Origin of the sequence: Campylobacter showae CSUNSWCD (assembly GCF_000313615.1) — a bacterium.
Lineage (GTDB): Bacteria > Campylobacterota > Campylobacteria > Campylobacterales > Campylobacteraceae > Campylobacter_A > Campylobacter_A showae_A.
On record NZ_AMZQ01000002.1, the window covers coordinates 115,343 to 172,212 of the forward strand.

Below are 56,870 nucleotides of genomic sequence, written 5' to 3' on the forward strand. Positions count from 1 at the left end.
TGGCAAAATGGTACTAGGCTACTTCGGTAAAACGCCCGTAGAGCCCGATAAGAGCGTGGTTAAGCTAGCTAGCGAGCAGCTAAATTTAAAGCCAACCAAAGAACACGCCATGGATATCGCCGACAAAGACGAGAGCAAGTCGCTTAAATTTACGCGCGAGCTACTCAAAAAAGAGGGCATCGAGCCTAGCGAGGAAAATATCTTTATCGCTGCAGCGTGCAAGGAAAAAGGCATCGCGTTTTTAAAAGGCGAAGGCAAGGTAAATATCCGAAAAAAATCCTCAAATGCGGCCGAAACGAGCGCACCGACCCCTCGCGCGAAAACTCCGATAAACGAAAAATACAGCGTCACCGTAAACGGCAAAAAATTTGACGTCGAGGTCGCAGACGCTGACGGCAAAGCCGAGATAAAAAGTGTAAAACCAGCAAGCGTAGCGCACATGCCGCCTCCGGAGCTCTCTCCGGCTAAAACGACCGGCGGTAGCGGCGAGCCGGTAAAAAGCACGCTTCCTGGAAACGTGTTTAAAATCCTAGTCGCAGTGGGCGATAGCGTGAAAAAGGGACAAAGGATGTTCGTGCTGGAAGCTATGAAGATGGAAATAGACGTAAACGCTCCAAAAGACGGGCTGGTAACGTCTATAGAGGTACAGCAAGGGCAAACCGTAGCAAACGGTCAAATTTTAGCGAAAATTTAATCCAAAAAAGGAAGAAAAATGGTAAACGAAATAGAAAAATTAGGTCTTAAGGACATCAAAAAAATCAACCACAACCTAAGCTACGACGAGCTTTTTGAGCTTGAAAAGGCGATGGGCGAGGGACGCGTGTCAAGTAACGGCACTTTTATGGTCGATACGGGCATCTTTACGGGTCGCAGCCCAAAGGATAAGTACTTCGTAAAGCAAGATCCAAGCCAAAAATACATCTCCTGGGGCAAGGTAAATCAGCCTATTTCAAAAGAGCTTTTCGATAAGCTTTTGGCCAAAGCCAAAGCCCAGCTAAGCGGCAAGGAAATCTTTATCCAAGACGCGTTTTGCGGCGCGAGCGAAAAGAGCAAAAAATCAGTTCGTTTCGTGACCGAAGTCGCGTGGCAGGCGCATTTTGTTAAAAATATGTTCATTCGCCCAAGCGAGGCGGAGCTAGCTAAATTTAGCCCTGATTTCGTTGTCTATAACGCGTGCAAATGCAAAAACGAAGAGTGCAAAGAGCAGGGGCTAAACTCCGACGTTTTCGTTATCTTTAACGTCGAGGAAAACGTCGCGGTTATAGGCGGCACATGGTACGGTGGCGAGATGAAAAAAGGAATTTTTTCTATGATGAACTACTGGCTGCCGCTTGAGGGCAAGCTAAGTATGCACTGCTCGGCAAACGTGGGCAAAGATGGTGACACGGCGCTATTTTTCGGTCTAAGCGGCACGGGCAAAACGACGCTCTCGACCGATCCAAACCGCAAGCTAATAGGCGATGATGAGCACGGCTGGGACGATGAGGGGATATTTAACTTCGAGGGCGGCTGCTACGCGAAATGCATAAATTTAGACCCTAGCAGCGAGCCTGAAATTTACGCTGCGATCAAACGCGACGCATTGCTTGAAAACGTGGTCGCGGATGAGGCTGGCGTCGTGGACTACAAAGACGGTAGCAAGACCGAAAACACGCGCGTTAGCTACCCGATCTATCATATCGATAACTACGAGCCAAGCTCTGCGGGCGGCCATCCGAAAAATATCATCTTCCTAACAGCCGACGCATTTGGCGTTTTGCCTCCGGTCGCAAAGCTAACCAAAGAGCAGGCGATGTATTATTTCCTAAGCGGTTATACGGCCAAAGTCGCAGGCACTGAGCGCGGTATCACAGAGCCTGTGGCGACATTTAGCGCGTGCTTTGGTGAGCCGTTTATGCCGCTGCACCCGACCGTTTACGCTAAGCTGCTAGGCGAAAAGATTGATAAACACAATGTCAGCGTCTATCTCGTAAACACCGGCTGGAGCGGCGGCGCATACGGCGTGGGCAAGCGAATGAGCATCAAAGCCACGCGCGCGTGCATAAACGCGATCCTTGACGGCAGTATCAAAAAGTGCGAATTTGAAAATTTTGAAAAATTTAATCTCGCAATCCCAAAAGAGCTAGCAGGCGTCGAGACGAAGCTGCTAAATCCTATCAACACATGGGAAAACAAAGACGAATACGTCGCGACTCGCGATAAACTAGCGAGCATGTTTGAGGCGAATTTTAAACGCTACGAGGACGTAAAAGAGGGCGTAGAATACGCAAAAGCCGGCCCTAAGGCTTAAATTTAAAGGGCGCGGGATTTGAAATTTTACTCTGTAAAACGCGGGCTTAAATTTAGCCTTTTAGCCTGCGCCTTTTTTCTCTCGGGCTGCGATATCTTGGGCGGACAGAGTCAAAGCTCCGCACTAAAGTCCGCCAAGCAGCCCGAGTTTTCTTTTGTTCCTGACTCTGACGCAGTCGCGTATCTAAACGAGTATCGTCGCGGCTCGGGACTCTCTGCTCTAAAACCAAATCAAATTTTAAGCCAGGCCGCTAAAAATCACGCCGAGTACAGTGCCCAAAATGAATACATGGGGCACGACGAGACAGCCGGACGGGCGAAATTTAGCGGCGCGACTCCAGCCGATAGGGCTCTGGCCGTAGGCTACAAATCAACCCTGGTGCTTGAAAATATCGCCTATAAAAGCGACCTTAAGGAGGCGGTGGACGGGCTCTTTTCTGCGATTTATCACCGATTTGCATTTTTAAATTTGAGCGTCGATGAGGTCGGCTACGCGCTCGCGTCTAAGGACAAATTTAACGCCTTCGTCTTTGAAATGGGCAACTCGAGGCTCAGCGCCTTTTGCGCTAGGGGTGCGAGCGATACGGGCGCGGGACGGTTTTATGCCAACGTCTGCGCCGATAAAAATCTAAAAATCAAAGACGCCAAATTTGACAACTTCACAGGCTCTATGAAGCCATACGTCAAATTTCCGGACGCCACCGCCGTGACGCCTTATTTTAGTGGCGAGATTCCAGATCCATTCCCCGAGTGCAAGATCACGGCAAATCCCGTCAGTATCGAGTTTAACGCAAATTCGGGCGAGGTAAAATTTAAAGATTTCGAGATATTTAAAGACGGGAAAAAGATCCAAAATTTGCACATCATCACGAGCGCCAACGACATAAACTCCAAATTTTCGTCCAAGCAGTTTGCGGCCTTTTCGCGCGAGGTTTTTGACTTTGGCGCGCAGTACGAGGCGGTTTTTAGCTACGAGCAAGCGAGCGCGCGAAATCAAAGTGCGCAAAACGCGGGCTCGCAGGTAAAGCAGATAAAGTGGAGCTTTAAGACCAAAACGCCGCAAAATCCGTATTTCGACGCGCGCGACGGCGACGTGTTGGGCGTGGATGCGGACAAGACCTATGAGATATTTTTCCGTCCCAAAGACTGCAACGACCTCATGACGCGCTACTCCTACAAGGCTTCGGGCTTTATGACGCCTACGGTCGCGCAAAGCGGCACGAACACGCTAAGCGTGAAGCTAAAAGGCATGGCGGGCGATACGCTAAGCATCGTCGCGGGCGGCATGAGTGTCAAGGTGCGGCTCAAAACCAGCTCGCCTGAAGCCGTGCGAGAGAGGAGGGCGTTTTACGTCAAGGCTGGGCTGATGATCGCCGGCGTGATCGTAGTTTTTGCGCTAATCGGCAGAAAGATGAGGCGGTAAATTTACGCCGCTTTGTTTTTTGGATCGTGCTTTCAAATTTGAGCTTTTTGAGGCGAATTTGCTTTGTAAATTTAGCGGCACAAGAGGCAAAAGAAATTTACCTGCAAATTTGACGACTGTCCTCCCGCAGACATCGTTTTGATTAAAATTGATAATGCTTGAGGCGCGATAATTTAGCTTTTTGCTAATTTTTGTCGTCTGATGCTCGTCTAAAGCTTATAACTACGCACGGTTGTGCCGGCAAGAAGCGTTATGCGTCATTAAATTTGACGACTCGTTTTCCTGTAAGGTCGTAAAGCGTATATTTTAAATTTCATCCCCGTTTATCTCATCCGCAAGCTTTAAAATTTTATCCTGCACCGCCTCAGGAGCATAGATATCCATCCACTCTATCCCGTTTGACGCGCTAAAAAGCACGGCGATCCGCCCCTCGCTCATCGCGCGCTTGGCAAGCTTGGTCGCCGCTGGGCTGTTGCCCATATTGGGCGTTTCGTCTATGCTTATCTCGGCGCAACGGTGTAAAATAGGCGCCATATCAAACTCGCCCTCAAGCAAAACAACGACCGAGCCGCGCCTAAAACTGCAAGCGTTCCAAAAAATCTCGGCGCCGTTTACGCATTCGCGCGCGAGATCGAGGCGAAATTTGCCCCGCTCGTGCACGATAGAACTAAAGTCGCTCAAATTTAACGGGTGCTCTACGCTACCAAAAGCCCCCACGATACTATCTTTGCGCCCGTTATAGACGTAGGCAGCGAGCGCGTTTTGCAGTAGCGGCGCGATGATCTGATCATGCGCGCTCGTGTGATCGTCCTCTCTGGCGCGCCCTGCGATCTTTACTAAAAATGGCTTGAAATAATCCATAAATACTCCTTAAGCTTAAATTTCATCCAAAACGCGCTAAACGCCTTGCCGTACTTTCGAGCAAAAAGGCTTACCTGCTTTACTCGTCAGCCAAACCGCATCAAAAAGATCGCTTGGTAGCCTCTCGCTCTCTAGCCGAAAACCCTTTTTAAATGCGCTTCGTAATCCCTCGTAAAACGCTCTATGTCGGGATTTTTAATGACGTCGTTGCACATAAATGTAGGCAGCCTTTTTGTGCCTAAAAACTCGTTGGCTTTATGAAAATGCAAATAAACGCCGTCCACGCCCACGCCCTCGAAAAAATCACCTGGCTTGTTAAACGCCTGAAGCGGCGCATTCCACGTGACGCTTAGCATGTGCGATTTGCCCTTTATCATGCCGCCGGTGCCGTATCCGTCGTTTGGATTTGTTCTATGGCGACCGTCGTTTGCCACTATCTTGCCCATGCCGCCCATAAACACCTCGTCGATATATTTTTTAACGACCCAAGGCTCGCCCATCCACCACGCGGGCATCTGCCAGATCACGGCGTCCATCCATAGAAATTTTTCTACCTCACCATCTATATCGTAGCCCTCAAATATCGTAGTTTCGCGCGTTTCGTGTCCTAGGGCTTCCAGCGTCCTTTTTGCTAGCTCGTGCAAGGTTTTGCTTAGCTTGCCGCCATTGCCGTTAAACGGCGCTCCGCCGTTAATCAGTAATATTTTCATTTTGATCCTTTTGATTAAATTTATCCGTTAGCAGCTTGCCGCGCCTAAATTTAAATTCTGCCTTGCGCCTTATATGCGAACGCAAGCGTAAATTTTACTTTCGCGCCGCAGTTTAGCGTCCTAAAATTTTAAATTTATCGCCGTGCACCGCGATCGCTTCGGCGTTATTTATCGGCGTCAAATTTAGCTTGCCGCCGTAAATTTTTAAAATTTCGTCCGCGCTTTGCACGAAAGGCTCTTCACCGTAGTGCGGCACGGGGTAAAATTTCACCAGATCAAGCCCCGTTTGAGCCGCGGCTCCGTAGTTGCCCGAATCGTCCATTACGCTTGCGTACTCCACGCTGGGCGCCACTATCATCGCGCCCGCCGACTCGCCCACGTAGATGAGCTCGCCGCTTCGGACGCGATCTGCGATGAGGGTTGCTAGACCTTTCTTTTTAAGCTCGCGCAAAAGATAAAAGGTGTTGCCGCCGCTTACGTAAAGCACCTGCGCTGCGCCGATCTTTGCCTCCGCTTCGGCCTCGCTCGCTTTGGAAACGTCTAAAATTTGAACCTCAAAACCCATTTTGGCAAACGCATCTTTCGCCTCGTCCACGTAGTCTCGGTACTCCTCTACGTTTGCTGCGGTCGGGATAAAAAGCACTTCTTTGGCGCGGATATTTTGCCTCGCATAGTCCTCAAAAAGCGTCGCCGCGCCCGCAAAATAGGAGCATAAAAACATCTCTATCATCGTTTTTCCTCTCAAAAGGCCGAAATTTTGCGCTATTTTAGCTTAAATTTTATAAAATCACCGAAAATTTAAACGAAGGAGCGAGCGTGAAAAAAATGTGGGAGGGACGCTTTAGCGAGGCGAGTTCGGCGCTTTTGGAGGAGTTTAACGCCTCGATCGGCTTTGATAGGGCGCTTTGGCAGGAGGATATCGCGGGCAGCAAGGCGCACGCTCGGATGCTTGGCGTCTGCGGGATTTTAAAGGCTGACGAAAGCGAAAAGATCGTCGCTGGGCTTGATGCCGTATTTGAGGAGATAAAAAGCGGTAAATTTGAGTTTAAAACCGCCGACGAGGACATCCACATGGCGGTCGAAAAGCGCCTAAGCGAGCTCATCGGAAGCGATCTTGGCGGTAGGCTGCACACTGCGCGCAGCAGAAACGATCAGGTCGCGCTTGATTTTCGTCTCTACGTGCTTAAAAGCGGCGCTGCAATCGCCGAAAAAATCCGCGAGCTAGTAGAGGCTCTGCGAGATATAGCAAGCGAGCACGCGGACACGCTGATGCCCGGCTACACGCACCTTCAGCACGCCCAGCCCGTGAGCCTTGCCTATCATTTGCTCGCTTACGCGTTTATGTTTCGCCGCGACTACGAGCGCTTTACCAGCTCGCGCGAGCGAAATAATCTCTGCCCGCTGGGCTCTGCCGCGCTTGCGGGCACGCCGCACCCGATAAATCGCGAGCTGGTCGCGAGGGAGCTTGGATTTGCGGGAGTGACGCCAAACGCTATGGATAGCGTCAGCGACCGCGATTTCGCGCTGGAGATTTTGTTTAACGTAAGCGTGATAATGACGCATGCGTCGCGCCTGTGCGAGGAGCTCATCTTGTGGAGCTCGCAGGAGTTCGGCTTTGTCACGATCAGCGACGCGTACAGCACGGGCAGCTCGATCATGCCGCAGAAGAAAAACCCCGACGTCGCCGAGCTAATCCGCGGCAAAACGGGGCGCGTAAACGGCAATCTCGTCGCGCTGCTAACGGTAATGAAGGGCTTGCCGCTAGCTTATAACAAGGACATGCAAGAGGACAAGGAGGGTGTTTTTGATAGCGTCGCCACCGCACTTGCTAGCCTTGAAATTTTAAAACAGATGCTAAAAACGGCTAAATTTAACGAGCAAAATATGCTAGCAATGACGAAGCGCGGGCACCTCACGGCGACCGATCTGGCTGATTATCTCGTGCGGGAGAAAAACGTGCCGTTTAGACAAGCTCACTTCATCACGGGCAAGGCCGTGGCGTATGCGGAAAATTTGGGGCTAGATTTGAGCGAGCTAAATGCGCAGCAGCTTGCTAGCGTGGATGAAAGCTTGGACGCAGGCGCGGTTAAATTTCTTGATCTAAACGCCTCCAAAGAGGCGCGCAAGTCGCAAGGAGGCACGGCAAATGAGAGCGTGGCGGTGCAGATTGAAATTTTAAACGGGTGGCTGAAAGATAAATAAATTTTAAAATTTATCGCTTAAAGATGAAATTTTTAATATAATTATAGAAAAATTAAGGAGGGAAAGATGTTTGGAGGCGGATATAAAAAAGAGCTAGAAAGCAAAAATGCTGCTTTAGAGCAAGAAAACGAAAGCCTAAAAGCGCAGGTTGAAAGACTGCAAAGCGAGCTAGAGGCTGTAAAATCAAGCGCGGCTAACAAGCAGGACGCGCCTAAGCTGCAGGCCGACGCGGTCAAACTGCTACTGGATAGTTATGCCGACGGTATAAATTTCTTGCAGGGTACGATGGAAGAAAATTTAGAAATACTCAAAAATATAAACGAGCTAAATAATCTAACCTTTGCCAAGACGGGCGAACTGCGCGAGCAGACGAGCTTTATCGTTAGCTCTATGCAAAACGTCCAGCAAATGAGCGGCGACCTGCAAAACGACGCCTCGTCGCTAAATAACAGCGTGATGTCGATCGTGGAGATTATAAATCTCATCAAAGATATCTCCGATCAGACGAATTTGCTAGCTCTAAACGCGGCTATCGAAGCGGCTCGCGCGGGCGAACACGGACGCGGATTTGCCGTGGTGGCCGATGAGGTGCGAAAGCTCGCCGAACGCACGCAAAAAGCTACTCTCGAAGTCGAAGTGAATATAAACGGACTTAAACAAAGCTCAAATACCATGATAGGAATGAGTGAGAATTTTACTAAAATATCTGGCGATGTAATGCGTGTCTTGGGTGATTTTCAGAGTACTATCGCAAGCGTAAACGCAAATACGCAAAATATTCTAAGTCAAGCTTTAAATTTAACTAATGAGGTTAATGTCAGCAACGGCAAAATCGATCATATTAATATGAAACTAAACGGATATAGGGCTGTATTGCAAGGCGAATTCGAGAGCGTACCGGATGCCGGTCACTGCCGTTTTGCTAAGTGGTTTAATGAGAAAGTAAAAAATATCATCTTAAACGACCCAAAAACTATACAAGATATCTCGCGTCACCATGAAAACGTGCATAACGGACTCGATAAGGCGATTAAAATTTTCTCAGACAACGGCAAGGATAATGTTTCGGGAATCGAGATCTTAAAAGATGTAGAAAACTCTAGCAAAGTCGGCTTTGAAGAACTTTTAGATGCGGTTAGAATGGCTAGAAAGTAAAATTTAACCATTATTTTAGCGTAGCCGAGCGAGGCGTAGTTTGTTGTTCTTACGTCTTGCTTGGCTAGATTAAAATGTTCTATCCATAATAAAAGTTAAATTTGCAAATTTTTAACTTTTCGATAACCTGATCTACCGCTCCTAATTGGTTTATTCTCGAAATTTTTGCGCAAAGACCTTGTTTATACTTTTTATTTTAATCTAAAATTTCGATTTTCTTCCGCGATTTTTTGAAGCTCGTCCAAGTTATTTTCGGCTTGTTTTAATAGCTCGTCGAATTTAAATCCTAGCATAACGATACGGTATAGTTCGGGCTTGTTTTTCTTCTGGTTATAAAGTGTTTTCGTATCTATATTTAAAATCCCCGCCATATCTCTTTTTGATAGATTATTTCCCATTTTTAGCCTTTTTGTCGGGAATTTTCAATAAAATATGCTGACTTATCAACTAAGGAATAATTACTTTATATTTAGATTTTATAAGGATTTATTCCTGATATTTATTTTTTATTAAGGCTCTTTCTATTAAGATTGCTTCTCGTAAATTTTTAAAAACAAGGAGAGAAAATGGCTTACAGATATGATGAGGATTTGGAGTTTTTACGCGATGTAAAAAGTTCTGATTTAAACGATCTAGTCGATGTTTTGACAAAGGATAAAGACGGCGAAAAAAGGATAACCGAGTATCTGACGACAAACGATTTATATAAGCAGTATTATCCAGACCACAAAAAATACATCCATATCATACTTAATGAGATTCAGACTTTTGGCGGAAATAGTTTTGCAAATGCGTTTCGTGGTGGTGGCGTGATGTATCGTGAGATTTTATGTGATGTTTGCAATAAATTAAAAGTAAATTATAATAAAAAATCATCGACAGAGACGATAGAAACTAATCTATTTATGAAAATTTTAGAAGATGCTTGGAAAGAAATGAGCGATGAAGACAAAAAGGCTTTAATGGCAGAATTAAAAATTCCAACTATGGATTTAACAAAGCAAGGAGGAATATTGGCATTTAGACAAATTTTAAGAATGGGTGGATTCAAGACATATCAGCTGGCACAAATTGTTGTTCAAGCTGTTTGGAAATTTTTATTTGGGCATGGTCTCAGGGGTCCCGTTGTAGCTGGTTGGCTAAAATTTTTAATGGGACCAGTTGGATTTGTGGTAGCTGGGATTTGGACCACGATAGATTTGGCTGGACCAGCTTATAGAGTAACTGTGCCTGTTGTTTTACAGGTTGCTTTTCTAAGACAACGCTCAAAACTCTCAGAAGAAGAAAAGAAAGAATTTGAGGAGTAAAAATGAGCAAATTTGTGATTAAAAGTTTTTTTGACTGGTTAATATCTAAACTAAACAAACATATAAAGCTTTAAATTTAAGCTTGCCTCGTTCAGCCATCAAATTTACCCTTTGGCGGCTGGTATCTGCAAAATAAAATCAACCAAATTTAAAGCCTAAATTTGGTTGCGTCAGTCTTGTTAAATTTAACCAAGCTTGTGCAGTTTGGATTTAAGAGTAAAATTTACTACACTTGGTGCGGTTAAATTTAAAACCAAATTTAACTAACCAAAATAGCTAAATTTACCTTAGTTCAAAACCGCTTAAAATTCAAGGCTAAATTTAACAAGCCCGTTTAGTCAAATTTAATCAGCAAAAAAATAACTAACATTTAAATTTAACCACACCCACCGCTAAATTTAAAGCCAAATTTGCGTAACAAAACAAGTCAAATTTAACCACAACCTTGCTTTAAATTTAATCAAGTAAATTTAGCTCAAATTTATAAAACGAGCCCGCAAAGGCTCGTAAATTTAAACTAAATTTAAAACGTACTTTGCGGATCGGTCGCAGTATCCACCCAGCCAAGCTTTGCGCCCGCTAGCAGGTGAAAGTGCAGGTGCATGACCTCTTGGCCGCCGTTTTCGCCGCAGTTTGTCACTAGGCGGTATCCGCTCTTATCTACTCCCATCAGCACCGCTACTTCTTGGATAAATTTCGTCATCTCGCCCATCAGCGCGCCGTCCATCTCCTGGAAATTTTCAAAGTGTTTTTTCGGGATGATCAAAATATGAATCGGAGCCTTTGGATTTATGTCGTTAAAGGCTAGAAATTTGTCGTTTTCTAGCACTTTATTGCAAGGTATCTCGCCCGCCACGATTTTTTCAAATATCGTCATGATTTTTCTCCTGGTTAAAATTTGGCTTAATTATAACAAGTAAAAGTTAAAATTTCCCGCCTTTTAGGCAGATTTTATCAAATTTTGACTACAATCTATCCTAAAATTCAGTAAAGGTAAAAACTTGCAAGAGTATAGAGAAAGTATCGCAAAATGCGGGAATTTGGCGGATTTAGACAAGATTCGCGTCACGCTACTGGGCAAAAAAGGCGCGATCACGTCGGAGTTTGCTAAGCTTAAGGATATGGACGAAGCGGCCAAGAAGGAATTTGCGGCAAATTTAAACAAGCTAAGAGACGAATTTGAAGCTCTTTTAGCGGCTAAAAAAACGGAGCTTGAAAGCGGCGAGATAAAAGCCAAAATGAAGGCCGAGGCCATCGATATAACGCTATTTAACGAGCCAAGCGGCGCTGGAGCACTGCATCCCGTGATGGCTACTATGGATAAGATCATCGAGTACTTTATGATGCAAAATTTCTCGCTCGAGACGGGACCGCTCATAGAAGATGATTTTCATAACTTCGAGGCGCTAAATTTGCCTAAATACCACCCTGCGCGCGATATGCAAGACACGTTTTATTTTAAGGATTTCAGACTCCTTCGCACGCACACTAGCCCCGTGCAGGTGCGCACGATGATGAGTAAAAAGCCGCCGATCCGCATGATAGCGCCGGGAACCGTGTTTCGCCGCGATATGGATCTAACGCACACGCCGATGTTTCATCAGGTAGAAGGTCTTGTGGTGGAAGATGAGGGCGCTGTGAGTTTTGCAAATTTAAAATCAATGCTTGAAAATTTCTTAAAATATATGTTCGGCGACGTTAAAGTGCGCTTTCGCCCTAGCTTTTTCCCGTTTACGGAGCCTAGCGCGGAGGTCGATATCAGCTGTATTTTCTGTCACGGCGACGGATGCCGAGTGTGCAAGCAAACCGGCTGGCTCGAGGTGCTAGGATGCGGCGTAGTCGATCCAAACGTCTTTAAGGCGGTCGGCTATAAAAACGTGAGCGGATACGCATTTGGGCTTGGAGTCGAGAGATTTGCGATGCTGCTTCATCAAATTCCTGATTTGCGCTCGCTTTTCGAGGGAGATTTAAGATTATTGGAGCAGTTTAAATGATAATTTCAAGAAATTGGCTAAGCGAATGGCTAGATATCTCGGGCGTAACGAGCGAAACTCTACTAAAGACGCTAAATTCGATCGGGCTCGAGGTTGATAGCTTTAAAGAGAATAGGGTACCTAAAAATATCGTCGTAGGCTACGTAAAAAGTAAGATAAAGCACGAAAATGCCGAGAAACTAAGTGTTTGTCAAGTAGACGTAGGCAGAGAGACACTACAAATCGTTTGCGGCGCGAAAAACGTCGAGGCCGGACAGTTTGTGCCAGTGGCGCTATCAGGCGCCGTTATGCCTAGCGGCCTAGAGATAAAGAAGGCAAAACTGCGTGGCGTCGAGTCAAACGGTATGATCTGCTCGTCCGTCGAGCTCGGCCTCGTAAAAACAAACGACGGCATAATACCGCTGGATGAAAGCATCGGCGAACTAAAACTAGGTAAGGAAATTTGCGAATATCCGCTACTAAACGACGATATCATCGAGATCGAGCTAACGCCAAACCGCGGCGACTGCCTAAGCGTTTATGGCGTAGCGAGGGATCTATCGGCGGCGCTTGATCTGCCGCTAAAAGATGCTGCCAGATACGAAGAGGGCGAAAATTTGCTCGGTATCGGGCGCATTTTAGCTATCCACGTCGAGGAAAATTTACAAAGTAGCTTTCAATACCGAGCATTTGAGATAAAAGAGTATTTCGATGAAAATTTGCTGATGAAGATCCGTTTGGCGCTGATCGAATGCGATAAACAAAATCGCATCGAGCGCCTGCTAGACTACGCCACGCACTCTACTGGCGTGCTTTTTAGTGCGTATGACTACGCCAAGCTTAAAAAAGATGACGAGCGCGCTGTTTTTGACCTGCAAAAGGGTGCAAATTTGGCGACTGAAATTTTAGCCGGCGGCGAGCTTTTGGGCGTGGGCGGCGTATATCAGACCGATGCGGCGAGGCTTGACGAAAACAGCAAACTAATCATAGTAGAGGCTAACTACACTGATCCTCAGGTTATCGCGACTACGGTTTACGAAGACAAGCAAATGCCGCGCCAATCGCAGGCTTATCGCTCATTAAGAGGCAGCGAGCCAAATGTCGGTTTTGGCGCTGATTTTTTATTTAAGCAGCTAGCCGCGTTAAAATCGGTCGTGCTTTATGCGGGCTCTCAGCAAAGCGTAATGACGCGCGAACCGAAGGTCGTGAGCTTTACGATGAGCGAAATGCAAAAAATGATCGGTCAAGAAGTCGCGCAAAACGACGTCGTAAGGATACTTAAAAAGCTTGGATTTAGCCTAACTTTTAACGCCGAAAAAGAGGGCGCGAACGTGAAGGTACCGTTATTTAGGCACGATATCGTAAATGCGCAGGATGTCTGCGAGGAGATCGTGCGAATGGTCGGTATCGACAATATCGTCTCAAAGCCGCTAAATTTTAGCGAGTCAAACCGCATAAACGATACTTTTACGGATTATAAAAACGCGCTAAATTTGCGTAAAAAAGCGGCCGCAGCCGGATTTTTCGAGAGCGTGCATTATGTGTTTGATGACGCTAACGAACTGGCCGCGCTTGGTTTTGCGCCTTGTAAAGCCGAGATAGCTAACCCGATAAATAGCGAGCTAAACACGCTAAGACCGACGCTGGCAAATCACTTGCTAAAATCGGCCGAGCGAAACGTAAAAAATCAGCGAAAATCGGTCAAAATTTTTGAATTCGGTAGCGTATTTAGCGAGGACGGCGAGCAAAGCGAGAGATTTGGCTTCGTAGCTAGTGGACTTACAAAAGAGCCTAGCCTACTAAACGGCGCAAAGCCTGCCGATATCGACTTTTTAGGCTTTGCAACGGCCGTTAGAAACGCGATCGGCGAATTTGAGCTAAAAGCCTGCGACGACGTAAAATATCTAAGCGAATTTGAACAAGCGAAAATCTATCAAAACGGCGTTTGCGTGGGCTATATCGGCCGAGTGGACGTGCGAGTCGAGGCCGCGCGTGATCTGCCGCGAACCTATCTTTGCGAGATAGAGTTCGAGAAGCTTAAATTTGACGGTGCAGTCGTCAAGCCATACTCGAAATTCCCTGCTATCAGCAGAGATTTGAGCCTAATCGTGCCTAAAACCATGAAATTTGAAGCGATAAAAGAGTGTATAAATGCGCTAAAAATCGAGTGCCTAAAAGAATTTGCGCCGGTTGATATATACTCGGACGAAAAGCTCGGAGACGACGTGAGTCTGAGCGTCAAATTTAACTTCCAAGATATACAAAAAACGCTCGAGGACGAGGAAGTAGCGGCGATAATGGATAAAATTTTGGACGCTTTAAAGCAAAATTTAAATATCGGACTAAGATGAAAGTTTACGCATTAAGAACGCCGATAAGCGCGAGCCTGGAAAACATCGCGGCCGATAAATCCATCTCGCATAGATGCGCGATATTTTCGCTTTTGAGCGATAAGCCAAGCCGCGTGAAAAACTACCTAAAGGCCGAAGATACGCTAAATACGCTAGAGATCGTAAGAAATCTCGGCGCGCGTATCGAGGAAAAAGATGGCGAGCTAATCATAACTCCGAGCGCAAATTTAAAAGAACCTAGTGTTGTTTTAGAGTGCGGAAACTCGGGCACGGCGATGAGGCTTTTTATGGGATTTTTGGCCGCTAGCGAGGGTTTTTTCGTGCTAAGCGGGGATGAGTTTTTAAACCGTCGTCCGATGGCGCGCGTGGCTAAACCACTAATAAGCGTAGGCGCCAAGATAGACGGCGCAAACGGCGGAGATCATGCGCCTTTGGCTATCCGAGGCAAGAAGCTGGAGTATTTTAAATTTGATAGTAAAATCGCCTCTGCGCAGGTAAAATCGGCACTGATTTTAGCGGGGCTAAAGTCGAGCGGCTGCGAGCTTAGCGAGCCTGAGCTTAGCCGAGATCACACCGAACGCATGCTAAAAGGTATGGGTGCGAGCCTGCAAATTTTACCCCGCGGCGTTAAGGTTGAGCCGATGAGCGCGCCGCTAAAACCGCTTGAAATTTGCGTACCAAACGACCCTAGTTCGGCATTTTTCTTTGCCGTAGCCGCAGCGATAACGCCGAATTCTCATATCGTGCTAAAAAATATGTTGCTAAATAAAACGCGCGTCGAGGCCTTTAAAATTTTAGCCAAAATGGGCGCGCAAGTAACGTTTAAAGAAACTTCCGGCACATACGAAAGCATCGGCGAGATCGAGATAAAACACGCGCCTCTAAAAGCCGTGGACGTGAGTGAAAATATCTCATGGCTAATCGACGAGGTGCCCGCACTTGCCATCGCATTTGCAAACGCGCAAGGCACTAGTAGCGTGAGAAACGCAAAAGAGCTTCGCGTTAAGGAGAGTGACCGGATTGCGATCATGGTGCAAGGACTACGAAAATGCGGGCTTGAAGTCGAAGAATTTGAAGACGGCTTTAGCGTAAAAGGCGGCGAGGCAAACTGTGCTATCATCGATAGTAACGGTGATCACCGTATCGCGATGAGCTTTGCGGTGCTTGGGCTAAAATGCGGAATGGTTATAGAAAAGAGCGAATTTATCGCTACTTCGTTTCCAAATTTTAGCGGGATTTTAAGGCAACTCGGAGCTAGCGTTGAAGATTGAGCTTGCTAGCAGTTACGGCTTTTGCTTTGGCGTCAAGCGCGCTATAAAAATCGCCGAAAACGCCAAGGACGCAGTAACTATCGGCCCCATCATCCATAATAACGACGAGATAAATCGCCTAAATAAAAATTTTAACGTCAAAACGCTTGAAGGCATAAACGAAATCGACGGTGAGAAAAAAGCAATCATCCGCACGCACGGTATCACAAAGGGCGACCTAGCAGAGCTAAAAAAAAGCGACATAAAGGTGATCGATGCTACGTGCCCATTTGTCACCAAGCCACAGCAAATTTGCGAGAAAATGAGCAAAGAGGGCTACGATATCGTGATATTCGGCGATGAAAAACACCCCGAGATAAAAGGTGTAAAATCATACGCCGTCGGTAAGGTTTTCGTCGTGCTAGAAGAGAGTGAGCTAGAGAGCGTAAAACTGGCTCAAAAAGTAGCCGTCATCAGTCAAACGACGCGCAAAGTAGAAAAATTTATGCAAATCGTAAATTATTTGATGCTGCGCGTAAAAGAGGTGCGTGTTTTTAACACGATTTGTAATGCTACTTTTGAAAACCAAGAAGCTGTTAAAAACTTAGCCGTTAGAGCCGACGTTATGGTTGTAGTCGGCGGCAAAAATAGCTCAAATACAAAGCAGCTCTATCTTATCTCAAAAACCGCCTGCGAGGATAGCTATCTCGTGGAAAATGAGTTGGAACTCGAGCGTACATGGTTTGAAGGGAAAAATCTCTGCGGAGTGAGTGCTGGAGCCTCTACGCCTGATTGGATTATCCAAAAAGTGATTGACAAGCTGGAGAGCTTTCAAATTTAATAAATACCCATTACCTTTTTAAACAAAATTTCAAATTTAGCCCTGAAATTTCGCAAGTTAATCTACAAATAAGTTAATATTAAGTAAAATTAAGTCTAATTGTGTTAAAAGCAAAATATATACAAAAGGAACAAGATGGCTGCGGTGAACAAAAAAGTTCAGCTTGGTAAGGCAAACGACGGTATCGAAGACGACGATTTTGCCGCGATGTTAGAGGAGTCTTTTAAAAAGACTGAAGAAGATAGCGACGGAATAATCGTCGATATTAAGGGCGACGAGGTTTTTGTAAATGTCGGTAAAAAATCAGAGGGAATTTTAAATATTTCCGAGATCCAGGACGAAAACGGAGAGCTTAAATTTAAGGCTGGCGACACGATCAAAGTCGTAATAACCGGTTCAAGGGGCGGTAAACCTATCGTTTCTCACAAAAAAGCGCTTAGAAAAGAAAAAGTAAAAGCCTATATAGACTCATATAACGAAGAAAATCAAGACATATTCGACGTAAAAATAATCGGTAAAAATAGAGGCGGTTTCGTTGCTCAAAACAGCGACGGCATTGAGTTTTTCTTGCCTCGCTCGCAAGGCGGGTTTAAAGATGCAAACGCGGTAGTAGGAAAGTCGTTTAAAGTAAAAGTCATAAAAATAGACAAAGACGAGCAAAGTATTATCGTGTCGAGAAAAAAACTGCTTGACGAAGATAGAAAGAAAAAAAGAGAAGCGATATCTGCTGTCGCTGAAAATACGGACGTGATAGAGGGTGTGGTTAAGAAAATCACTACCTACGGTATGTTTGTAGATGTAGGTGGAGTGGATGGGCTAGTACACTACAGCGAAATAAGCTATAAAGGACCGGTAAATCCAGGCTCTATCTACAAAGAGGGCGATAAAGTTTTAGTAAAAGTTATCAAATACGATAACGAGAAAAAACACCTTTCTTTATCTATCAAGGCTGCGACTCCGGATCCTTGGGAAGAGATAAAAGACGGACTAGATGTGGGCGATACTATAAAAGTAACAGTCAGTAACATCGAGCCTTACGGCGCATTTGTCGATCTTGGCAACGATATAGAGGGCTTTTTGCACATTTCTGAAATTTCATGGGATAAAAATATCAAAAATCCAAAAGACCACATAAGCGAAGGCGAGGAGCTTGACGTCGAGGTTATCGAGATAGACGCAAAAGATCGCCGCCTAAGAGTCAGTCTTAAAAATTTACTTAAAAAGCCGTTTGACGAATTTAAAGCCCAATTTAAAGAAGGCGACATCACTAAAGGCGTAGTTACTAGCGTAACGAATTTTGGTGCATTTGTTAGAATCGGGGGCGTAGAAGGCCTACTTCACAATGAAGACGCTTCATGGGATAGAAACGATAAGTGCAAAGATTTATTTAAAGTAGGCGACGAGATTGAGGTAAAAATCATCAAAATCGATTCTAACGATCAAAAAATTTCGCTTAGCCAAAAAGACCTAAAGCAAAGCCCGGTACAAGCTTACGCGAAGAAATTTAACGTAGGCGACATCGTGACCGGTAAAATTCGCGACATTAAAGATTTTGGCGTATTTGTAGAGCTTGGAGATAATGTCGATGCTCTTATCCGCAAAGAAGACCTAGGTAGCGTAAGCGCTGAAAGTCTAAATATAAACGACAGTATCGAAGCGGCAATAGCCTTTATCGATGAGAAGAAAAATAGAATTCGCCTGAGCGTAAGACGCCTTGCTAAACAAAAAGAGCGCGAGGTACTAAACGAGATAAATAGCGACGATAAAGTTACTTTAGGCGACATTATCAAAGAAAAACTATCATAAGTAGATGAAGCGATATCTGCTTTGGGGCGCGATGGCTTTTTTGCTTATTTTCGTCTGCGTATGTGGCACTTTGCTGTATAAGTATGCGGACGTAAATTTAAAAGAGTCCGCGCCTGCGGAGCTAAAAATACCGCAAAATAGCGAGGAGTCAAATTTGACCGCTAGCCATACTTCATGGATCGGCGAAATGGCAAATTTGGCCCCTAGAAAATATACCCTGGCAAGCAACGAGATATTTGTAGAGTTTAAAGACGAGCCGAGAGTTGCCATTAAAACAACTTATCAGTTGATTATAGATAAAAATGATATATATTCGATGTTTTGCCTTACTCAAACATTAAAAAATATACCCGTGGATTTTAGTGTAGTAAAAGAAAATTCGCAAAATTTAATTTACATCAACACGCAAGATAATGGCATTTTAGACCGCGTTATAAACGAACTTAAAGCGTACGAGATACGCTCAACTTTCAAGGAGATTAAGCTGTGAAAACGATAATAGTGTGCGACGCAATACATAAAGTAGGCTTTGAAATTTTAAATCGCGAAGAGGATATAAAGGTAATCGACGCGGTAAATATACCTAAAGATAAGCTTTTGGAGATTTTAGGCGAGGCTGACGTGGCTATCACGCGAAGCTCAACCGAGGTCGGCGAAGCATTTTTAAATGCGGCTAAAAATCTAAAAGCTCTCGTGCGCGCCGGCGTGGGCGTCGATAACGTAGATATCGATGGCTGTTCAAAACGCGGCATCATCGCAATGAACGTCCCTACGGCAAACACAATCGCCGCGGTAGAGCTAACGATGGCTCATATGCTAGCTGCCGCTCGCTCGTTTCCGTACGCTCACAACGACCTAAAAATCGACCGAATTTGGAAACGCGAGAAATGGTACGGCGTTGAGCTTTTTAACAAGACTTTAGGCGTCATCGGCTTTGGCAACATCGGCTCTCGCGTGGCGGTTAGGGCTGCGGCTTTCGGTATGAAAATCGTTGCTTACGATCCGTACATCGATCCGTCAAAAGTAGCCGATATGGGTGGCGTTTATACGCGAAATTTCGACGATATCCTTGCATGCGATTTCATCACCATACACACTCCTAAAAATAAAGAAACCGTAAACATGATCGGCGAAGCGGAAATCGCAAAAATGAAGGACGGCGTACGTCTCATCAACTGCGCTCGCGGCGGCCTTTACAACGAAGAGGCTCTGTATAACGGCCTAAAAAGCGGCAAGATAGCGTTTGCTGGTATCGACGTGTTTGAGAAGGAGCCGGCGACGGATCACCCGTTACTTGAGCTAAATAACGTCAGCGTTACGCCGCATCTTGGCGCAAATACGCTCGAGTCTCAAGCCAACATCGCTATCGCAGCAGCCGAGCAGGCTATCTCTGCGGCTCGCGGCATCAGCTATCCTAGTGCGTTAAATTTACCGATAAAAACGGAAGATCTACCGCCTTTTGTGGAGCCTTATATCGAACTTACGAGCAAGATGGCCTTCCTCGCCGCGCAGATCAACAAAAAAGCTATCAAGGCCATCCGCATCGAGACGCACGGCCCTATCAGCGAGTACGCAAACTCTATGCTTACATTTGCGATCGTGGGCGCTTTAAAAGAGAGCTTGGGCGATACGATAAACTACGTAAACGCTAAATTTTTGTGCGACGAAAAAGGTATAACGACAGAAAGCACCGTCGGCGGCAATAGTATTTTCAAAAATAAAATCACCGTTCGCATTACGACCGAAAATGATGTTGTAACGATCGGCGGAACGGTGTTTGGCGAAAATCAGCAACGCATCGTGACGATAAACGGCTTTAAAACAGACTTTAAGCCTAAAGGCAAGATGATTATCTTTAAAAACAATGACGTTCCAGGCGTTATCGCTAAAATTTCATCTATCCTAGCCGAAGAAAAGATCAATATTGCCGACTTCCGTCTAGGGCGCGACGATCATGGCATGGCGCTTGCGGTCGTGCTTGTGGATGAAAAAATAACCAAAGAGACGCTGGCTAAGCTAAACGATCTTGATGTTTGCGTATGGGCAAAATACGCAGTTGTCTAAATTTAAGCCCGAATCGGGGCTTAAATTTAAGGAGGGTTTGAGTATGAAATTTTTACTTTTAATTCCGATTTTATTTTTGCTTACTGGCTGTGAGAGTGAAGCACAAAAACAAAGTACGAAAAATTTTGAGAAAATTTTGACCGAAAAAAAGAAATTTCAAAAGATAAAAAAAGACGAACCTAGCGTAAGCGAGCAAATGAAAAGAGAAATTCATTCGCAATCTGAGCAAAGCAAGGAAAAGGGCGAGTTTAAATTTAAGCCATAAATTTGAGCTTTTTTACTTTGGCGAGCGCGGCTAAATTTGCCCTCTCGCTACTTCTTAAACTAAACTAAAATTTTTTTTGATATAATCACCCTTCAAAACTACAAGGAGAGAAAATGGCAACCTATTCTATGGGCGACCTAAAAAAAGGACTAAAGATCGAGCTAGACGGCGTTCCCTATAAAGTCGTCGAATATCAGCACGTAAAGCCGGGCAAGGGCGCAGCTTTCGTTCGCGCGAAAATCAAATCTTTTATCGACGGTAAAGTGCTTGAAAAGACCTTCCACGCGGGCGACAAATGCGATCAGCCGAATTTGGAAGAAAAAGAGATGCAGTATCTTTACGACGACGGTGAGTTCTGCCAGTTTATGGACACTGCGACTTACGAGCAAGTAGCTATCAGCGACGAGGATGTGGGCGATGTTAAAAAATGGATGATTGACGGCATGATGGTTGAGATTTTGTTTCACAACGGCAAGGCCATCGGCGTAGAAGTGCCGCAAGTCGTCGAGCTAAAGATCGTCGAAACTCCGCCGAATTTCAAAGGCGACACCCAGGGCGGTAAAAAGCCAGCTACGCTTGAAAGCGGTGCAGTCGTGCAGATACCTTTTCACGTGCTTGAAGGCGAGGTTATCCGTGTAGATACCGTCCGCGGTGAGTACATCGAACGCGCAAACAAATAATAGTAACCGTCAAATTTGATGAAAGCAAAATTTGACGAGGTCATAGCCCAAGTAAAGCCGCTATTTAAAGATAGTGGCTTTACCAAAAGCGGGCTAAATTTCTACAAAAATACCCCCAAATTTATATTTGTCGTAAATTTACAAAAAAGTAGCGGCAATACTGCATTTGAAACTAGATTTTACGTAAACTGCGGCATTTACGGCGCATTTATCGATACTACGACCGGCAAAGAAACTTTCTCAAAACCCAAAGAATACGAGTGTCATTTTAGAGAAAGGATTTCATCCATCACGGGCTCCAAGGCTGCTTATTATGAAATCAACGAAAATACCGACACCGAAGCCCTTTGTCAAAATTTAACAAATGATTTAGCGGCGGTGTTTAGATTTTTTGGCGAGATAAAAACCGAACAAAATTTGATTGATTTGATATTAGATCGAAACGGTCTAGCGGTGATTGATCAGCTTTTTGAATATTTACTCATAAAGAATGAACAAGAAATTTTGACCAGCCAAGCGTTAAATTTGTTTGAAAAATACGGACACGAAGCTAGATGGAAAATTTTTGAGAGGCGTATAAACGATTTGCTGAAAAAATATAAAAAAGACGAGATAAAATTTGAAAGAATAAAAGCCAAGGCCTAAGCCTCGGCTTAGACTTTAGGCTGATTTTTTAACGCTATCGACCAAAGCCGCGATCTCTTCGTGATTTGGCAGGGCATTTACTTCCGTGCCGATGAGATCTTTTTTGGAAAATACTATCTTTCCATCTACTTCAACTATGAAGTTTCCGCCGCTACCGACGATTTTGCTAATTTTAGCACCTGGGATTTGACTTAAAAATTCTTCTTCTACACGAGAAGCTACCGGTCTATAGTTTCAAGAATTGCAATATGTAATCTTTACTTCCATGTTCCTTCCTTTCGAATTTAAAGTGAGCTGGATTGTAGCGTAAATTTAATAAACAGAGGTATAATTATGAAAAATTTAAGGAGAAAATTATGAAAAAAGTTGCCGTGATTTTTGCCGACGGGTTTGAGGAGATAGAGGGCGTTAGTATCGTGGACGTGCTTAGACGAGGCGGCGTGGAGGCCCATGTAGTCGGGCTTGATAAGCTACCTATCACGGGCACTCACGGTGTGAAATTCGTCTGCGATATGACGCTTTACGATCTTGAGGAGGACGAGTATGATATGCTAGTTTTGCCGGGCGGTCAGCCGGGCGTCTCAAATATCGAAGGAAATCTAAAAATGAGAGAAATTATAAAGCGTTTCGATAAAAAAGGTAAATTCGTCGCCGCCATTTGCGCCGCGCCGATCGCTCTTGACGCTGCAGAGATCGTTAGAGGCGAGTTTACCTGCTATCCTAGCTGCGAAAAAGCCGTACGCGGCGGAAGCTACGTAAGTGATAGAAATGTCGTGATAAACGGCCGTATCATCACCTCAAGGGGTCCTGCCACGGCGATGGAGTTTGCCTTGGAGCTGGTTAAAATTTTAAACGGCGAGCAAGCTTATAACGAAGTGAAAAACGGACTTTTATTTGTCAAATAAAGATTTGCGGGATTAAATTTGATAAATGCCGCACGTTTTGCCAGTTTTTGGCGAAGGTGCGGCTTAAATTTTATTAAGGCTGAAAACATCAAATTTGCGGCTATAAAATTATAAAAATTGCCGACAAGGCTGCGCTTTAGTTTAAATTTATTTGCGCAGATCGACCGACGTTTTACGCCAAATGTGTCTTAAATTTACGGCAAATTTTACGCAACCCCAAACCTTCGAATAAAAAATAAATTTCCAAAAACTCCCGGCGAGATTTAAATTTACAAAAAATTATAAAAATATCAATTTTTATCTAGCTTTTTTATTTAAATTCAGGTATCATCTATTAACCGATTTTATCGGGAATTTGATTTAAGGAAACGTTACTGTGAATATTTACGTCGGTAACTTGTCATATCGCATGACTGAGGCAGAACTTAAGGATACATTTGCGCCGTTTGGCGAAGTAAAACGCGCGAAAATCGTCAAAGATCGCGACACGAATCGCTCAAAAGGATTCGGATTCGTCGAGATAGAAAACGACGCAGACGCGCTAAAAGCGATCGAAGCGCTAAACAACAAGGAAGTAGGCGGCAGAGCTCTAAGAGTAAACGAATCTAAACCTAAAGAATAATCCGGCCGTCAAATCTGACGGCTTTTAACTAATTTTTAAATTTAAGCTTTTTAATCAAATTTCACTCCAAATGAACCAAAAAATCACCTCTCGTATCGCTCCGACGCCAAGCGGCTTTTTGCATGCGGGCAATGTTTATAACTTCTTGCTAACCTATCTTTTTACTCGCGCTTTTGATGGGATTTTATACTTAAGGATCGACGACTACGACTTGCCGCGCTACCGTAGGCAATATGTGGAAAATATCTTTCGCGTGCTTGATATGCTGGGCATTGGTTTTGACGGCGGGCCTAGCGGAGTAGGGGAATTTGAAACCAAATTTAGCTCCAAATTTCGCCTCGGCGCCTATACAAACGCGCTAAAAAAGCTTGAGCAAAAAGGCGTTTGTTACGCCTGCGAGTGCTCGCACTCGATGAAAAACTCGTTTAAAAACGGCATTTACACGCGGGTTTGCGCGAAGAAAAATCTTAAATTTAAAAAAGACGAAACGGCTATGCGGCTAAGCACCATCGACGGAGCGCAAATTTTAGTTGGGCAAAATTTGATAAATTTTGACGCCCTGCGCGGCGACGCGGACGGTCTAGCAAACCAAACGAGCGGCTTTTGCGGCAATGAGCAAACAACGCAAAACGGTACGGCAAACGGTTTAAAAAATTCGGCAGATTTGGTCGGCTCAGGCAGAGAGAAACCTGACGGTGAAAAATTTAGCCCTAACGCCGCGGAAAATTTAAATTCATCAAATTTAGGCGTCTTAAATTTGACGGACGAAGCGGCGTTTGAAATGGAAAAATTCGCGCAAGCCCAAAGCATAAATTTGGCGCAAATTTTGGGTGATTTCGTTGTTTGGAAAAAGGATGATACGCCTGCTTATAATCTCGCTAGCCTCGTGGATGATGAGATGTTGGGCGTAAATTTGCTCGTGCGAGGCGAGGATCTGCTCGCGTGCTCGGCGGCGCAAAAGTACATGGCGCAGATGCTGGGCTACGATTTTGCGGGCGCAAATTTCATCCATCATGGCTTGCTAGCGCATGGCGGCAAAAAGCTATCCAAAAGCTCGAGCGCACCGGCTGTAAGCATAGCGGACAGTGCCAAAATCCACTATAAATTTGCCGCTCTTAAGCTTGGTCTTGACGCGTCAAAATGCGACGCTTTGTCAAATTTGCTTGAGATGTTTAAGGATAAATTTAGCCGATAAATTTAAACGCGCTACTTGGATTGTTTAAAAAGCGCGGTAAATTTTTACCGGCTTATCTAAATTTTTCTTAATCCCCTCGTAATAGCGCTTCAAATTTCTATTTACACCCGCAAGGTTTCGTCAATTTTACCGCTTAAATTTGGGCTAAATTTGGAGCCGTAAATTTAAACCGAGTTATCTATATCGCCAACCCCAAATTTGCGTCCAAAGCCCGCGTCAAATTTAAGCTCAAATTTGACGAAAAATCCACGCGATCAGCCTATTTACCGCATTTAGCTAAATTTAAACAAGACCGATTTATCCGCCTAAAAGCAAAGTTTTTGTAAAATCAAAAGCATTAAAAAGGACGAAAAATGAGTGATTTTACAGATTTTACGCACCTGCACCTGCACACGGAGTATTCGCTGCTAGACGGCGCGAACCGTATCAAAGAGCTAGCCAAAACGCTAAAAAGCCAAGGCGTCAAAGCCGCAGCCATCACCGACCACGGCAATATGTTCGGCGCTATAGACTTTTATAAAACGATGAAAAACGAAGGCATAAAGCCGCTCATCGGTATCGAAGCCTACATCCACAACGGCGAGGAGCTGGGAGATAAAAGCACCAAACAGCGCTTTCACCTCTGCCTCATCGCCAAAAACGAAATCGGCTACAAAAACCTGATGTATCTTAGCTCCATGAGCTATATCGAGGGGTTTTATTATTATCCGCGTATCAACAAAAAGATGCTAAAAGAGCACAGCGAGGGCATCATCTGCTCGTCGGCGTGCCTGCAAGGCGAGGTGAACTGGAACCTCAACCAAAGCGAGCGAAATTTGCGTTTCGGTGCGGGCGGATACGAGGCGGCAAAAGAAGCTGCGCTGTGGTACAAGGACGTCTTCGGCGATGATTTTTACCTCGAGATTATGCGTCACGGCATCGGCGATCAGCGCAGGATCGACGATGAAATTTTGCGCCTAGCAAAAGAGCTAAATATCAAGGTAATCGCAACCAACGACACGCACTATACGTTTAAGCAACGAGCCGATGCGCACGAGGTTTTCATGTGTATCGCGATGAACAAACTGCTAGACGATCCAAACCGCCTGCGCCACAGCGTGCACGAGTTTTACGTCAAGACGCCAGCGCAGATGAGCGAGCTTTTCGCCGATATCCCAGAAGCTGTCGCAAACACGCAAGAAATCGTTGATAAATGCAACCTCTCTATCAAGCTAGGCGACGCTACGCCGCCCAATTTTAAATTTACGCTCGAGTACGCAGCCGAGCGAAATTTGAGCCTGCCCGAGCCTGATAAGCGATATAGCATACCAAACGACAGCGTGCTGTTTGAACACGAGTGCAGGCTGGGGCTGGAGGATAGGCTGAAATTTGTCCCTGCAGAGCGCCACGAGGAGTATCGCACGCGCCTGCAACGCGAGATAGATATCATAAACAAGATGAACTTCCCAGGCTACATGATGATCGTTTGGGACTTTATCAACGAAGCTAAAAAGCGCGGCGTGCCGGTAGGCCCCGGACGCGGCTCTGCGGCGGGAAGCCTGGTTGCGTATAGTCTAAAGATCACCGACCTGGATCCCTTGCCGTACAACCTGCTTTTCGAGCGTTTTTTGAACCCGGAGCGCGTGAGTATGCCCGATATCGACGTGGACTTTTGTCAAAATCGCCGCGGCGAGATCATCGACTACGTCATCGAAAAGTACGGCAAATTTAACGTCGCGCAGGTTATAACCTTCGGTAAGCTACTGGCAAAAGGCGTCATCCGCGACGTCGCGCGCGTATGCGACATGCCCTACGCCGAGGCCGACGCGATGGCTAAGCTCATCCCCGACGAGCTAGGTATCACGCTAGAACAAGCCTTTGAAAAAGAGCCAAAGATCGGCGAGCTGATAGCGACCAACTCAAATGCAAATAGAATTTGGAAATTTGCCCTGGATCTGGAGGGCTTAAACCGAAACGCCGGCATGCACGCCGCAGGCGTGGTCATCTCAAACGAGGAGCTGTGGAACAAAACACCGCTTTTCCGCCAGCCAAATGCCGAGGAGGATCACTTCGTCACGCAGTATAGCCTAAAGTACCTAGAGGACGTCGACCTCATCAAATTTGACTTCCTGGGCCTAAAGACGCTAACCGTGATCGATAATGCCGTCAAGCTCGTAAAAAAGAGATTCGGCAAGGAAATAATCTGGGAGCAGGTTAATAAAAACGACCCCAAAACCTACGAGACGATCAGTAGCGGCCAGACGCTGGGACTGTTTCAGATAGAGAGCGAAGGCATGCAAAAAGTCGGAGCCGATATGCGCCCGGACTGCTTCGAGGATATCATCGCTATGATCTCGCTTTATCGCCCGGGTCCGATGGATCTTATACCTGATTTCATCAAGCGCAAACACGGCCTGGAGCCTATCACGTATATATTCCCAGAGCTTCAGCCCATACTAGAGCCCACCTACGGCGTCATCGTCTATCAAGAGCAGGTTATGCAAATCGTGCAGACTATCGGCGGCTTTTCGCTAGGAGGAGCCGATCTCGTGCGCCGCGCGATGGGTAAAAAGATAAAAGAGGAGATGGATAGGCTAAAGGGCAAATTTATCGAAGGAGCCGAAGCTCAGGGGCTAGACGGCAAAAAGGCCGACGAGCTGTTTGAGCTCATTTTGCATTTTGCTTCGTACGGATTTAACAAATCCCACGCCGCGGCCTACACCTACGTGACATTTCAAACGGCCTATATGAAAACGTACTATCCGGCCGAATTTATGGCGGCTCTCATCACGAGCGAGGAGACTAACGCCGATAAGATTTCGCGCTACATCGACGAGTGCAAGCGCCTAGATATCGCTATCCTGCCGCCATCGGTCAACAAATCGGCAAAAGAATTCTCAGTCGTTAGCGAAGGAGGCAAGGACGCCATCATCTACGGCCTAGGCGCGATAAAAGGCGTCGGAGGCGCGGCAATAGAAAATATCTTAGAGGAGCAGGCCAAAGGCGAGTTTAAGGATATCGACGACTTCGTTTCGCGCGTGGATAACTTTAAGGTAAATAAAAAAGTCTTTGAAAGCCTGATAAAATCGGGCTCGTTTGATAGCTTTGGCCTCACGCGCAAGATGATGCTAAACAACCTAGATAACATCGTGGAGGCGTGCAAAAATGCCGCTACTATCAAGAAAAACGCGGCCGAGAGCCTATTTGGCGACGACGAGAGTATGGCGACGGTTAAAACTAGTCTCGTGCGCGACGACTCCGAGCTAGAGCTAAAAACCAAGCTCAAATTTGAGCTAGAAAGCGTGGGTATCTATCTCTCTGGCCACCCGCTAGATGAGTACCGCGAGCAAATTTCAAAGATAAAATATACGCTAAGCGATAAATTTGACGAGCTACCAGAAAACGGTGAGATGCTGCTCGTGGGCAAGATCGAGGATCTAACGACAAGGATCAGCAAGAAAAATGGCAAAAAAATGGGAACGATCGAGATGCTGGATTTTCACGGTACGGTCGAGATCGCGGTCTTTGACAGAAGCCTTGGCACGGTCGAGTCGATGAGCGCGGACGAGCGCGATCTGCCGCATGCGTTTAAGGTTCGCTACTCCAAAGACGGGCAGTTCATGCGTATAAATTTGGATAAAATTTTGACTCTTGATGAAGCTATGAGTATGGACTTTTCGCATCCGCTTGAAAAATACAAAGAGCAAATCGAGCAGATAAAACACACGCCTAGCAAGGACTTTGGCAAGATAGATAAGACCAGTGAGATCCTAGTCGTCGGCAAGATCGCCGAGATCGCTAAAATTCCTAGTAAAAAAACCGGCAAAGAGTTTATGATGCTAAGCATCATGGACCTTTTTGGTACATTTAAGGTCGCGGCGTTTGACTCTGAAAAGGGACTTATTGAGAGCCTAAGCGACGAGCAAAAGGACGCCCCGTTAGCATTTAAGGTGCGCTACAGCCGCGACGATCAAGGCGCTCGCATAAATCTAATCGACGTCGTAAGCCTCGAGGACGCGCGCGATATGAATTTTCAAAGTAGAAGCTTTAGGCAGCGTAAAGAGAGCGGCGGCAGCTATCAAAACGGCTCGGCCGCTAGCGAAAGCAGGGGTAAAAGAGAGCTCGAGGATCTCGTGTTAGAGCTAAATTTGGACGAAACGGGCAAGGAGCTAATCACGCAAATTTACCGCGCCGCCATCGGCGAACACCGAGCTGCAGCCGATAAAAATAACAAACGACTGATCATCCGCATCAAAGACGCGCAGGAAGGCCGCGCGCTGGTTTATACGACGGAGTTTATCGTGGGGGATGGGTTTGGGGAAAGAGCGTTAGGCTTAAGGCAAGCCGTTTAAATTTGACGGCTTGTTTTTTGAATTTAAAGTTGAGAAATTTGCCTATCCAAAAGAGCTAATGAAGCTTGAAAAAGCGGCGTAAATATACTAAAACCCATAGATAAAACCGCAGAAAAGAAAAATCTGGACGTAAAAGTCCAGCCGTTTTCTTATAAATTTAGCTTCCAAAGCCGTCTTTTTGCTTTCAAATGATACAATTCTGATTTCAATTATTAAATTATAGCTTTTAAATTTGACGGGAGCTCTCATGAAAAAACTGGTTTGGCTAAATCCTGTTGTAAAAAGTATCTACGAGCTTGCGGCGCTTAAAAAGAGCTTGCAAGATAAGGGCTTTAGCGTAATGGAGTGCGAAAAAGATCACGCTAATGGCGTCAAAAACGCATACAAAAACGCTCTCGCGCAAAAGGAGCTCATCTTCGATAGTCGCTGTCCGAGGGCTGTAAATTTCATCAGGGCAAATTTCAAAGAGCAGGCCGCTCTCATCTCAAATTTAAACCCCATTTTGATAGAAAGCGCGCTTGAGCTTAGCGCAAAGCTAAAAGAGGACGAGTGGCTCTACGTGACTACGCCTTGTGAGGACTTGGCAGAGCTTGGCAGGGGGCTAAATTTGGCGCGAACCACCTTTTTGACATGGAAGAGCTTTAGGGAGCAAAACGCTATAAATTTAAAGATGCGTAGTATCGAGCAAAGTCCGATACCGCCGGGCTTTTTTACAAATTTGGGCGTAAAGACCCTAAGTCTTGGTAGTAAAGAAAAGATACAAAACACCCTTTCATATAAATTTAGCGAGCTTAAAAACTACCAGATCATCGAGCTTTTATACTGCGAAAACGGCTGTCACAACGGAGATGGGCTGTGAAGGAAATTTTTAAAAAGAGCATTTTAGTTCTCGTGATCTTTGCCATCTGGCAGATCGTTTGCGAGCTAGAAATTTTCACGCCGTATATCTTGCCAAGCCCGGTGACGACATTTAAGACGATGCTAGCCATGATACAAAGCGGCGAGCTCGTCACGCACACGGTCATCAGCTTCAAGCGTATATTTGCAGGCTACGCACTCTCCTTTGCCCTAGCACTTGTGCTTGGCGGTATTGCAGCGCTTTTGCCAAAGATTGGCGTTTATTACGAGTGGATACTAGAGTTTTTTAGAAACATCCCGCCGCTTAGCCTGATCGCCATTTTAGTGCTTTGGTTTGGCATAAACGAGACGCCAAAGATCATTATTATCATCCTAGCCTCGTTTTTTCCGATGTTTCTTAGTATCTCAAAAGGGCTAACGAGCTGCGACGTGAAGCTTATCGAGGTTGGTAAAATTTTTGGCTTTAGCAAATTTGAGATTTTTTACAAGATCATTTTTAAAAGCGCGCTAAAAGATATCTTTGTCGGCATGCGAATAGGCTTTGGCTACGCTATGCGCGCGATCATCGGAGCGGAGATGATAGCGGCTTCAAGCGGACTGGGATATCTCATACTTGACGCAGAGGAGCTTTCACGTGCAGATAGGATATTTGTCGGCATTTTTACGATCGGCATTTGCGGCGTGCTCATAGATAGGATATTTTTACTTTTGATAGCGAAATTTAGCCTTTTGCGAGGTGAAAAATGATAGAAATTTCAAATTTATCCAAGCATTTTTTCATCCACGGCAAGCGAATTGACGTCTTAAAAGAGCTAAATTTGAGTGTAGAAAAAGATAAGATCACCGTCATACTCGGCAGGAGCGGCTGCGGCAAAACTACGCTTTTACGCCTCATTGCCGGTCTTGAAAGCGTAAGCCTTGGCGAGATAAAATTTAAAGAGCCTGCAAAGATCGGCTTTGTCTTTCAAGAAGCCCGCCTCATGCCATTTTTAAACGTCTATGAAAATATCGTTTTTACGCTTAAAAAGCAGGAGATCGAGCCAGCAAAGATAGAGGCTCTCATATCGATGATAGGGCTTAGCGACTTTAAATTTGCCGCCGTTTCGCAGCTCTCTGGTGGCATGAGCTCGCGCGTTTCGCTTGCAAGGGTGCTTGCATATGAGGCAAATTTGATCCTCATGGACGAGCCATTTGCCGCGCTTGATGCCTTTACGAGAGCTAGCATGCAGGCTGAAATTTTAAAAATACAAGCCGACAAAACTATCCTTTTCGTCACGCACAACATCGACGAGGCGCTATTTTTGGCTGATGAGATCATCTTGCTTGAAAAGGGCGGGATAAAGTCAAACTACGATCTATCAAATTTAGCAAGACCACGAGATCTGCTAAGTGGCGAGCTAATAGCGATAAAGCGCAAAATTTTGAGTGAAATTTAGGATAAAGATAGATGATAATTAAAACCAAAATGAAGCAAAAAATTTATATAATCCACAAAATTTAAATCACAAGGAGCAAATATGAGAAAGTTTTTCAAGGTTTTATGTGCGGCCTCTTTGCTTTGCCTCGTCGCAAACGCAAGTGAGAGCCTAGACAAGATCGGCATGACCTACGTCAAATCGCCGCTAAACGTCCCATCTATCGTCGATAAATTTAAAGGCTTTTACGCGAAGTCTTTTGGCGTGCCGGTTGAGTACTCTGAGATCACCTCAGGTGCGAAGCAGACGCAAGCTCTGGCTTCAAATTCGCTCCAGTTTTTAAACTGCGTGGGCGGCACTTCGGTCATACTAGCGGCTGCAAATAAGGCTGATATAAAGATCATAAGTGCCTATTCAAGGGCACCTGAAGCCTTTGTCATATTTTCTAAAGATCAAAATATCAAGTCGCCAAAAGATCTAAAAGGCAAAAAAGTAGCAGGCCCAAAGGGCACTATCCTAAACGAGCTTTTGGTTAGATACCTAGCTTTTGGCGGTCTAGGCATAAACGACGTAGAGTTCATCTCTATGGGTATCCCAGCTGCGCAAGCTGCACTTGAAAACGGCAGCGTCGATGCAGCGCTTCTTGCAGGGCCAGCGGCCTACAACGCTCAAAAATCAGGCCTACACATCGTGACAACTGGCAAAGGGGTCATCACTCCAGTCATCGTCACGGCTACAAGCGGAGAGTTTTATAAAAAGCATAAAGATGTGGTTGAGAAATTTAAAAAGGCTCAGGATGAAATTTTAGACTACATCAAAGCAAACAAGGACGAGGCGCTCAAACTCACAGCCGAGGAGACTGGGCTTAGCATAGAGGCGGTAAAGAGCATGTATCCTCAGTACGACTTTAGCTCAAAGATCACGGCTGAAGATATAAAAGCACTTGAAGCTACGCAAGAATTTATGCTTGAAAGTAAGATGATCGAGCAAAAAATAGGTATAAAATCGCTTCTACTAAACTAAACTTAAAGGGCAAATTTGCCCTTTAAATTATCCTCAACACCTTGTAAAAAGCTGCAAATTTTCATTATAATAATGGGCATTAGCCTCGCAGAGGCGCTAAGAAAATAAATTTAAGGTATAAAATGAAAAATTTGATTGTGTTGATACTTTTTGCTATCGCGGCTGTGGCTGGCGAGCCCAAAAAAGGCGAACTCGGCCCCGAAAAAGAGGCGTTTTTAAGTGCGAGATACGAGTGATCTTGTTTTACCAAAAACAGCCCAAAAAGCAAAACGAAAAAGACATCCGCGAGGCGATGCAAATTTTGCTCGGCGCGTGCAAAGAGGGCAAATTTGACGCGTGCGAGATGGACGCTTGGCGATGTTTTAGATTCGGCACTATGGCGATGCCTTATGGGGCAGAGGAAGCTATAAAAGCGCTTGTTAGAAGTTGCCACGAAACCGATATGCCAGCAGGCTGCATCGCACTTAAATACCACGAAAAAGAGCTGCTGGATATCTCCGGCGAGGATGAGGTAAAGCGGCTATACGCGCGGCTTTGCGAGCTGGTGCCGTACGGAGAACACTGCGAAAAGGCGCGGCAAATTTAGCTAAATTTGCGGCTTTTGGGTTTGAGGCGGGCAGCTCGGCGAGCCTAGATAAAATTTAAAGTCAAATTTGAAAAGCTCGCTAAGGCGGCTCAAAAAAGTGGGCAAATTTAACAAAACCAGGCTAAAGGAGCAAAAATGGCTATCATCAAAGTCGATCTACAAAAATCATATCCCAAACCCTGGCGCTACCACGCTCGTATCGGCCAAATACGATGGCGACGGCAATGCGATGGCGATAACGTGGGCGCAGGCGCTTGATTATGACAAGGTTACCATCGTGCCGCACAACGGCTCATGCGCGGGGACGCTCATCGAAAAGAGCGGGTATTTCGCCGTGCAGATCCCAACGGCAGCGCAGGCGGAGCTGGTTAGCGAGCTTGGCACCGAAAACAACTCGCGCTTTGATAACGCGGACAAGATGAAAAACGTCGAAATTTTTTATCAAGATGACATTGACGTGCCGCTGATCGCGGACTGCGCGGCGCGGCTCGTTTGCAAGCGTATCACGGAGCCTCACAATGAGCAGAGCTACGATCTTTTCATCAGCGAGGTCGTCGCGGCGTATGCGGACGAGCGGATATTTGACGGCGGACACTGGCTGTTTGAAAAGATCCCTGACGAGCTAAAAACGCTCCACTACGTCGCCGGCGGTCGGTATTATCTGGACGGCAAAGCGGTAGATACCAAACGCACGCCCATAAGCGACGAATAAAACGCCCCGCAAAACGCGGGCGAATGCGTAAATTTAAGACGAATACGCGCACGAATACGCGGCGAGTTTTAGTAAAATTTCAAACTTAAGAATTCAAGAAAGGATAGAAAATGAAAAAATATATCGTCATCACCGGCGCGAGTTCGGGTATCGGAGCAGCCGCGGCAAAGGCGTTTGCGAGGCGCGGAGAAAATTTGATCCTAATCGCGCGCAGAGCGGAGCTACTGCAAAGCTTAAAGGACGAGATCGCGCAGATCGCGCCCAAATCGGACGTCGTGATTAAAATTTGCGATCTTGCGCGCAGCGAAAACGTCCTGACGCTCTGGGACGAGCTAAAAAGCTACGAGCTAAAGGCGCTCATAAATAACGCGGGTTTTGGAGATTACGGCGCGGTCGGCGAGCGCGATCTATTCAAAATCTCGCAGATGCTGCGGCTCAACGTCCTCTCGCTCACGCTGCTAAGCCACCTCTACGTGCGCGATTACAAGCGCAAGCCCGCCCAGCTCATCAATATCTCCTCCGCGGGCGGCTACAGCATGGTGCCAAACGCCGTCACCTACTGCGCGAGCAAGTTTTTCGTAAGCGCCTTTACGGAGGGCTTGCACCACGAGCTGGCGCAGGATAAAGACGCCAAAATGCAGGCTAAAGTTCTAGCGCCCGCCGCGACTAGGACGGAGTTTGGTCCCGTGGCGACGGATGACGCGGGCTACGACTACGACGCGGCTTTTAAGCGCTATCATTCAAGCGAGGAGATGGCGGAATTTCTACTTGCGCTTTATGACAGCGACGCGTGCGTGGGCGCGGTGGATCGAAACAACTTCGAGTTTAGCCTGCAAGCTGCGCAATTTGACTACGCGGGCAAACGTTAAAATTTATGCATTATGCGTCGCGCGACGAGGCATAAAATTTAGGATAACGCAGAGTCGGAGCTAAATTTAACCGTAGAGCGCGTTAAAATTTAAATAAATTTAAGGAACGAAAATGGGTAAAACAGCTTTGGTTGTGGGTGCCACTGGAGCAGTCGGACGTGAGATAGTGCGCGGGCTTTGCGAGAGTCCAAACTATGATAAAATCATCGTTTGGGCGCGCAGGGAGCTAAAATTTAGCCATGAAAAGCTAGAGACGCAGATCGTAAATTTTAGCGACGTAAAAAACATGCCGCCACGCGAGATAGACGAGATATTTTGCGCGCTTGGCACGACGATGAAGCAAGCCGGTAGCCGCGGGCAGTTTTATAAAGTGGATGTGAGCTATCCCGTAAATATCGCAAAATGGGGCATCGCATCAGGCGTGCGCCGTTTCGCGCTCATTTCGTCGCAGGGCGCGGACGAGCGGTCGAGATTTTTTTATCTGCGCGCAAAGGGCAAGGCGGAGAAAAAGATCGCCGCGCTAAAATACGAGAGCGTGCAAATCGCGCGGTTGCCTGCGATAAAAAGCGAGCGCGAGCGGGTGCGTATGGGCGAGCTCTTTACGATTTGGCTGTTTGGGCTTTTGCCCAAATTTATCTTAACGAACTACCGCCCGATGAGCGCGCAAGATATCGCAGCCTCCGTCATCGCCGCTGCGCAGACGGACGCTAAAGGCGTGCAAATTTATCATCCAAGAGATTTTCTATAAACGCACGGCAGGTAACCAAATTTCGCGCTTAGGCTAAAATTTGACGCCGCTAGCGGTCTAAATTTACTAGCCGCTTCGCAGGCAAAATCGGCGCTAAAATTTAATCCCTCGCACGACCTGCGCGCCAAGGCCCGTTTGCATATGCTGCAAAAACATCGCGTGATAAAAGTCCCCCTCGTGCCCCGGCGCGTCGTAGGTGGCGACGAGGTTTGCCGGCACTAGGACTTTGCGCCTGATATTTGCCTCATTTGCGCTAAGTTTTAGGTGCGAGACTAGCTGATAGACGCAAAGATCTGTGCAGTCGCCCAGCACTACAAAGGTATCAATCTGTGGATTTTGCGCGAGAAATGCGTTAAATTCGGCGCAGTAGGCCGCGCTCAGGGAGTTTTTGCGAAAGATTTTTATCTCGTCAAAAAACGGCAGATTGCGCAGCTGCGGTACCGTATTTGCGCCCTCTGTTCCCTTGACCGCGTGCGGCGGAAATGCGTCAAATTCCGCGCAGTTTGCCTCGTGGCTATCCTCGAGCAGCACGAGATTTCTCGCGCCCGCCGCGTAAGCCGCGCTAATAATTTGCGCTATAGCGTCCGCGATCGCGCCCACTCGCGGGCTAGCTAGCGGCCCGGTGCTGCAAAATCCCTCTATCATATCCACGCTGATAAAGGCGGTGTTTGCCGCGTCGCCCGCTAAAATTTCGCTAAATTTGATCTCCTTTAGCCCCTCAAACCACTCCGCTAAATCCTCTAAAATTTTCGCGTCAAATTTCATTTTTTCTCCTTGTTTTGGTTGTTATTATATTCGTTGTTCGGCTCGCCGAAACTAATCTCAAATCGCGAGCCGCCCTAAATTTCGCGTTCAAATTTAATCTCGCCCAAAGCGTCAAATTTCATCAAATTTACCCGTCTAGCCACGCGTCTTTGCTGGCAAATTTACGCAAAAGCTCTTTGGCTCAAGCTCGATTTCTATGCTGCCGCCGTGGGCTTGGACGATTTGCAGGCACAGGTGCAGGCCTAGTCCGTTGCCCTTTAGCTTGCTCGTTTTAAACGGCTCAAAGACCATGGCTTGGTTTTTGATCGGCACGCCGCTATCGGTCACGGCAAATTTATGCTCGCCGTCGCAGTATCGGTAGTCCACGCGCACCCAACCGTCATCATCCTCGTTTTCCTCGACCGCGTCGATCGCGTTAAACAGCATGTTTTGAAACACCATCGCGAGCAAATCGCGGTCGCCGACGTATGGCAGATCGGGGAAATCTAGGCTAAATTTGATCTCCTTGCCGTATGTGTAGCACTCTATGGCGGCCTCGCATTCGGATTTTAGCTCAGCTAGGTTAAATTCGCGCGCGTTTATCGTTAGGCCTTTTGTGAAAAGCAAAGTAGCCTTGATGATGCGCTCGACTCGCCAGATCGCCTTTTGCATCTGCTCGACGACCGGGCGAGCGCGCTCGTCAGCCTTTTTTATCAGCGTCGAGGCTAGCAGCGAGATCGAGCCCACAGGGTTGCGTATCTCGTGGGCTAGGTGGGCTGCGACCTGACCCATCGAGGCTAGGCGCTCGGTGCGCTTTTCGGTCGTTATGTCGGTTGCGGAGATGATTTTTTTGCCCTCTTTTTGGGCGATTTTGATGAGGTAGATTTGCCCCGCGGCGCTTATCTCGCCTTCATTTTGCGGGATAAATTTTAAAATTTGACCCAGTTTTAGGGCTTCTGAGTTTTGTAAAAATATCTCGCCCGCCTCGTCCAAAACCCAGATCGCGTTTGGCAAAATCTCCACGATATCTTTGATAAAGCCTTGCAAATTCGCATACGACGCGGTCAGGTTTTTGTACTCGCGCTCTATCAGATAGGTCTGCTCGATCAGGCTTTTTAGTCCGTCTTGGACGCTGGTTTTGTCGATCTGAGTCATAAAAGCTCCTCGAAATTTTCTAAATCAAAAAGTAAAATTCGCTCGTTTTTTAGGCGACCGACTTCGTTGCTAAAGCCGCTTTTGGAAAATAGCGCGACGGCGTCTGGCACAAAGCCTAGGCGCTCGCATTTTTTAAGGAGTAAATTTACCACATTTTTGCAAATTTTATGCTCTTTAAATTTAGCTTCTCCGACGATTATGCGCCCTTCGATGCTCAAAAATATATCTATCTCGATATTTTTTGCCCACAGGCTCCGCACCCGCGCGGGCTCCGTGCCTAGTCTAAACGCCAAAAGTTCGCGGCAAAGTAGCTCAAAGCCAAAGCCCGCGTACGAGTCGAACTCACGTCTGATGATCTCCATCAGCGCGGCCTTTTCGCTGTTTTTTAAAAGGTCTAAATTTGGCTCGATGAAATAAAACCAAAATCTAGTAAAATTGTCGTTAAAGACCACCTTATCCTGCGCCTTATCGCGCTCGAGTAGCTTTTTAGATTTTTGATATTTGCTTTTTATGCGCGGTTTTTCCAGCGTCTTTTCGATGTTGACTATGCCTGAGTTTATCGCGGCGGCGTAAATTTTTAGGATGAGAGGGCGGGGCAGAAATTTATTTAGAGCGTATTTTTTGCGGTCGTTTTTAGCAAGCTTGCAAAGGGCAAATTTAAGCTCGCTCTCAAAAGGCGCGTCAAAGCTAAATTTGAGTGACAGATCTTCAAATTTATCTAAAATTTCCTTTTCGATCGCCTCGAAAATATCGTAATAATTCGCCTCAAATTTGAGCGCGTCAAAGACTAGATGAAAGTAAATAAGCTGCAAGATATCAAGGTGCTTAAAGCGCGCGTAGCTTGATTTTAAGGCGTAGATTTTTGCTCCTTTTTAGCCCATTTTAGCACAACTTTGGTTATAATCTCTTTTTTTATAAGGAAAAATTTTGGTTAGCATCGACGAAATCAGGAAAAATATTATTTTAAAAAAAGGCGTGCGCTACTTTGACTACACGGCCTCAGGCCTAGCCTACGCGCCAATAGAGCGTAAGATCGCAAAATACCTAAAAACCTACGCCAACACCCACTCAGAAAGCGCTTCAAATGCGCTAAAGACACAAAAACGTTACGAAAAAGCAAGGCAAAGCCTAAAAGACGCGCTGGGGCTTGACGAGCGATTTTACCTGATCTGCGCCGGTTACGGCGCGACGGGAGCGATAAAGAAATTTCAGGAAATCATGGGGCTTTATCTACCGCCTATGAGCGCAAAGCGCCTAGGCGAAGAGGCGGTAAAGGGCGCAAATTTGCCCCTCGTCATCGTCTCGCCCTACGAGCATCACTCAAACGAGGTTAGCCTGCGCGAGGGGTTGTGCGAGGTCGTGCGCATACCGCTAAGCAAGAGCGGGGAGATAAATTTCGGTAGGCTAGATCAACTGCTCAAAATCAACTCAAAGCGCGAGATTATCGGCTCTTTTAGCGCGGCCTCAAACGTCACGGGGATAATCAGCGACTACAAAAAAATCTACGTGATGATGAAGCGATACGGCGCGACCGTGGCCTTTGACGCGGCTAGTTTTAGCTCGCACGACAACCTAGACGCCGACTACTTCGACGCGTTATTTCTCTCGCCGCATAAGCTTTTAGGAGGCGTGGGTAGCTGCGGACTGCTCGCGATAAAGAAGGAGCTGGTAAAATCAGACAAACCGACCTTTGCCGCGGGCGGGACGGTTAGCTACGTGAGCCGCAGTTCGCATTTTTTCGCGCCAAGCGTAGAGCGCATGGAGGAGGGCGGAACCCAGCACGTGATGGGGCTGATCAGAGCCGCGCTAGCATACAGACTGCGAAACGAAGTCGGCCTAGATGTAATAAAAAGCCGCGAAGACGAGCTAACAAAGCAGTTTTGCGAGGGGTTAGACGAGATCCCCGAGATCGTGAGCTACTGCCCGCGCGGAGTTCCGAGACTGCCGATTTTTGCTTTTAACGTGAAAGGCGTTTCGCCGTATGATTTCGCCGAGGCGCTGAGCGAAGACTACGGCGTGCAGACACGCGCGGGGTGTGCGTGCGCCGGTCCGTACGGACACGATCTGCTCGGACTAAAAGATGATCAGAAATTTGATCAAAAGCCCGGCTGGGTGCGCGTGAGCCTGCACTATTCGCACACGCCAAAAGACGTCGCATATCTGCTAAAGGCCATCAAAAAAACTATTAAAAAATTTAAAACCAAAAAGGAAAAGAAATGAATAAAATTTTAGCCGCAGCCATGTTTGCCCTTTGCGCCGTTTGCGCGCAGGCAAAGCCATTTAGCCCCGAGCAGTACGCAAAGGTACTGCGTGAGTACAACTCCGTCGCGGGCGCGAACAACTACTTTGAAAGCGGTAAATTTAAAGAGGAATTCGAGCTTCGCAAAAAATACTGCGACGAGGGTCTAAGAGATGCGTGCGGCGATCTGGGGCTACTCTACGTTACTGGTCTAGGCGCGCCAAGAGATAGCAAAAGGGCGGACGAACTACTCGAGTACGCTGCCAAAAACGACGAGTTTAAAGCCATATCGCAGTACTACGAAGCCGCACTTGACATAGCTCGCGCGGCGGAAAAGTACCCGGACGATAAGGTCGCGCAGCACCTAGGAGCCGAGTTTAAAAACTCGCTAGAGCAGTGCAAGGCGTACAAAGGCGACCGCCACGTGTGCTTCCGCGCGCTGGTGATTAGCGGTATGCTGCCAAAGGGTGAGGGCGGTCTTGGACTGTCGCAGGCTGAGTTTGCCAAGACGTGGGAGGACATCGTCGTGAGCGACATCGAGCGCAACGGCATGGACGACTCGAAGGTAAACTCGCTGGCAAAAGAGCTAGAAGGACTAGCGGCACGCTAAATTTGCGGGCTTTTACGGCGTAAATTTGTTTTTTTCGGCTAGGCGATCCGTCAAATTTGACCGTCCGCGCTTTGTCTTTTTGCGGGCGGCTTCGCGTCTCATGTAAATTTAGATTACTTGGCTCAAATTTGACGCGCCGGCAATTGCTAGGCTTAAATTTGGGTCGATTTTTGGGTAAATTTATCCAGCGGCGCATAATTTGCTTTTGCTCAAATTTGACCGCCTTTTACGGATAAATTTAGCTCGCTCCTGGTGGGCATTTTGCGGCTTGCGAGCTTTTGTCTGGCGGGCTTTACGGCTATCTTTACGGCGTAAATTTGCTAAATTTTGCTAGCGTTTGAGCAAATTCGGTCGTCAGGCTTAAAGCCTTTGCTTGCGCTTTTTTGCGCGCGGTCAAATTTACGCGCCCGCGCGGGTTTTTGCCCTGCTCAAATCTGACGTATTTTTACGCCCAGCTCAAATTTGCGCGGCGTTAATTTTTACGAATTTACAAAAACTTTGGAGAAAATTTAGATGCAAGATTTGCGCGAGTTTCAGGTCTTAGCGGGCGAGGTAAAAAACGTGAGATGGAATGCAGCTACGGATGAGTGCGTTTTTGAGATAGAGGGCGCGAAATTTAACGTTAAAAACCTCAAAGATCGCCTCGTGCCCCGCGAAAACGATCACCTTGCCATCGCCTACGACGGGAAAAACGAGGTTTGGAATTTTAAAAATTTGACCTCAGGCAAGTGGCTAAAAAACTACTCTTGGTGCGCGCATTTGATGATTTTTGAGGAGGCTGTGCTTAAGTTTTTGCCGAGGCCAGAACTTTATGGTTTTGTCTTGATGATACCAATTTTTTACCTATGCAATTATCTCCCGACGCCCGTCTCTTTATTTCTTATTTTTGCGGTTTTTATTTGTTTGCTTTTATCGGTACCTTTGATGTATACAGACGATAAAACCCCGACCGATAAGGCAAACGCGTATCTAGCTTTGAGAAAATTTTTAAAAGAAGCGGATTTGTAGTTCGTCGTCAAATTCGCCCGCCCAAAAACGCTGCCAAACGCGGCAAATTCGGCGTCTATTTTAAAATTAGCAGGCGAACGAGCGATCAAATTTGTAGGCGCGCAAATTTATATCGCTCAAATTTCGGGCGCGAAAACTTAAAATTTAAAAGGATTTAGCCTGCAAGAAACGCAAAACGGTTTAAAACTGCTCGGCGGCCGCGTAAATTCGCTTGAGTGCGTCTATAAAGACAAAAGCGGGTTTGATTATAGCTTTAGCTTGGAGGGTCAAATTTTAAGTGTTCGCTCACTGCAAAGCCCGCTCTTGCCGGTAAATGACGGCGATGAGATTCTGACGGTTTGCGATAAAAAGGGGCGGGTTTTGGGGCTAAAAAACCGCTCTTTAAACTCTGCAGCCTGGTATGCCTATGAGCCTAGCTCCTTTTTTGCGACTCTGTTTTTCATGCTGTTTTTGTTGTTTGTCGCGGTCGGCGTTTGGGCTGTTTTTTCGGGGTTTGACGAACGGCGGCCGCTTTTAGCGATTTGCTACTTGTTTTTGGTTTGGGCTCTCTTGCTTTTGCTTGGTTTAAATGTCACCGCGAGGCGTCTTTGGGCTTGCGCGTTAGGTCGGTGCTCGGCGCCGCAAAAGAGCCCAAGTCTAGTGGCGAGGTTAGCGGCGCGGTGCGTGACCTAAGGGTTTTTGAGGTAAAGGAGAAAATATTTTTCAACTACTTTCGATATAATATGTGTATAAAATATTAAAGGATTATTATGAGTAAAGAGTTAGAAGTTGAATTGACAAAAGATAGTGTGAAGCTTTCTGTCGGCAAAGAGCCAACGCAGGCATTAACAAGGGGGTTGGGTGATATTTTTGGCTTGGTAACTGAGTCCTTTGGAATTTTTAAGGATAAGATAAGAGAAAGAAGAAAAATAAATCAACTGAAATTTGCCAAGAAAATACAAGAGGAAGCAAAGAGCTTAAATCTAACAGTGGAACAATTTGCTAGTATAGACCTAAGAGAACTTGCGGTTATTGAACAGCATGCCATTTTAGAGGAAGATGAAACATTGCAAAGTATGTGGGCAAGACTTATTGTGGATTCTGTAAACAATAATGAAGATAAAGATAATTTGACTTTTATGAATATACTAAAAGAGATAACTCCCTTACAGGCAAAAATATTAAAATTTTACTATGAAGTCATAACTAATACAAGAGAAATACTTAATTTAAACAAAGTTCTTAAAGCAGTAGTCGTAAAGAACGAAATTTTAAGACATTTGGACATAGATGAAGATATTTTTACTTTCAATGCAAGCTCTCTTATGAGATTAGGATTAATAACACAATCAGACACTCCTAGCCAAGTTTTAATAGGCGGTGGAACCGTGCCAACCGGATACAATAAGACAACACTTACGCCACTTGGTTTTGAGTTTGTGAAAAAATGTATAGGCAATGTTTAGAGTCAAAGTATAACAGTCTCAATGCTTTTTCTTGCTTAATCATAGCTTTAATTTTACACATGTAATGCTAAAGTTTAAAATCTATCTGCGTAGTAGTTCTAGTATGCTTCACAAAAACGATATTTAGGCTTTGGCATGTTTTATTTTGCTATGCAAGCGAGATAAATTTAAGTCTGTTATACTTTGTTAATCATAAACGTATCCATTAAGCTCATTAATCTAACCTAAATTTCGCAAAAACTCCGCGTACTCTCTAGCTCCGCACTCTAAATCGTCCTGGCTTGATACGTAGTCCACGCCCGGGGTCTCCTCGGCGCCGTAAAATGCGAAAAAGTCGCGGTAATCGGCGCGAAAATAGTATTTAAACGCGAGCTCAAACGGCGTAAGAACCTCGCGCAAGCTAAAATGATAGCGTCCTTGCGGGCAGTAGTCGTTCTTTTTGATACCCGCAGTCACGGCTAGCGCGACCTTACGCCCCGCGATACCGTCCGAGCCGCGCCCATAGGCAAAGCCGTGCGTCATCACCGCATCGATCCATGATTTTAAAATCGGAGGACAGGAGAAGTTGTGAAGCGGAAACTGCAAAACGAGGGCGTCGTGGGCTCTGATGAGCTCTTGCTCTCGCGCGGCGTCGATATCGCCGCCCCCGTAAACCTGCGTCAAATCATGAACGCTAAAGCGCTGCGGCTCTTTGAGAGCCTCTTGTAGCAGGCGTTTGTTTATGACCGAGTTTTGGATGCCTGGGTGGGCTAGGATGATTAGAGTTTTTATTTTTCTCCTTTTTGATCAAGCAAATTTTAACCGTCGGCAAGCGCCGCCTCAAGCTCGCAAACACGCTGTTTCAAACCCAACGGGATAGATTTACACTAGACGAGGACGCGGTATCGCAAGGCTCGGGTTTCGGACTCCAACGAGGTAAATTTGCGCCGGTGGCACTACCGTAGAGCTATTAAGCACGGTGTTTCAAACTCCAATGGGGTAAATTTGCACTGTTGATGATAGGCTCGCCGCTCTCTTTTAGTGCCTCGTTTCAAACCCCATCGGAGCAAATTTTAGCGAACTTGGCTTAAATTTGGTCGGAGCATCGCGCGGGCTAGCGACGCAAATTTAGTGAATTTTTACAAAAACGCTTGTAGATTTTTCAAATTTTCTTTTATGGATGCCGGGCGGTAGAGTGCCGAGATAACGGCGATGTAGTCGGGATTTAGTGCGGCGATTTGCGCGATATTTGCTGCATTTATGCCGCCGATCACGCAAACGGGGATACGTAAAATTTCCTTTGCGCGCATTATAGTTTCAAATTTACAAAGCGGAGCGTTTGGTTTGGTCGGGCTCGCAAACACGGCGCCAAATGCTGCATATGAAGCGCCCTCATCCTGCGCTTTTAGGGCTAAATTTAGATCGTCATAGCAGCTAACGCCGATAAATGCGTCCTCGCCTAGGATCTTTCTAGCGGCCTTTACTCCGCCGTCATCCTTGCCGATGTGCACGGCGTTTGCGCCTATTTTGGCGGCAAATTTGACATCGTCGTTTACGATAAATCTCGCGCCGTAACGCTCGCAAAGCTCTTTTAGCGCAACAGCTACGCGCTCGTTTTTTGGCTCGATTTTAGTGCGGTACTGCAAAAGCTTCACTCCGCACTCTAGCAGCTCCCCGGCCTGCACTAGCACGCTGCTTTCGGGCGTTAGGATGTCGTCCGTGATAGCGTAAATTTTAGCCACGGTTTGCGCCGGCGGCTTTGTGATCTAGTAGCCGCACGCCGAAATTTGAGCCGTGGGCGTTTTTGATCGCGTTTGCGACGAAGGCTTTGGCGTGCCTGATCGCCGTTATCTCGTCTGCCCCGCAAGCTAGGGCGCATGCGATAGCCGTGGCGAAGCTACATCCCGCGCCGTGCATGATCGTAGGATGCTCTAGTGGCTCGCCAAATTTAACTATCTCGCCGCTTTTTTTATAAAGCGTGTCCTCGCAAATCTCGCTCGTTCGCGTGCGTTTTAGCACTACGTCGCAGGGCAGATCCGCACTTAAATTTAACCGCTCGCCGTCAAAATTTAACCCCAAAATGCGTGCTTCGTCTAAATTTGGCGTCGCGATGCGAGCTAGGCTTAAAAGCTCTTTTAGTGCGTTTATGGCGCCCTCTTGTAGCAACTTGGCGCCTGATTTTGCCACGCAGACTGGATCTATCACGGCTGGTATGCCGCGGTTTTGCTCTAGCCAGACCTTGACGCAGGCTATGAGCTGTTCGTTAAAGAGCATGCCGATCTTTACTGCGTCAAATTTTAGCTCGGCGCAGACTGCTTCTAGCTGCGCGTTTAAAAACTCTGGCGTTACGGGCATCACCGCGCTCACGCCGTTCGTGTTTTGCGCAGTTAGCGCTGTGATCGCAGTCGCGCTGTAGCAGTCGTAAGCCTCGCAGGTTTTTATGTCAGCTTGCACGCCGGCACCTCCGACGCTGTCGCTGCCTGCGATGATTAGGATATTTTTTTTAGTATTTTTCATTGTTTTACCTTGAGCGGTTTTTGTTAAATTTGTCTTTAGGCGAATTTATTTGTCGCCAAAATCCTTGCCGAACTCGACTCCAAGCTCCCTTAAATTTACGGGGCCGTTTCCTTGCGACTCCATCGGTGGCGGCGGAGTTTGCGGCTGCGTTTGTTTAGGCTGTTCGCTCGCAGGGTTTTGCTCGGTTTGATCGTTTTTGGTGGTGTTATTTTCGACTTTTTTCGACTTTTTCTTTGCTTTTTCGTCTTCTAGCTTTTTGCCGGTTAGGCACTCGTAAATTTCCGCGTGATTTTTCTTTGCCCAGTCCTCTTTGACGTCGATTTTTTGGTACTCTTTGCTGGTAGGCGCGGCTAGGCCGTTTTTAACTAGGGTTTTGTTTAGGATTCTGCTTTCGTCGCTTACTTCGCATAGCCATCTGTCGCCTAGATTTTTTAGCGTGAGCACGTAGTAGTTGCGCTCCGGACGAAATATCTTTTTTATCTCTTTGTCGTAGGATTTGGTGAAATTTTCCAGCTCTTTTTTATCTTTTATGCATTTTGCGCCGTCGTAAAATTTAACGTTTGCAAGCTTGCAAGGGGCGATCACAGCGGCGTTTAGCCTAAAGATAAAGGTATCGTAGTCTAAAATTTTTTCTAAAAACAGGATTTCTTTGGTGACTTTTTCGCGTTTGGATTTGGTTGTCTGCGTGATTTGCATGTCGGTAAACTGGGCTACCAAATTTACCGACAGCAAGGCTAAAGCGCAAATTTTAAGCAGAGTAAAAAATGCGCTTTTTTTCATTATTTTAGATCGTATTTTTCTAGCAGTTTATCGTAGCTGCCGTCTTTTTTCATTTCGTCAAGCGCGGCGTTTATTTTAGCGATTAGATCGGCTTGTTTGTCTTTATCAAATGCTATAGAAAAGCCTTCGCTACCGTCTGTTTCTTTATAAAACTCCTCAAGCTCCGGATTTTTCTTTAAAAAGCCGTAGCCGATCGAGTTATCTAGCACGACTGCGTCTATCTTGCCCTTTTTTAGTCCCATGATTAACGGAACCGGATCCTCGCCAGGTACGACTTTGGCGCCCGCGATAGCGTTAGCGGCGATCTCTTGGACCGTACCTTGTTGTACTCCTACTTTTTTGCCGTTTAGTGCGTCTTTGCTCGCGATAGCGTCGTTGCCTTTAGCGCGCAAGTAGATGTTTTCCGTCGCATAGTAAGCCTGCGTGAAATCGATAGATTTGCGTCTATCGTCGGTCGCGCTCATCGCGCTTGCTACGGCGTCGATCTTGCCTGTTTTTAGAGCGGGGATGAGGCCGTCAAAGCTCATGTTTACGATCTTGTACTCAAAACCCGCGCGTTTAGCGAGTTCGGCCACTAGATCCATATCAAAGCCCGTGATCTTATTTTGCTCGTCCACGTACTCAAACGGCGGATAGTTGGCGGCGGTACCGATCTTTAGCTCGGCGGCGCCAAGCGTAGCTAGAGCCGCTAAAAGCAGCGCAAAAATCTTTTTCATTTTCTCTCCTTTAAAATTTGGTTTCAAATTTAAGCCCGCATTTTGGTGCGGGCTCGTAAATTTATTTTAGGCCGTATTTTCCCATCATCTTGTCAAATTCGCCGCTCTTTTTTAGCTCCTCTATTGCGGCGTCTATCTTGCCGATTAGCTCTAGGTGTTTGCCTTTATTAAACGCGACCGCAAAGCCCTCGGTGCCGTCTGGAAGCTTTAAAAACTCTTCTAAATCAGAGTTTTGCTTTAGGTACTCGTAGCCGATCGGGCTATCTGTTAGCACGACGTCGATTTTGCCCGCTTTTAGCGACAAAATCGCAGCCGCTACGGTTTCTGCAGGCACGGCTAGGTCGCCGCAGATGGATTTAGCTGCGCTCTCTTGTAAGGTGCCTATTTGCGCGCTTATTTTTTTGAGATGCATATTGGTCGCATTTACGTCGGTGCCTTTTTTGCGGATGAAAAGATTATCCGAAAAATAATAAGGCTTCGTAAAATCGACCGATTTTCTTCTCTCCTCGGTCGCGCTCATACCGCTTAGCGCGGCGTCTATCTTGCCCGTTTTTAGAGCAGGGATTAGCCCGTCAAAGCTCATGTTTTGCACGTCAAATTTGACGCCTATTTTCTTGCCGACGGCTTCTATCATATCGATTTCAAAGCCTACGATCTTGTTGTGCTCGTTGATATACTCAAACGGCGGATAGTCCGCGCTCGAGCCCACTCTTATCGTTTGTTGTACCACTACGGGGGTTGCCTCGTTTTTTACTGCGGCGTCTTTGCTTGCTTTTTCATTCGAGCTTTGACCGCAACCTGAAAGCATCAAAGCGGCGGCTACGAAAACGAAAAGTTTTTTAAATTTGCCGGCGGACGAAGCCGCAACGATGTTTTGTGACATTTTGACCTCCTTTTAGTGGTTTAAAATTTTACCTAGAAAATCCTGCAAACGCTGATTGCTAGGGTTTTCGAAAATATTTTTAGGCGTGTCGTCCACGGCTATTTTTCCGCCGTGCATGAAAAATATCCTATTGGCCACGTTTTTGGCAAAGCCCATCTCGTGCGTGACGACTAGCATCGTGATACCCTTTGCTGCGACGTCTTTCATGATGTCTAGCACCTCGCCGATCATCTCGGGATCTAGCGCGCTCGTTGGCTCGTCAAAGAGTATGACCTCGGGATTCATCGCTAGGCTTCTAGCGATTGCTATACGCTGCTTTTGACCGCCTGAGAGCTTGTGCGGGAAGGCATATTTTTTATCGCTTAGACCCACGCTTTTTAGTAGCTCGTCGGCTCTTGTTTCCGCGCTTTCTTTATCTAAAATTCCTGCTTTTATCGGAGCTAGAGTTAAATTTTGCAAGACGTTTTTGTTTGCAAAAAGATTAAAGTGCTGAAAAACCATGCTCACTTTTTGACGGATTTTATTTATATCCGTTTTTTTATCCGTTATATCCTCGCCGTTTATCTTGATGTGCCCGCCGCTTGGCTCTTCCAGGCGGTTTATGCAGCGTAAAAATGTACTCTTGCCGCCGCCGCTCGGGCCTATGATAGCGATGATTTCGCCTTGTTTGATATCTACGCTGATATCGTCTAGGACGCGCAAATCGCCGTAATTTTTACTCAAATTTCTAATCTCAATCATGGCGATTTAGTCTCCTCTCTAAAATTTTAACCAAAAACGTAAAGAACTTCACGCTGACGTAGTAAACTATACCCGTGAAAATGACGGGCTCTGGGCTATAAAACACCGCTTGCAGACTCTTACTTTGCATCGTGATATCGATGACGCTAATGTAGCCAACGACTGACGTCTCTTTAAAAAGCGAGATAAATTCGTTTGCAAGCGCAGGCAGGATGTTTTTGGTCGCTTGTGGGAACACCACCTCGCGCATCGAAACGTAGTAGTTTAGACCCATAGCCCTTGCGGCTTCCATTTGCCCTTTATCGACGCTATTTATGCCGCTACGCACGATCTCTGCGACGTAGGCGGAGCTGTTTAGCCCGAGCGCGATTAAAGCGACGTAAAAGTTATCGCTCCAAGTCGCGAAAATCACGACCGAAAATATAAGAAGCTGCAAAATAATCGGTGTTCCGCGTAGGATATCTACGTACTCGTCGATGAGAAAGCTTAAAATTTTGATATTTAAAAACTTTAAAAACGCCAAAATAAAGCCCAAAGTCACGCCTATAGCCGTGCCGCCTATGGTGAGTCCCAGCGTCACGCCGTAGCTTTTAAGGTAAGCTAGACGTTGCGCCTCGTTTAACTCCGTCGGATAAAAATAGTAAACGCCCGCGGAGACGATGACGACGAAAAACAGCGCCCTGAAAAATTTTTCGTTTAGCATTTCTTAAACCTTAAAAGTGTAATGAGGGTTAATAATACGAAAAAAAATATAAATTTAACCTTTTTTACGTGAAAAAATTATCTTTTAAACAAATTTATCATATTATCGTAACTCAAATTTAAAGAACCGAGGGAAATTTAATGGACTATGCACGCTATATCGCCATCGCGCTGTATTTTGGATTTTTACTTTTCGTGGGGCGATACTCTTATAACAAAAACGCCAATATGGGCGAATACCTGCTCGATAATCGCCGCCTAGGGCCGGTCGTAACCGCTCTAAGCGCCGGAGCTAGCGATATGAGCGGCTGGATGCTGCTTGGCGTGCCGGGCGCTCTATATGCCACGGGACTAGCGACGATTTGGATGGTTTTGGGGCTCGTTATAGGCGCGTATTGCAACTATCTATTTTTAGCAAAGCGTTTGCGCGTCTATACTGAGGTTGCGAGCGACAGCATCACGATCCCGGATTTTTTACAAAATCGCTTCAAGGACGAGACTAAAATTTTACGCATAGTCTCAGGTCTTTTGATTTTGATATTTTTCACGCTTTACGTTAGTAGCGGGATAATCGCGGGCGGCAAGAGCTTTGAGAGCTTTTTTGGATTGGATTTTAAATTCGGCGCTATTTTTACGCTCGCTATCGTCGTTTTTTACACGTTTTTCGGCGGATTTCGCGCGGTTTGTATCACGGACGCGTTTCAGGGTATGTTGATGTTTTTGGTGCTTGTCGCCGTACCCGTAGTCGCGTTTTGTAATCTAAATTTGCCAGACGGCGCTACCTTGTGGAGTGAGGTGGCAAAATACGGCAAAAACCACCTAAACGTCTTTTACGACCAGACTTTTTTAAGTATCTTAGGACTCATGGCGTGGGGGCTTGGATACTTCGGGCAGCCCCACATCATCGTTAGATTTATGGCGATACGAAGCTCAAAAGAGCTAGCCCAAGCGCGCCGCATCGGTATAGGCTGGATGGCGATAGGCTTAGCTGGAGCTATGATGAGCGGGCTTATCGGCTTTGTGTATTACAGTGAGTTAAATTTGCCTCTGGCAGATCCTGAGAAGGTCTTTTTGCAGCTTGGCGAGACGCTGTTTCATCCGTTTTTCGTGGGTATTATCATTTCAGCCGTGCTTTCAGCCATCATGAGTACGATTTCTAGCCAGCTTTTGGTTAGCGCAAGCTCGGTGACGCAGGATTTTGTATTTGCCTTTTATAAAAAAGAAATTTCGCAAAAAACTCAGGTTGCAGCCGGCAGATACGCCGTCGTGGCCGTCGCTCTGGTGGCTACCGCGCTTGCTTTTAGCTTTAACGAAAGCGTGCTAAACGTCGTGGGCTATGCATGGGCCGGCTTTGGAGCGAGCTTTGGGCCGGTGCTGCTTTTTAGCCTTTATTGGCGCAAGATGAGCGCGCTAGCGGCGCTTCTAGGTATGATAACGGGTGGGGCGACGGTGATCGCGTGGATCGCGCTGGGGCTAAATTCTTACGTTTACGAGATACTGCCGGGCTTTGCGGTCTCTTGCATCGTGATTTATTTAACAAGCCTCTACGGCGACGCTATAGACAAGATGAGCAACGAGCCAAACTCGGCCACCGTACAGGATGAATTTGAAAAAATGAAAACGAGGCTATAAATGCAAAGTAGCGTAAAATGCGGCAACTGCGGCGCCGAGGTCGATGTAAATTTGGCTCTAAAAACCGAGCTTGAGCTTGAAATGAAGCAAAAAATGGCGGTGGCTAGGCGGGAATTTGATAAAGAGATTGAAACTAAAAGAGCCGAATACAAGGCGCATTTAGATGCTTTAAACGCGAAGGAAAAAGAATTCGACGCTAAATTTGCCGCAGCCCTAAACGCTAAAAAAACCGAGCTTGAAAACGAAATAAAAACAAAGCTCGAGGGCGAAAATTTAAACATAGTAAATGCCCTAAAAAACGAGCTTGAAGCAAAGTCAAAGCAGATAAACGAGCTAAATTTAAAGACGCTTGAGATAGAAAAACTAAAACGAGAAAAGAGCGAGTTTGAAAGCGCGCTGATGGCTAAAACCGAGGCCGAGCTAAGCAAACGCCTAAACGAGGAAAAAGAGCGGCTGGGCAAGGCTCTAGCCGAGCAAAACGAGCTAAAATTTAAGCAAAAAGACGAGCAACTAGAAGCGCTAAAAAAGCAGCTAAACGAGGCGCAAAGGCGCATAGAGCAGGGTAGCGAGCAACTACAAGGCGAGACGCAAGAGCTCGCCATCGAGGCGTGGCTACGGGAGAAGTTCGTATTTGACACCATAGACGAGGTCAAAAAGGGCGCAAACGGCGCGGACGTGATGCAGATCGTAAATACCCGCGAGGCGCAAAACTGCGGCAAAATCTACTACGAGAGCAAACGCACGAAAAATTTTTCAAACGAATGGATAGAAAAATTTAAGGCCGATATGCGCGCATCGGGCGCCGACGTCGGGGTACTAGTTAGCGAGGCTCGCCCAAAGGAACTAGAGCGTATGGGGCTGGTTGACGGCGTATGGGTGTGCAACTACGAGGAGTTTAAGGCGCTTTGTTTCGTGCTAAGACAGGGCGTCGTGGAGCTAAATTTTGCACGAAACTCCGCGCAAAACCGCTCGAACAAGATGGAGATGCTCTACTCGTATCTGGTTAGCAACGAGTTTAAGATGCGCATCGAGGCCATCGTGGAGGGCTTTTCTGCGATGAGCGAGGAGCTGGAGCGCGAGAAAAACGCGATGAAACGCATCTGGAAGAGTCGCGAAAAACAGATCGAAAAGGTGCGCGACAACGCGATCGAGATGTTTGGCTCGATAAAGGGGATCGCGGGAAATGCGATAGGGGAGATAAAGACGCTGGAGCTGGGGTTTGATGCGGGCGAGGAGTAATTTTTTATAAATGATGGATTTTAGGCTTTAAAATTTGAAATCCGCTTCGGTTACGTATTTCATCAATTTGCGTAATTTCTATGAATAAGTATGAGACATAGTATTGATGCCCAAAGACATTCCTTGCGGAGCAATCTTATTTGTTAGCTTCATTTTTTTATCCTTTTAAAGTTAATTTTTTTATTTGTTTTGTCGTATAGAAATACCATTAAAATAAATAAAAATGGATATATAAAAACATCAAATTTAAAGCCGCCATAAACAAACATATCAATGAAATCAGAGAAGAATTTGGCACAAGTTGGCATATAAAACAAAATAAAACTTATGCTTCTAATGGCAAAAACAAAAAATAATATTATCGTTATAAATAAAAAATATAAAAAATACTCTTTTGCATATATGTATATAAACATCAGAAAACAGCCTGAAAGAATTATCATAAGATGTGGCGCTAAGTCTATTTTTGAGATATTAATTTGTTTTAGAGTGCTGTTTTTATCTATGAAAATATAAAGAATAAACAATGGCAATGATATTTTAATAATCAAATAAGCTAAGTTATATACAAACAAATCAAATCTATTTGCGATATTAATATTGAGACAATAAAACAAGCAAAGTAAAATGATAAGAATTTTATACTTACTAAAATTCATTAAGTTTTTTTAAAACTACGCCACGTCTAATAGCAATAAATCCAAGTTCTTTGCTTTGGATCTCTGTAAATAACCAAAATAAAATAGTTTTCATAATTATATAACCTTCTGTTTTTTATCACTGTTTATGTTTGGGCTACTGCTAGATTTAGATCTCTTAAATTTCCGCTGCTTTGCGAATTTGTCTGACTGGTTTGCTCTCAATTCAGATTATATCATTTTTATATTTTTGAAGAGATGGTGTCTGCATTAAAATATATATCGGCCACCTTTTGCTCTTTATCTTTGCTTTCAGTGTAATTTCCTTTAAGCATTACGATATTGCTGTTGTCTGAGTCGTTATTTATTGTTTAAAGTTTTTGCATCTGCGGGCTTTAAACTTTTTAGCTCATTTTCTTGGGGTATGCCGCCGCTTTCACAGCGCTCGCAAATCGCGCTCACATCATCCCCGAAACACGTTCGTTTTAAATAGACCCGAGTGATGGCGAAAATGAGGTAACGCCTTTAGCTTTTTACTTTGGTGCGCCGCCTTGTTGGCTGTTTTAGGGTGCTTGCCGCGCCACGTCGTCGATTTTTAAAATTTAGCTCGCATCGACATAAATTTTATACTTGCCGCAGTGGGTGCAACGAAACAGATAGCCCGCCATATCGCCGCCCGCGACGAGGTAATCACGCACGTCCTCTACTGCAAATTCCTCGCGCAAGGCGTAGTCTGCAAAGACTTCATCGGCAATACCCATCTCCTGCAGTTCCTTCGTGCCTACGTCGCCCAAAAACTCGCAGTAATCGTCGCAGCAAGCAAGCCAGTGTTCCCCTTGCCAGCTAAAATATCCAGGCGTCCTTTTAAATAGCTCCTCGGTTTTGCTCTTCGCGTCCGCAACGCCCGGCGGCAGAGGGTCGGCGTCCTGGATAAAACTGGCGTCAAATTTCGCCGCAGCCGCACCGCTAGCGATGCAGTGCGGGCAAAGGCAGTTCACGTCCTCCACGCAGTAAACGCTACTGCAATAATACACGTCCGTCGCTTGCTCGCAGCACTCGCAAACCACGCTCGCGTCGTCCTTAAACACGCCTGTTTTGAAGGGATCCGGGTGGTAGCGAAAATGAGGCAGGCTTTTTAGCTTTTTGCTTTGGCGTGCGGCTTCGCTCGCGGTTTTTGGGCGTTTTATCGCTCCCGCGTCGCCGTTTTGCGCATACTGCTTTAGATAGCCGAGCTTTTTAAGCTGCTTTCTGTCCTTTGGATCGCAAATTTGATCAAGCAGCTCGCAAGCGCTCTTTTTAAGCCCCAGCAACTCATAAACGTCCACTAGCACGAGCTTTGCCTCTTTTTCATCGCATTTTTCGAGCTCGTCTTTGAACTCAAATAGCGCCAAAATACTCGCCGCGCCGCCGTCTGTGTCCCAAAACGCCTTTTGAAGCGCGATATATTTTTCTCTAAATTTGTCCATTTTCTCCCCTTAAATTTGCGGTTGCGTGCGGGATTATCTTTAAATTTTACCGAGCAGACCTGCTATTTTTTGGATCAAATTTTACTCAGCGCACATCGCCTTGAGCTTAGCAAGATCTAAAATCAAACTATGCGAAAATGCATCTATCACGACTCCGGCGTATTTGCCCTCAGCGCCATCTAGCATCGCGGCGTAGTCTTTTAGGCGCAGATTTATCGCCTCCTGCTCGGCGTCGTTTCGCCATCTCATCATCTCGGTTCTACTGGAAAACGCCGGAAAATAGCTAAGCCCGCTCTCCTCGTCTTCTAGTAGGACAAATTTGATATTTGAGCCCTCTTCTTCATAAACTGCGCTACCGTCTGGTTTTGCTAGGGCTTGGTTTATGAGTACGGGCGCCAAAAACTCGGCCTTCTTTAGCGCTGCTATTAGCGCCTTTTCGCTCTGCTCGCCGCCGTCTAGTAAAAACGCGTCTATGAAGTCGTTTAAATTTTCGTTCATCTTTTACCTTGGATTAAATTTGGCATATTATACATTTTTGCGTTTTTAAATCAAAATTTAGCAGTAAATAAGCTTTGCGTTGCTATAATCACAACCTCACTTCAACTGGCGGGTTCATAGCTCAGTTGGTTAGAGCATCCGGCTCATAACCGGATGGTCCCAGGTTCGAGTCCTGGTGAACCCACCACTTCAATTTATCTTTATCAAATACTTTAAAGTACATCGTCTTATTATATTATAAGTTTGTTCGGTACATATAAAACATTTGTAGGTTTGTGCTTGCACGATCGAGGCAGGCTGTCAAAAAACGTCGCTAATAAAGTGACCTAACAACAAATGCGGTTAATATTTCAAAACTTCAAATTCTATTTGGGATTTGATTGAAAATTATTTCAATCAAAATTCACGTATGTATTTAGTAAAGTTTTTATGTTTAAATTTTAAATTTAACCAACCTATACGTCGGATCAAACCTAAACGCAAGCAAATTTTGCAAAATCCCAAAAAGGCACATAAAAGTAACGAAGCTACTGCCGCCGTAACTGTAAAACGGCAGCGGAATGCCCACCACAGGCGCAAAGCCGATCGTCATCATGATATTTATACTCACGTAGATAAAGATAAGTACCCCGATCCCAGACGCCATCGTTTGCGTGAAATAATCATCCTTTAGCCCGTAATTTAGGCTGAGTAAATGAGCTATCAGCGCTCCGTAAAAGCTAAGTAGCGCTAGCCCCCCGTAAAATCCGTATCGCTCAATCGTGTAAGCAAAAATAAAATCGCTAGTCGAAATGGGTAAAAATTTAAAATGCGTTTGCGTAGCTTCGTCTTTTGGCTTGCCTTTTAGTCCGCCGCTGCCGATAGCGATGATGCTCTGGCGCACGTGATAGTTGGACTCCTCGCTTAAAAAATCAGTAATGCGCTTTTTTTGATAATCGTGTAAATTTTCGTAAATCACGGGCGCAGAAAGTAAAACCCCGGCAAATATCACGACCCAAATTTTTTTATTTACCCCGATGATAAAAAGTACGGCGTAGCCCACGATGAGCAGTATCAGCGCGGTGCCCAGATCGGGCTCTTTTAAAATCAGTACGAAAGGCAAAAGGATATAAAGGCTAAGGCGTCCAAAGTCTTTAAGTCCGTATCCCTCTTCGCTGGGCGGGCGCTGTTTGATGAGGTAGCCTAGCATCAAAAGAAGTGCCGGTTTCATGATTTCAGAGGGCTGAAGCGTAAAGTGGATAAAAGGAAACTCTAGCCATCTTTTTGCGCCCAGTTTGCTTGCACCAAAAAGGTCGACGCAAATGAGCAACACGACGCAAATCCAGTAAAACAGCGGTATGAGCCAGGCGATCTTGCGAATGGGAAGCAAAAAGAAAAATAAAAACGCCGCCAGCCCCACGCCAAAATATACAAGCTGTTTGCCGGCCAGGATAGAATTTGCCTCAGAAACCAAAATGTATGATAAAATAATAATAGGAAGTATCAAAAATGGCTGAACGAAGTCAAAATGGGTTAAAATTCGCCTATCGAGTCTTATCAAAAATTTGCCTTTTTTGAGCGATTATAGCATTTTAAAGGAAACAAATCTAAAAATGACGGAAAAAGAGATCAAAATTTTAGATGATACGCAGGCGAGGGCGGATACGTTTTTGGCCGCTGAGCTAAACGTCGCTAGAAACCAAGCGCTAAATTTGATAAAAAGCGGGTTGGTTAGCGTAAACGGCAAGCTGCTAAATAAGCCATCAGCTAAGCTAAATTTGGGCGATGTTTTGAGGATCAAATTTGAGCAAAACGAGCCTGAGACGGCTAAATTTGAAGCGGAATTTGAAGTGCCGATCATTTACGAGGATGAGGATTTGCTCGTGCTAAATAAACCGGCAAATTTAGTCGTCCATCCCGCTCCTAGCGTCAAGGAGCCCACGCTTGTGGATTGGCTCGGTGCAAAGGGGTTTTTGCTATCAAATTTAAGCGGGCAAAGTAGGGCGGGCATCGTGCATAGGCTAGATAAAGGCACTAGCGGAGCTATCGTCGTAGCTAAAAACAATGCCGCTCACGCCGCGCTTTCAAGTCAGCTAAGCGACAAAAGCATGGGGCGCATATATCTAGCGCTAACCGATCTGCCGCTCAAGCAAAACTGCACCGTTGAGCGAGCTATCGGGCGAAACCCCGCTAACCGCCTAAAAAAGGCGATCGTATCGGATGGTCGCGCGGCAAAAAGCGCCTTTGCAAATTTGCTTTTTAGCGAATTTGATGGCTCCGTGCAGGGCAAAAACGCGGGCGTAAATTTGATCGCGGCAAAGCTTTTTACAGGCAGGACTCATCAGATCAGAGTGCATCTAGCTAGCCTAAACCGCCATATTTTGGGCGATGCTTTATACGGTTTTAAGAGCGAAAAGGATAAAATCGGCCGAGTAATGCTTCACGCCTACGGGCTATATTTCACGCATCCGCGCACGGGCGAGCAAATGAGCTTCATCGCGCCTATTTGGGATGATTTTAGTGAAATTTTACTTATCAAATTTAGCAAGGAGAGTATAGATGAAAAGATTGATTTTATGGGGCTTAGCGAGCTCTTTAGCCATTGTGATGAGTGGATGCGTATCCTCTAGTGGGCCTGCGCAAGTAAATGCAAATTTGCCTACCGTCCAGAGCCTAAAAACTATAAGCGATATGACCGAAGTTGGCTTCGAGTGGACTCCGACTCCTACCTCAAACGTCGCCGGCTACTACCTATACCGCTCAAATCCGAACGAAAACAACGGCAAAATGAAAGTCGTAGCCGATATAAAAGA

General features: G+C 45.9%; 56 protein-coding genes, 1 tRNA gene and 1 pseudogene (2 of these 58 running past the window's edge). 38 read left to right on the forward strand and 20 right to left on the reverse strand.

Annotation, left to right across the window (positions count from 1 at the left end):
* The 3 genes in view from CSUNSWCD_RS02595 to CSUNSWCD_RS02605 are tightly spaced (at most 18 nt apart) and all read left to right on the forward strand, a layout consistent with a single transcriptional unit that may run on beyond the window.
* Positions 1–694 carry the final stretch of a biotin/lipoyl-containing protein gene (locus tag CSUNSWCD_RS02595; protein WP_009493535.1) on the forward strand. It extends 1,127 nt beyond the left edge of the window, so 694 of the gene's 1,821 nt are visible here — the last part of the coding sequence; its start codon lies off the left edge, out of view; its stop codon occupies positions 692–694.
* An 18-nt stretch (positions 695–712) separates the two neighbouring features.
* Positions 713–2,290, forward strand: coding sequence for a phosphoenolpyruvate carboxykinase (ATP) (gene pckA / locus CSUNSWCD_RS02600; protein WP_009493537.1), 1,578 nt, complete (start codon positions 713–715; stop codon positions 2,288–2,290).
* Positions 2,291–2,308: 18 nt separating this feature from the next.
* Positions 2,309–3,712, forward strand: a complete 1,404-nt coding sequence (locus CSUNSWCD_RS02605) for a CAP domain-containing protein (protein ID WP_009493538.1) — start codon at positions 2,309–2,311, stop codon at positions 3,710–3,712.
* Positions 3,713–4,018: 306 nt separating this feature from the next.
* On the opposite strand, the gene CSUNSWCD_RS02610 is transcribed toward CSUNSWCD_RS02605, so the two are convergent.
* The 3 genes from CSUNSWCD_RS02610 to CSUNSWCD_RS02620 form a co-directional block, all read right to left on the reverse strand.
* Entirely contained in the window at positions 4,019–4,573 is a 555-nt protein-coding gene (locus CSUNSWCD_RS02610) for a hypothetical protein (protein WP_009493541.1), read from the reverse strand.
* Between the two features lie 131 nt (positions 4,574–4,704).
* Positions 4,705–5,283 carry an NAD(P)H-dependent oxidoreductase gene (locus CSUNSWCD_RS02615; RefSeq protein WP_009493543.1) on the reverse strand — a complete coding sequence of 193 codons (579 nt, stop codon included), beginning with the start codon at positions 5,281–5,283 and terminating at the stop codon, positions 4,705–4,707.
* 112 nt (positions 5,284–5,395) lie between these two features.
* Positions 5,396–6,013: a Type 1 glutamine amidotransferase-like domain-containing protein gene (locus CSUNSWCD_RS02620; RefSeq protein WP_009493544.1), complete on the reverse strand. Its 618-nt coding sequence runs from the start codon at positions 6,011–6,013 to the stop codon at positions 5,396–5,398.
* A gap of 95 nt (positions 6,014–6,108) precedes the next feature.
* Between CSUNSWCD_RS02620 and argH the strand changes: the two genes are divergently transcribed.
* From argH to CSUNSWCD_RS11960, 3 genes and pseudogenes are all read left to right on the forward strand, one after another.
* Positions 6,109–7,485 carry an argininosuccinate lyase gene (gene argH, locus CSUNSWCD_RS02625; protein WP_034964248.1) on the forward strand — a complete coding sequence of 459 codons (1,377 nt, stop codon included), beginning with the start codon at positions 6,109–6,111 and terminating at the stop codon, positions 7,483–7,485.
* A gap of 459 nt (positions 7,486–7,944) precedes the next feature.
* Positions 7,945–8,274: pseudogene (locus CSUNSWCD_RS11955) on the forward strand (methyl-accepting chemotaxis protein); the annotation flags it as partial.
* 57 nt (positions 8,275–8,331) lie between these two features.
* Positions 8,332–8,640 carry a CZB domain-containing protein gene (locus CSUNSWCD_RS11960; protein WP_390886465.1) on the forward strand — a complete coding sequence of 103 codons (309 nt, stop codon included), beginning with the start codon at positions 8,332–8,334 and terminating at the stop codon, positions 8,638–8,640.
* A 191-nt stretch (positions 8,641–8,831) separates the two neighbouring features.
* On the opposite strand, the gene CSUNSWCD_RS02635 is transcribed toward CSUNSWCD_RS11960, so the two are convergent.
* On the reverse strand, positions 8,832–9,038 hold the full coding sequence (locus CSUNSWCD_RS02635) for a hypothetical protein (protein WP_009493550.1): 207 nt from the start codon (positions 9,036–9,038) through the stop codon (positions 8,832–8,834).
* 168 nt (positions 9,039–9,206) lie between these two features.
* Between CSUNSWCD_RS02635 and CSUNSWCD_RS02640 the strand changes: the two genes are divergently transcribed.
* Positions 9,207–9,947 (forward strand): YaaW family protein, encoded by a 741-nt coding sequence (locus CSUNSWCD_RS02640; RefSeq protein ID WP_009493552.1) that lies wholly within the window; start codon positions 9,207–9,209, stop codon positions 9,945–9,947.
* A 523-nt stretch (positions 9,948–10,470) separates the two neighbouring features.
* Here the strand turns inward: CSUNSWCD_RS02640 and CSUNSWCD_RS02645 are convergent.
* Positions 10,471–10,824, reverse strand: a complete 354-nt coding sequence (locus CSUNSWCD_RS02645) for a histidine triad nucleotide-binding protein (RefSeq protein ID WP_009493554.1) — start codon at positions 10,822–10,824, stop codon at positions 10,471–10,473.
* 124 nt (positions 10,825–10,948) lie between these two features.
* On the opposite strand from CSUNSWCD_RS02645, the gene pheS reads away from it, so the two are divergent.
* The 10 genes from pheS to CSUNSWCD_RS02695 all read left to right on the forward strand — a co-directional run bounded on the left by pheS (position 10,949) and on the right by CSUNSWCD_RS02695 (position 21,822).
* The gene (pheS, locus tag CSUNSWCD_RS02650) at positions 10,949–11,941 is read left to right on the forward strand and encodes a phenylalanine--tRNA ligase subunit alpha (protein ID WP_009493556.1); all 993 of its coding nucleotides are present in this window, start codon (positions 10,949–10,951) and stop codon (positions 11,939–11,941) included.
* Entirely contained in the window at positions 11,938–14,271 is a 2,334-nt protein-coding gene (pheT, locus tag CSUNSWCD_RS02655) for a phenylalanine--tRNA ligase subunit beta (protein WP_009493558.1), read from the forward strand. Before pheS ends, pheT begins: the two co-directional genes overlap by 4 nt.
* The gene (gene aroA, locus CSUNSWCD_RS02660; protein ID WP_009493560.1) at positions 14,268–15,542 is read left to right on the forward strand and encodes a 3-phosphoshikimate 1-carboxyvinyltransferase; all 1,275 of its coding nucleotides are present in this window, start codon (positions 14,268–14,270) and stop codon (positions 15,540–15,542) included. Before pheT ends, aroA begins: the two co-directional genes overlap by 4 nt.
* Positions 15,532–16,362 (forward strand): 4-hydroxy-3-methylbut-2-enyl diphosphate reductase, encoded by an 831-nt coding sequence (locus CSUNSWCD_RS02665; protein ID WP_009493562.1) that lies wholly within the window; start codon positions 15,532–15,534, stop codon positions 16,360–16,362. Before aroA ends, CSUNSWCD_RS02665 begins: the two co-directional genes overlap by 11 nt.
* 135 nt (positions 16,363–16,497) lie before the next feature.
* Complete coding sequence (locus tag CSUNSWCD_RS02670; protein WP_009493563.1) at positions 16,498–18,168, forward strand: 30S ribosomal protein S1; 1,671 nt, start codon at positions 16,498–16,500, stop codon at positions 18,166–18,168.
* Positions 18,169–18,172: 4 nt separating this feature from the next.
* Positions 18,173–18,658 carry a hypothetical protein gene (locus tag CSUNSWCD_RS02675; protein ID WP_009493565.1) on the forward strand — a complete coding sequence of 162 codons (486 nt, stop codon included), beginning with the start codon at positions 18,173–18,175 and terminating at the stop codon, positions 18,656–18,658.
* Positions 18,655–20,232 carry a phosphoglycerate dehydrogenase gene (gene serA / locus CSUNSWCD_RS02680; protein ID WP_009493566.1) on the forward strand — a complete coding sequence of 526 codons (1,578 nt, stop codon included), beginning with the start codon at positions 18,655–18,657 and terminating at the stop codon, positions 20,230–20,232. The genes CSUNSWCD_RS02675 and serA overlap by 4 nt, the downstream gene beginning before the upstream one ends.
* 43 nt (positions 20,233–20,275) lie before the next feature.
* Positions 20,276–20,497 carry a hypothetical protein gene (locus tag CSUNSWCD_RS02685; protein WP_034964190.1) on the forward strand — a complete coding sequence of 74 codons (222 nt, stop codon included), beginning with the start codon at positions 20,276–20,278 and terminating at the stop codon, positions 20,495–20,497.
* 113 nt (positions 20,498–20,610) lie between these two features.
* Positions 20,611–21,177, forward strand: a complete 567-nt coding sequence (gene efp, locus CSUNSWCD_RS02690) for an elongation factor P (RefSeq protein WP_002948377.1) — start codon at positions 20,611–20,613, stop codon at positions 21,175–21,177.
* 18 nt (positions 21,178–21,195) lie between these two features.
* Positions 21,196–21,822 carry a DUF4304 domain-containing protein gene (locus CSUNSWCD_RS02695; RefSeq protein ID WP_009493575.1) on the forward strand — a complete coding sequence of 209 codons (627 nt, stop codon included), beginning with the start codon at positions 21,196–21,198 and terminating at the stop codon, positions 21,820–21,822.
* 15 nt (positions 21,823–21,837) lie between these two features.
* Here CSUNSWCD_RS02695 and CSUNSWCD_RS11845 read toward each other — a convergent pair whose 3' ends face one another.
* Positions 21,838–22,089 (reverse strand): SelT/SelW/SelH family (seleno)protein, encoded by a 252-nt coding sequence (locus CSUNSWCD_RS11845; RefSeq protein WP_277418901.1) that lies wholly within the window; start codon positions 22,087–22,089, stop codon positions 21,838–21,840.
* A gap of 89 nt (positions 22,090–22,178) precedes the next feature.
* Between CSUNSWCD_RS11845 and CSUNSWCD_RS02700 the strand changes: the two genes are divergently transcribed.
* From CSUNSWCD_RS02700 to CSUNSWCD_RS02755, 12 genes are all read left to right on the forward strand, one after another.
* On the forward strand, positions 22,179–22,727 hold the full coding sequence (locus CSUNSWCD_RS02700; protein ID WP_009493577.1) for a DJ-1 family glyoxalase III: 549 nt from the start codon (positions 22,179–22,181) through the stop codon (positions 22,725–22,727).
* Between the two features lie 376 nt (positions 22,728–23,103).
* Complete coding sequence (locus tag CSUNSWCD_RS02705) at positions 23,104–23,349, forward strand: RNA recognition motif domain-containing protein (RefSeq protein WP_002948394.1); 246 nt, start codon at positions 23,104–23,106, stop codon at positions 23,347–23,349.
* A 70-nt stretch (positions 23,350–23,419) separates the two neighbouring features.
* Entirely contained in the window at positions 23,420–24,544 is a 1,125-nt protein-coding gene (locus CSUNSWCD_RS02710; RefSeq protein ID WP_009493584.1) for a tRNA glutamyl-Q synthetase, read from the forward strand.
* Positions 24,545–24,897: 353 nt separating this feature from the next.
* Positions 24,898–28,875, forward strand: coding sequence for a DNA polymerase III subunit alpha (gene dnaE, locus CSUNSWCD_RS02715; RefSeq protein WP_009493585.1), 3,978 nt, complete (start codon positions 24,898–24,900; stop codon positions 28,873–28,875).
* A 247-nt stretch (positions 28,876–29,122) separates the two neighbouring features.
* Entirely contained in the window at positions 29,123–29,734 is a 612-nt protein-coding gene (locus tag CSUNSWCD_RS02720; RefSeq protein WP_009493590.1) for a hypothetical protein, read from the forward strand.
* Positions 29,731–30,480 (forward strand): ABC transporter permease, encoded by a 750-nt coding sequence (locus tag CSUNSWCD_RS02725; protein WP_009493592.1) that lies wholly within the window; start codon positions 29,731–29,733, stop codon positions 30,478–30,480. The genes CSUNSWCD_RS02720 and CSUNSWCD_RS02725 overlap by 4 nt, the downstream gene beginning before the upstream one ends.
* Positions 30,477–31,169, forward strand: a complete 693-nt coding sequence (locus CSUNSWCD_RS02730) for an ABC transporter ATP-binding protein (RefSeq protein ID WP_009493595.1) — start codon at positions 30,477–30,479, stop codon at positions 31,167–31,169. The genes CSUNSWCD_RS02725 and CSUNSWCD_RS02730 overlap by 4 nt, the downstream gene beginning before the upstream one ends.
* Before the next feature lie 81 nt (positions 31,170–31,250).
* Positions 31,251–32,171 (forward strand): ABC transporter substrate-binding protein, encoded by a 921-nt coding sequence (locus CSUNSWCD_RS02735; protein WP_009493596.1) that lies wholly within the window; start codon positions 31,251–31,253, stop codon positions 32,169–32,171.
* A gap of 238 nt (positions 32,172–32,409) precedes the next feature.
* Positions 32,410–32,757, forward strand: coding sequence for a hypothetical protein (locus CSUNSWCD_RS02740; RefSeq protein WP_009493601.1), 348 nt, complete (start codon positions 32,410–32,412; stop codon positions 32,755–32,757).
* Positions 32,758–32,854: 97 nt separating this feature from the next.
* Positions 32,855–33,469: a flavin reductase family protein gene (locus tag CSUNSWCD_RS02745; protein ID WP_009493605.1), complete on the forward strand. Its 615-nt coding sequence runs from the start codon at positions 32,855–32,857 to the stop codon at positions 33,467–33,469.
* Between the two features lie 110 nt (positions 33,470–33,579).
* The gene (locus CSUNSWCD_RS02750) at positions 33,580–34,338 is read left to right on the forward strand and encodes an SDR family NAD(P)-dependent oxidoreductase (RefSeq protein ID WP_009493606.1); all 759 of its coding nucleotides are present in this window, start codon (positions 33,580–33,582) and stop codon (positions 34,336–34,338) included.
* 112 nt (positions 34,339–34,450) lie between these two features.
* Positions 34,451–35,086: an NAD-dependent epimerase/dehydratase family protein gene (locus tag CSUNSWCD_RS02755; RefSeq protein WP_009493608.1), complete on the forward strand. Its 636-nt coding sequence runs from the start codon at positions 34,451–34,453 to the stop codon at positions 35,084–35,086.
* 93 nt (positions 35,087–35,179) lie between these two features.
* Here the strand turns inward: CSUNSWCD_RS02755 and CSUNSWCD_RS02760 are convergent, their stop codons facing one another.
* The 3 genes from CSUNSWCD_RS02760 to CSUNSWCD_RS02770 form a co-directional block, all read right to left on the reverse strand.
* Positions 35,180–35,851, reverse strand: coding sequence for a cysteine hydrolase family protein (locus CSUNSWCD_RS02760; RefSeq protein WP_009493612.1), 672 nt, complete (start codon positions 35,849–35,851; stop codon positions 35,180–35,182).
* Between the two features lie 135 nt (positions 35,852–35,986).
* Complete coding sequence (locus CSUNSWCD_RS02765) at positions 35,987–36,985, reverse strand: sensor histidine kinase (RefSeq protein ID WP_009493615.1); 999 nt, start codon at positions 36,983–36,985, stop codon at positions 35,987–35,989.
* Positions 36,982–37,797: a DUF234 domain-containing protein gene (locus tag CSUNSWCD_RS02770; RefSeq protein WP_009493617.1), complete on the reverse strand. Its 816-nt coding sequence runs from the start codon at positions 37,795–37,797 to the stop codon at positions 36,982–36,984. Before CSUNSWCD_RS02770 ends, CSUNSWCD_RS02765 begins: the two co-directional genes overlap by 4 nt.
* 115 nt (positions 37,798–37,912) lie before the next feature.
* Between CSUNSWCD_RS02770 and CSUNSWCD_RS02775 the strand changes: the two genes are divergently transcribed.
* The 4 genes from CSUNSWCD_RS02775 to CSUNSWCD_RS02795 all read left to right on the forward strand — a co-directional run bounded on the left by CSUNSWCD_RS02775 (position 37,913) and on the right by CSUNSWCD_RS02795 (position 42,287).
* Positions 37,913–39,205 carry an aminotransferase class V-fold PLP-dependent enzyme gene (locus CSUNSWCD_RS02775; RefSeq protein ID WP_009493619.1) on the forward strand — a complete coding sequence of 431 codons (1,293 nt, stop codon included), beginning with the start codon at positions 37,913–37,915 and terminating at the stop codon, positions 39,203–39,205.
* A complete protein-coding gene (locus CSUNSWCD_RS02780; protein WP_009493621.1) occupies positions 39,202–39,834 on the forward strand; it encodes an SEL1-like repeat protein in 633 nt (210 codons plus the stop codon). The genes CSUNSWCD_RS02775 and CSUNSWCD_RS02780 overlap by 4 nt, the downstream gene beginning before the upstream one ends.
* A gap of 513 nt (positions 39,835–40,347) precedes the next feature.
* Positions 40,348–40,842, forward strand: a complete 495-nt coding sequence (locus tag CSUNSWCD_RS02785) for a hypothetical protein (protein ID WP_009493628.1) — start codon at positions 40,348–40,350, stop codon at positions 40,840–40,842.
* Between the two features lie 749 nt (positions 40,843–41,591).
* Positions 41,592–42,287 carry an Abi-alpha family protein gene (locus CSUNSWCD_RS02795; RefSeq protein ID WP_009493631.1) on the forward strand — a complete coding sequence of 232 codons (696 nt, stop codon included), beginning with the start codon at positions 41,592–41,594 and terminating at the stop codon, positions 42,285–42,287.
* 219 nt (positions 42,288–42,506) lie between these two features.
* Here CSUNSWCD_RS02795 and CSUNSWCD_RS02800 read toward each other — a convergent pair whose 3' ends face one another.
* From CSUNSWCD_RS02800 to CSUNSWCD_RS02835, 8 genes are all read right to left on the reverse strand, one after another.
* A complete protein-coding gene (locus tag CSUNSWCD_RS02800; protein WP_034964193.1) occupies positions 42,507–43,058 on the reverse strand; it encodes an NAD(P)H-dependent oxidoreductase in 552 nt (183 codons plus the stop codon).
* 347 nt (positions 43,059–43,405) lie between these two features.
* Entirely contained in the window at positions 43,406–44,008 is a 603-nt protein-coding gene (gene thiE, locus CSUNSWCD_RS02805) for a thiamine phosphate synthase (protein ID WP_009493639.1), read from the reverse strand.
* Positions 44,001–44,783, reverse strand: a complete 783-nt coding sequence (gene thiD, locus CSUNSWCD_RS02810; protein WP_009493641.1) for a bifunctional hydroxymethylpyrimidine kinase/phosphomethylpyrimidine kinase — start codon at positions 44,781–44,783, stop codon at positions 44,001–44,003. Before thiD ends, thiE begins: the two co-directional genes overlap by 8 nt.
* A gap of 45 nt (positions 44,784–44,828) precedes the next feature.
* Positions 44,829–45,563, reverse strand: a complete 735-nt coding sequence (locus CSUNSWCD_RS02815; RefSeq protein WP_009493643.1) for a hypothetical protein — start codon at positions 45,561–45,563, stop codon at positions 44,829–44,831.
* Entirely contained in the window at positions 45,563–46,279 is a 717-nt protein-coding gene (locus tag CSUNSWCD_RS02820) for a basic amino acid ABC transporter substrate-binding protein (protein WP_009493645.1), read from the reverse strand. The genes CSUNSWCD_RS02815 and CSUNSWCD_RS02820 overlap by 1 nt, the downstream gene beginning before the upstream one ends.
* Positions 46,280–46,340: 61 nt before the next feature.
* A complete protein-coding gene (locus CSUNSWCD_RS02825) occupies positions 46,341–47,162 on the reverse strand; it encodes a transporter substrate-binding domain-containing protein (protein WP_009493647.1) in 822 nt (273 codons plus the stop codon).
* A 12-nt stretch (positions 47,163–47,174) separates the two neighbouring features.
* Entirely contained in the window at positions 47,175–47,903 is a 729-nt protein-coding gene (locus tag CSUNSWCD_RS02830) for an amino acid ABC transporter ATP-binding protein (RefSeq protein ID WP_009493648.1), read from the reverse strand.
* Entirely contained in the window at positions 47,896–48,606 is a 711-nt protein-coding gene (locus CSUNSWCD_RS02835) for an amino acid ABC transporter permease (protein ID WP_002948422.1), read from the reverse strand. Before CSUNSWCD_RS02835 ends, CSUNSWCD_RS02830 begins: the two co-directional genes overlap by 8 nt.
* Positions 48,607–48,746: 140 nt before the next feature.
* Here CSUNSWCD_RS02835 and putP point away from each other — a divergent pair, with 140 nt between their 5' ends.
* Together putP and CSUNSWCD_RS02845 are read left to right on the forward strand one after the other, a co-directional pair.
* Entirely contained in the window at positions 48,747–50,237 is a 1,491-nt protein-coding gene (gene putP, locus CSUNSWCD_RS02840; RefSeq protein WP_009493650.1) for a sodium/proline symporter PutP, read from the forward strand.
* The gene (locus tag CSUNSWCD_RS02845) at positions 50,238–51,476 is read left to right on the forward strand and encodes a DUF2130 domain-containing protein (protein ID WP_009493652.1); all 1,239 of its coding nucleotides are present in this window, start codon (positions 50,238–50,240) and stop codon (positions 51,474–51,476) included.
* A 1,240-nt stretch (positions 51,477–52,716) separates the two neighbouring features.
* Here CSUNSWCD_RS02845 and CSUNSWCD_RS02855 read toward each other — a convergent pair.
* Positions 52,717–53,580 carry a CbrC family protein gene (locus CSUNSWCD_RS02855; protein WP_009493656.1) on the reverse strand — a complete coding sequence of 288 codons (864 nt, stop codon included), beginning with the start codon at positions 53,578–53,580 and terminating at the stop codon, positions 52,717–52,719.
* Positions 53,581–53,661: 81 nt separating this feature from the next.
* The gene (locus tag CSUNSWCD_RS02860; RefSeq protein WP_009493659.1) at positions 53,662–54,078 is read right to left on the reverse strand and encodes an SseB family protein; all 417 of its coding nucleotides are present in this window, start codon (positions 54,076–54,078) and stop codon (positions 53,662–53,664) included.
* A gap of 110 nt (positions 54,079–54,188) precedes the next feature.
* Here CSUNSWCD_RS02860 and CSUNSWCD_RS02865 point away from each other — a divergent pair.
* Positions 54,189–54,265 (forward strand) — tRNA-Ile (locus CSUNSWCD_RS02865).
* Positions 54,266–54,511: 246 nt separating this feature from the next.
* Here CSUNSWCD_RS02865 and CSUNSWCD_RS02870 read toward each other — a convergent pair.
* Positions 54,512–55,618: an FtsW/RodA/SpoVE family cell cycle protein gene (locus tag CSUNSWCD_RS02870; protein WP_009493661.1), complete on the reverse strand. Its 1,107-nt coding sequence runs from the start codon at positions 55,616–55,618 to the stop codon at positions 54,512–54,514.
* A 52-nt stretch (positions 55,619–55,670) separates the two neighbouring features.
* Here CSUNSWCD_RS02870 and CSUNSWCD_RS02875 point away from each other — a divergent pair, with 52 nt between their 5' ends.
* Together CSUNSWCD_RS02875 and CSUNSWCD_RS02880 are read left to right on the forward strand one after the other, a co-directional pair.
* On the forward strand, positions 55,671–56,687 hold the full coding sequence (locus CSUNSWCD_RS02875) for an RluA family pseudouridine synthase (protein WP_051990291.1): 1,017 nt from the start codon (positions 55,671–55,673) through the stop codon (positions 56,685–56,687).
* On the forward strand, positions 56,617–56,870 hold the beginning of the coding sequence (locus CSUNSWCD_RS02880; protein ID WP_100223837.1) for a fibronectin type III domain-containing protein. Its footprint extends 964 nt past the window's final position; 254 of the gene's 1,218 nt are visible here — the first part of the coding sequence; the start codon lies at positions 56,617–56,619; its stop codon lies off the right edge, out of view. Before CSUNSWCD_RS02875 ends, CSUNSWCD_RS02880 begins: the two co-directional genes overlap by 71 nt.

Excerpts from the sequence above, each read along its gene's own strand:
- thiD (WP_009493641.1), bottom strand. The coding sequence starts at position 44,783 with ATGAAAAATACTAAAAAAAATATCCTAATCATCGCAGGCAGCGACAGC.
- CSUNSWCD_RS02860 (WP_009493659.1), bottom strand. The coding sequence starts at position 54,078 with ATGAACGAAAATTTAAACGACTTCATAGACGCGTTTTTACTAGACGGC.
- CSUNSWCD_RS02835 (WP_002948422.1), bottom strand. The coding sequence starts at position 48,606 with ATGCTAAACGAAAAATTTTTCAGGGCGCTGTTTTTCGTCGTCATCGTC.
- CSUNSWCD_RS02875 (WP_051990291.1), top strand. The coding sequence starts at position 55,671 with ATGACGGAAAAAGAGATCAAAATTTTAGATGATACGCAGGCGAGGGCG.
- CSUNSWCD_RS02610 (WP_009493541.1), bottom strand. The coding sequence starts at position 4,573 with ATGGATTATTTCAAGCCATTTTTAGTAAAGATCGCAGGGCGCGCCAGA.
- CSUNSWCD_RS02620 (WP_009493544.1), bottom strand. The coding sequence starts at position 6,013 with ATGATAGAGATGTTTTTATGCTCCTATTTTGCGGGCGCGGCGACGCTT.
- CSUNSWCD_RS02615 (WP_009493543.1), bottom strand. The coding sequence starts at position 5,283 with ATGAAAATATTACTGATTAACGGCGGAGCGCCGTTTAACGGCAATGGC.
- aroA (WP_009493560.1), top strand. The coding sequence starts at position 14,268 with ATGAAAGTTTACGCATTAAGAACGCCGATAAGCGCGAGCCTGGAAAAC.
- CSUNSWCD_RS02845 (WP_009493652.1), top strand. The coding sequence starts at position 50,238 with ATGCAAAGTAGCGTAAAATGCGGCAACTGCGGCGCCGAGGTCGATGTA.
- CSUNSWCD_RS02735 (WP_009493596.1), top strand. The coding sequence starts at position 31,251 with ATGAGAAAGTTTTTCAAGGTTTTATGTGCGGCCTCTTTGCTTTGCCTC.
- efp (WP_002948377.1), top strand. The coding sequence starts at position 20,611 with ATGGCAACCTATTCTATGGGCGACCTAAAAAAAGGACTAAAGATCGAG.
- CSUNSWCD_RS02675 (WP_009493565.1), top strand. The coding sequence starts at position 18,173 with ATGAAGCGATATCTGCTTTGGGGCGCGATGGCTTTTTTGCTTATTTTC.
- CSUNSWCD_RS02685 (WP_034964190.1), top strand. The coding sequence starts at position 20,276 with ATGAAATTTTTACTTTTAATTCCGATTTTATTTTTGCTTACTGGCTGT.
- CSUNSWCD_RS11960 (WP_390886465.1), top strand. The coding sequence starts at position 8,332 with ATGAAACTAAACGGATATAGGGCTGTATTGCAAGGCGAATTCGAGAGC.
- CSUNSWCD_RS02820 (WP_009493645.1), bottom strand. The coding sequence starts at position 46,279 with ATGAAAAAGATTTTTGCGCTGCTTTTAGCGGCTCTAGCTACGCTTGGC.
- dnaE (WP_009493585.1), top strand. The coding sequence starts at position 24,898 with ATGAGTGATTTTACAGATTTTACGCACCTGCACCTGCACACGGAGTAT.
- CSUNSWCD_RS02780 (WP_009493621.1), top strand. The coding sequence starts at position 39,202 with ATGAATAAAATTTTAGCCGCAGCCATGTTTGCCCTTTGCGCCGTTTGC.
- CSUNSWCD_RS02645 (WP_009493554.1), bottom strand. The coding sequence starts at position 10,824 with ATGACGATATTTGAAAAAATCGTGGCGGGCGAGATACCTTGCAATAAA.
- CSUNSWCD_RS02765 (WP_009493615.1), bottom strand. The coding sequence starts at position 36,985 with ATGACTCAGATCGACAAAACCAGCGTCCAAGACGGACTAAAAAGCCTG.
- CSUNSWCD_RS02825 (WP_009493647.1), bottom strand. The coding sequence starts at position 47,162 with ATGTCACAAAACATCGTTGCGGCTTCGTCCGCCGGCAAATTTAAAAAA.
- pheT (WP_009493558.1), top strand. The coding sequence starts at position 11,938 with ATGATAATTTCAAGAAATTGGCTAAGCGAATGGCTAGATATCTCGGGC.
- CSUNSWCD_RS02720 (WP_009493590.1), top strand. The coding sequence starts at position 29,123 with ATGAAAAAACTGGTTTGGCTAAATCCTGTTGTAAAAAGTATCTACGAG.
- CSUNSWCD_RS02670 (WP_009493563.1), top strand. The coding sequence starts at position 16,498 with ATGGCTGCGGTGAACAAAAAAGTTCAGCTTGGTAAGGCAAACGACGGT.
- CSUNSWCD_RS02710 (WP_009493584.1), top strand. The coding sequence starts at position 23,420 with ATGAACCAAAAAATCACCTCTCGTATCGCTCCGACGCCAAGCGGCTTT.
- CSUNSWCD_RS02815 (WP_009493643.1), bottom strand. The coding sequence starts at position 45,563 with ATGAAAAAAAGCGCATTTTTTACTCTGCTTAAAATTTGCGCTTTAGCC.
- CSUNSWCD_RS02855 (WP_009493656.1), bottom strand. The coding sequence starts at position 53,580 with ATGGACAAATTTAGAGAAAAATATATCGCGCTTCAAAAGGCGTTTTGG.
- CSUNSWCD_RS02695 (WP_009493575.1), top strand. The coding sequence starts at position 21,196 with ATGAAAGCAAAATTTGACGAGGTCATAGCCCAAGTAAAGCCGCTATTT.
- argH (WP_034964248.1), top strand. The coding sequence starts at position 6,109 with ATGTGGGAGGGACGCTTTAGCGAGGCGAGTTCGGCGCTTTTGGAGGAG.
- CSUNSWCD_RS02760 (WP_009493612.1), bottom strand. The coding sequence starts at position 35,851 with ATGAAATTTGACGCGAAAATTTTAGAGGATTTAGCGGAGTGGTTTGAG.
- CSUNSWCD_RS02830 (WP_009493648.1), bottom strand. The coding sequence starts at position 47,903 with ATGATTGAGATTAGAAATTTGAGTAAAAATTACGGCGATTTGCGCGTC.
- CSUNSWCD_RS02730 (WP_009493595.1), top strand. The coding sequence starts at position 30,477 with ATGATAGAAATTTCAAATTTATCCAAGCATTTTTTCATCCACGGCAAG.
- CSUNSWCD_RS02795 (WP_009493631.1), top strand. The coding sequence starts at position 41,592 with ATGAGTAAAGAGTTAGAAGTTGAATTGACAAAAGATAGTGTGAAGCTT.
- CSUNSWCD_RS02750 (WP_009493606.1), top strand. The coding sequence starts at position 33,580 with ATGAAAAAATATATCGTCATCACCGGCGCGAGTTCGGGTATCGGAGCA.
- putP (WP_009493650.1), top strand. The coding sequence starts at position 48,747 with ATGGACTATGCACGCTATATCGCCATCGCGCTGTATTTTGGATTTTTA.
- CSUNSWCD_RS02635 (WP_009493550.1), bottom strand. The coding sequence starts at position 9,038 with ATGGGAAATAATCTATCAAAAAGAGATATGGCGGGGATTTTAAATATA.
- pckA (WP_009493537.1), top strand. The coding sequence starts at position 713 with ATGGTAAACGAAATAGAAAAATTAGGTCTTAAGGACATCAAAAAAATC.
- CSUNSWCD_RS02785 (WP_009493628.1), top strand. The coding sequence starts at position 40,348 with ATGCAAGATTTGCGCGAGTTTCAGGTCTTAGCGGGCGAGGTAAAAAAC.
- CSUNSWCD_RS02640 (WP_009493552.1), top strand. The coding sequence starts at position 9,207 with ATGGCTTACAGATATGATGAGGATTTGGAGTTTTTACGCGATGTAAAA.
- CSUNSWCD_RS02755 (WP_009493608.1), top strand. The coding sequence starts at position 34,451 with ATGGGTAAAACAGCTTTGGTTGTGGGTGCCACTGGAGCAGTCGGACGT.
- CSUNSWCD_RS02700 (WP_009493577.1), top strand. The coding sequence starts at position 22,179 with ATGAAAAAAGTTGCCGTGATTTTTGCCGACGGGTTTGAGGAGATAGAG.